Genomic DNA, 57,671 nt, shown 5'->3' on the forward strand with positions numbered 1-57,671 from the left:
CCCGTCGACGGCTACACCCCCGCTCAGCGGTACTTCATCTCGTTCGCGCAAGTCTGGTGCACCAATCAGACGGACCAGTCAGCCAGAGTGATGGTCAAGACCGACCCTCATTCCCCCGGCGAATGGCGCACCAACGGCTCGGTGCAGAACTTTGACGAGTTTGGCAAAGCCTTCGGCTGCAAGAAAGGCGATCCGATGATGCCGCAGAACTCCTGCCGTGTCTGGTAAAACTGCGGCAAACCACGGATGTCCCGGGGCCGATTGAAGGCCCTGGGGCCCACAGCCATCTCTTTATGCGTACTATCAAGGATAGGGTTCTTTGTATTTAATCGTCGGACTCGGCTCACGCCGCCGCGAAGTGCCCGTCAAACTAGCCGAAAGCCGCTCCACCTTTTACAATTCAGCTTAGTGTTCGGCAAGGGAGCGATCCTGAGCCATCCCGAAACAGCCCGCTGCAGAGCAGCCTCCGCGTCAGCTATCGTCTGGCACGGGACGAAGGAAGCGCATGAAGTTCAGGAAAGTCGGTCAGGTTCTTCTGGCCCTAGTTGTGTCTGTTGGTCTCGGTATTGGAGTAACTTCGTGCAGCAACAGTTTCACCGTTGGCTACCTGTACGTCACCGGCTCGCAATATAACCAGATCTCCGGTTTTAACATCAACAACGAGACCGGCAAGCTCACCCCTGTCAAAAAGTCGCCTTTCGGCTCCAACGGGACAAATCCAGTCCGTGCGTTGGTGCTCTCCGGCGGTCGCTTCCTCTACGTCCTCAATCAGGGCACTTTTACCTATAACAGCGACGGCACGACGACGGGCACTGCCAGCAACGTTTCACTCTTTCAAATCGGTGGAGATGGCACCCTTACCTTTCAGGCCAGCTACGCCTCCCAGGGAAACAACTCGCTGTCGATCCTCACCGACACCAGCGGATCTCACCTGTATGTCCTGGACAATTACGGGACTTTCAACACCGGTGGCAGCGGAGGGTTGCTTCCCATCAATTCAACCACGACGCAGACGGCGAATACGCCTTGTCTCAACGCCGCGGATGGAAGATATTACCCCACCGGTGATATCAGCGCATATCAAATTGATCCGACTACCGGACGTCTCTCGCTGATTACCAACCAGCAGGTCGGCAATCCGACCGGACCCGGTCAGCTTACCTATTTTCCGATTGGCTGCTTCCCTACCGAGTTCAAGCTGGTGGGCGGCTTTATCTTTACCATTCAGCAGGGCAGCACCAGCAACAACGATGTGCAGAGCGTCTTCTCCTACTCGCAGAGCACGACCAATGGGCAATTGACCTTGACCCAGAACGCGCCGCTGCAGACCAATGCTGCGCACCTCACTTACATCAACAGCGATCCGACCGGCAAGTATGTCTACCTGCTCGATGCCGGGCCGGTTGCCTGTATGGACACAAACGGAGTTTCGGCCCCCACCCAGATATTGCCTTATACGGTAACTACGGGCGGGACCCTGGCGACGCTGAGCACCGGCAACATCTGCAATGACCCTACGGCCGTCGGTCCCTCCCTTCTCATTACCGACAGCAAAACCAAGTTCCTCTATGTCGCCAATAGCGGGAACACCTCGATGACTCAGCCATTCAGCGAGATCTCGGCGTTCACTATCGACCCGACCTCGGGCAGGCTCCAGTTCATCGCCGGTGAACCATTCAAGAATGTCGGCTCCGGACCCCGGTGCATGTTGGAGGATCCTTCGAACCAATTCATCTATACCGCCGGCTTCAATGACAGTACGGTCGTCGGCAATATCATCGATACCAATGCCGGTGTCCTTAACCCGCTTCGCGTCGCGACCAGCTACCCAACCGTGGGTAATCCAACCTGGTGCGCCGCCAGCGGCCGTACCCAGTAACAGCCAAGAAGGATTTGCCTCACACGGCCCGCATGTAAGCGGGCCGTGCCTTATCTAGACGATTCGACGACACCTGGCTAGCCGAAAGCTCTTTGAGCTTTTACAATTCAACCTGGGAGTAATCCCGAAATAGTTCCGCTGCAACGGCAGCCCCGCTCCAGCACTGGTGGTCCGGGACGAAGGAAGCGCATGAAGTTCAGGAAATTCGGGCGGGCCTCGCTGGCCGCTGTTGTGTCCCTTGGTATGGCGGCAGGGATCTCCGCATGTGGTGTCAGCAACACGATCGATTACGTCTTCGTCACCAATTCCAAAAATAATCCGGGACAGATCAACGTCTACTACGCGGATTCGGAATCCGGCGCCTTGACCCAGATTCCCGACTCTCCCTATATGACGTCCTATAGGAATCCCGTGGCTCTGGTGACGTCACCCAATTTCAAGAACCTGTATGTAATCTTCCACGATGACAACACCATCGTTCAGTACAGTATCGGCACCGACGCGAAGCTCTATCCGCAGCATACCTACAACACGCCCGGTACTTTTCCGAACGCCGTCGCCATCAACACCGCTGGAACATTGCTCTTCGTCACCGACACCTATCAGCCGCAATACACCGCTGCGAACCCAGGCCCTGGGGCGGTGATCGTTTATCCGATCAATACCGACGGCAGCCTTGGCGCTCCTGTCGCCAACGGCAATCTTTCGTACTACCCATTGAGCACTACATTGACCAACGTTTTGAATCCAGTCGCGGTCAATTCGCTCACCCAGAATCCCGTAAATGCAACCTCGCCCGGCGCGTCTTATATCTACGTTGCGAATGCGAACGCTTCGACCGGCCTGGGAAGCATCTCGGCGTTTGGCGTCGGTTCCGGCGGCGCGCTAACTCCGATAGCGGGCCCGCAATCCGATGGTACTTTCGCCGCTGGCACGACGCCCAGTGCCATCGCCAGCACGCCACGCGGACTCTTCCTCTACGTAACCGATAGCGCGAACAATCAGCTCATCAGTTATACAGTGCAGTCCTCTGGTGCAATTATTCCTTCTCAGAATGGTCCCACCCGCACCGATGTCTTTCCGGATGCCATCACCATCGACCCCCGAGGCCAGTTCATCTACGTCGCCAATTACACCGGCAACGACATCAGTGCCTATACGATCAATGTCTCTACCGGGTATCCCACGGGAGTGGCTGCAGCCGGCACCTACGGGGTCGGGACCGGCCCCACCTGCGTCTTTGTCGAGCCGGCGCTGGGCCGCTACGTCTACACCACCAACTTCCTCGATAACACCGTCTCCGGATTGCACCTCGATCCGAATGCCGGAACTCTGACCACGGTACAGAACACTCCGTTCGTCGCCGCCGGGCAGCCGACGTGCATTGCAGCGACACCGCACGGCAATCACGCTATCTCCACACCAACAACTTAATCATTTCGAGCGGCAACAAAAAGCCCTCGCGCTGCGTCAGCGCGAGGGCTTTTCTCTTATGTGTAAATCCAAAGCAGCAATGATCTCCGGGAAAGGTCGCGGGAATGGGTCCCGCCGGCTTTTAAATTGCTGCCGAAGTCAACTTTTCGGTACCGGGACCTCTGGCTGAAATGCGCTGACGTCGCGGCTGTACACTCCGGTCATCGCGTTCCAGCGTATATAGACCAGCTCCTCCAGCATTTTGAGTCCATCCTTCAAATAACTGAGGCGGCTTCGCTCATCATGACCCCAGGTCACCGGGACCTCGCGGATGCTATAGCCGCGCTTGATCGCGATGAACAGCAGTTCCGGGTCAAATCCCCAGCGTTCGATCCGCTGCAGCTGAAAGACCGTGTAAGCGACATCACGACGGAACGCCTTAAATCCACACTGGGTATCTGCGAAGGGCAGCCCCATGACGAAGCGGGTGACGGCATTGAAGCAGCGGCCGAACATCTGGCGGTAGAAAGGTTGATGCTTGGTTTGTCTTCCCCGGTCGAGCCAGCGTGAACCGATAGCAATATCCGCCCCGTCGCGAATGGCCGCAAACAGTCGCTCGGCCTCTTCGATCGGCGCTGAAAGGTCGGCATCGGTAAACATGAGGATGTCGCCTGCAGCATGGAGCATTCCGTTGCGCACGCTATATCCCTTGCCGCAATTGGAGGGGTTTTCGATCATCCGGATGATGGAATTTTTCGACGCGATCGCGCGAACAATGTCGGCCGTCCCGTCCTTTGATCCGTCATTGACGACGATCACCTCTGCTGGCCACTTTTTCTGTTGAATACACGCCAGCACCTGCTCCAGCGCAGGGCCAATTCGCGCCCTCTCGTTGTAAGCCGGGATGATGATACTCAATGTGGGTTCCGAAGTCATAGTTCCTCTGGCGCATGCTCAGCGATTGAATCAAACCCGCTGCTCTTATTTAGACAACCAATTGCAGCACCCGAAAGACAAATGTCTCGACTTTATCGAAATGCCACGCTCGGTTAAACCCTAAGATTGACTCATAGATGCTACACTCCCGGCTATGAATGAACAACAGAAGCGTTCCACCTGGTTCTGGGTCCTGATCGGCGGCTCCCTTTTCGCCCTATTCTTGGCGGTCGTTGTCGGTCTGGCCTATGCCATCGTTCACACTGCCAGCGGCGGCCAGATGCCGTCGCTTGGCGCTGGACTAGGAGCTGGCGGCATCGGCGTCATCGACGTAGATGGAGTAATTCTGAACGCTGAGACGCCGGTCGACCAGCTACGTAAGTTCGCGGACGACAACTCCATCAAGGCCATCATTTTGCACATTGACTCCCCGGGAGGTGGCGCGGCCGCCTCCCAAGAGATCTACGAAGAGGTTCGTCGCATTCGCAGCGAGAAAAAGAAGCCGATTGTTGCCAGCATTGAAAGTGTGGGCGCGAGCGGCGCCTACTATATTGCGGCCGGCACCGGCAAAATCTATGCCAATCGAGCCAGCATCGTTGGCAGCATCGGCGTCATTATGGAATACACCAACTACGGCGATCTACTCAAATGGGCAAAGCTGAAGAACGTCACCATCAAGGCGGGCGAACTAAAGGACGCCGGATCCCCAACTCGCGACCTTACTCCGAAGGAGGCAGCATATATGCAAGGCCTGGTCGACAATATGCACACCCAGTTCATTGAGGACGTTGCTGCCGGGCGTTCCCAGACTGCGGCCCAGATCCAACCGCTGGCGACTGGCCAGGTGTGGACAGGCCAGCAGGCGCTCCCCCTTCACCTCATCGACTCGATCGGCAGCTTCCGGGACACTCTGCTGGCTACCGCCAAACAAGTCGGTATCTCAGGCGAGCCCCAGGTGGTAAAACCCGTGAACAAGCGTAAAACTCTGCTCGATGCTCTTACCAGTCCGGGCGATCTCTTTCCAGGCCCAGAAAAACTGCTGGAAAGGAACGTGGGCTTCTATTTCCTGTGGCGGTGATGCCGTAGAGACCTGAAACCGACGTCGCCCGGTAGCGCATGAAATCGACTTGCGAGATGACAGTCCCCGGCCTTCATTTTCCTCGTCTCCTTTTAATTTGCTGCATCTATTCAGGTTGTGCGGAAAATACCGTATTCTTGACAAAGATTCGGAGAGCATTCAGCTATGACTAAGGCAGACTTGGTGGAGGAAGTGACGCAGCTCGGCAACCTCACCCGCCGCGACGGTGAAGTCATTGTGGACACCATCTTCGATTCCGTGATCGGGGCACTCAGATCGGGAGACAAAATCGAAATCCGCGGCTTCGGCAGCTTTCGCATCCGTCAGCGCAAGCCACGTATCGGTAGAAATCCGAAAACCGGGGCAAGAGTGGATGTCCCGGCGAAGCGCGTTCCCTATTTCAAGCCGAGTAAAGAACTCCGCGATCTGGTCAACCCTAAAGCTAAAGAGTGAGCCTGCAAAGCCCAAATAAGCATGCGCTGGCCCAAACTCGAGACCAATCAGATCATTCGGCCAGCATTCCGATAGCCGCCATCATCCGGCCAGTCGTGCCGTGTTCGGCACGGTAAGAGAAAAACCGGTCAGTCCGGCAGCGCGTGCATTCGGTGAGGTTGTGAATCTCCTCGGCACGGACGCCTGCCGCAAGGAGTTGTTGCCGATTCGCCTCCACCAGGTCAAGCTTGAGCCCATCTGACCAACTGAACAGCGCCTCTGCATAAGAAAACTTGGCCGCGAAGTGTCGTTTGACTTCTGCGCCCACCTGAAAGCAGCATTTTCCGATGCCAGGGCCGATGGCTGCGGTGAGGTCCTCCGGCACGCTGCCGAACTCCGTCCCCATCTCCCGAATGCCCCGCTCGACAATCCCCTTAAGCGTCCCTCGCCACCCGGCATGAAACGCGCCCACCGCGTGCTGCTTTCGATCCACCACCAGCACGGGTAGGCAGTCCGCGGTCTGAATTCCCAACAAGAGTCCCGGCTCGCGGGTGATCAATCCGTCGCCCCACAACACGGCTCTATCCGCGGCGTCCAACGCGGCGACCCGGCGTACCAGGGAGGAATGCATCTGCTTCAGCGTGACCATGCCAAACGGCTTATCGGGAATAGCGGCAGCGCTTCCATGGCCGGAACTCAGCAGCAACGCCCGCGAAAAAAGATTTCGGTTCTCGATGACGGCTGCAGCATTATCACTCGCAGTAAAGCCGAGATTCAGTTCGCCGGTATCCGGTTTTTCGGGCAAGAGCCGGCTAACCCCGCCGCTCCTGGTACTGAAGCCATGCCGCAGCCAGTGAAGGCTTTCCCATCCAACAACGCGAAGTATCTCGGGTGAACGCCCGTTTGAAATAGGGTCAACACGAGCCATTGAAGCCGGCGCGGCTAAAGCGCTCGAAGAGGGGAAGTCTGAACTCAAAACGATCCGCCAATCTGATGGCGCCGGGATCGGGGAAGAGGCTCTCGCCGGTAGGATCTGGTTTTCATGCATCCCGGTAGAGCTATCGGGCCCGCTTTCCAGCGGGCCCGCTCCAGAGGTATTAGGGAGGATAACCTAGACTTGCAGTGAGGGAGTTCGCCTTCGGCGAACCATCGGTGAAGAGATACAACGATGTTACGGTTGGAAAGAACTTTGAAATACCCCTGCTTGTATCTTTACATGATGCACTTGTCCCTCCGAAAGGATGTCATCCTTGTGAGAAAGATTTCATTTAACTGATTTCTCGTTCTTTTTACCGCTTTGTGGCTTTAAGGAGCATAGCTGCGTGCGGCGATAGGACGACATGCAGGTGATCCGCCTTGCCTTCTTCTCTTCGCCGCCAGAGATCTCTCACCTCGTAACTACTCCCTTGAAGCCCCAACTCTGCCCATGAATGGTCGTAAGTGCGTTCAACATTGCTGGAGTTTACAACGGCGATGTAATGACTGCGACCATCTTCGCCAGCCGCGATCCATAGCACTTCTTTCTCATTAGTAATGATCGGCCGATTACCTTGGGAATGCTGGTCCACTTCAATTACTTCGGGATTGGTGAGTAGCCCCAGGGTCGCTGGATCCGTCGCGGTTAAATTTGCCCCAATCATTAACGGCGAGCGGAAGATGCACCAGAACGTCAGCAGGGTTCGGGCTTCATCCTCAGTGAACATCGAATTGCGCACATCACCCTCTCCCGGATGCGGGCCGAGATGGCCAATCGGAAGCATGTCAGCGTCTGCCCAATGTCCATCGCCGGTGTGCGGCGCCCAATCGGCAGCGTTCTTGAATTGCTGCAGCAAGCCCTGGGAGAACTCATGCTTCGGCCAAACTCCCCAGTGGTCCCAGAAGTCGTCAGAGATTCGCCACATCTCGGCATACTTCCTCACTTCGTCGGCGTGACTTACATTTGTCGGCCCAGGAGAAAGACTCAAAACGATGGGTCTGCCCGTCTTGTTTAAAGCCTGCCGGATCATACGGATCTCGTCGCCTTTGTAGGGATGGTCAGCGATGCAGTCGACCTTGATAAAATCGACACCCCAGCCGGCGTACTGCTTGGCCAGAGAGTCGTAGTACGCTTGTCCGGCAGCATTGTCCTTCACCCCGTAAGCGTATGTGTTCCAGGGGCAGGTGTCGGACTGGTCGGCGGCGTCGGTAGCGTGGAAGCTGGTTCCGGCGATCGGGAGGTTCCTGGCGACTGCCTCCTTCGGAATTCCACGCAGGATGTGAATCCCGAATTTCAGACCCTCAGCGTGGAGGTAGTCGCCCATAGGCCTGAAGCCGACTCCGTCGGCCGCCGAGGGAAACCGCACTAGCGAAGGCAGAAACCGGCCCTCGGGATCCATCACAAAGCCTTTGTTCTCTTGAGTGCTCGGGCCGGGATCGGGAAGATACCATCCCTCATCGATGACAACGTAGTTCCATCCAAACTGTTTAAGGTTCTTTGCCAGGAAATCGGCGTTCTCCTTCACCTGGGCCTCGGTGATGTTTTGCGCATATGCGTCCCAACTATTCCACCCCATGGGCGGAGTGGGAGCAAGCAGCGGGTTTGGAGGCTGAGAAAGCGCGGCAACCGCGACAATGAAGCACGTCACTGGAGTCAAAACCCAAGAGTAAACCCGACCTTTGGCACGCATGCCAACCCTCCAGAATGTTCGCCTGCCTGCTGATACGGGCCGCAGTTACCCATGAACGCGTTGCCTACCTACGGCAGACCGGCACCGGTCAGCTCCTGCTACTTTCCAACTGTTTCGAAGAAACGAATCACCGACTCAATGCCTCGATAGAAATTGGCCAGGTGAAATTTCTCATTTGGCGCGTGAAGATTGTCATCCGGCAGGCCGAAGCCCATCATAATACTAGGGATCTTCAAGTGCCGCTCAAAATCCCCAACGATTGGGATCGACCCACCAGAGCGAATGAATACAGTCTCCGCGTGCCACACTTCATGCAGCGCTTCGGTGGCGGCTTGAACATAAGCGTTCGCGGTGCCAATCACCAGCGGCTCTCCTGAATGGATCAGCCGGACATCGAGCGTGATTCCGCTCGGTGCGAGCGATTCGACATAAGCCTTGTAACGCTCGAAGCTCTCAGCCGCAGTCATCTCCGGTACCAGCCGCATCGAAACCTTCGCAACTGCTTTGGCAGGGATGACCGTCTTCGCACCGGCGCCAATAAATCCGCCTGGCATTCCGTGCACATCGAGCGTCGGTCGGGCCCAGGTACGTTCGAGGACTGAATAGCCAGATTCGCCGGTGAGCACTGGAGACCCTACCTCGGTCCTCCGGTACTCTTCTTCATTAAAAGGCAGCTTTTCCCATGCGGCCAGCTCGGCGGCTGAGGGCGTGGCAACCCGATCGTAGAACCCAGGAATCAGGATCCGGCCACTGGCGTCTTTGAGCTGCGCAATGATCTGCGCAAGCGCGATGAATGGATTCGGCGCCGCCCCGCCGTAGATACCCGAATGCAAATCGGTCTTTGCGCCTCGCGCCTCGATCTCGGTATAGATCATGCCCCGCAATCCCACACACAGGGTCGGCAAACCCAGCGCAAACATCTCAGTATCGGATATCAGGGCAAAGTCCGCTTTGAGCCGCTCCGGATGTTCGCGCACAAAACTGGCAATCGATTCGCCCCCGACCTCCTCCTCGCCTTCCAGAATGACTCGCACGTTCAGTGGTAGCTTCCCGTCCGCAGCTAGCAGAGATTCCAGGGCTTTGACGTGGATATACATCTGGCCCTTATCGTCTACTGCGCCGCGAGCATAGATATTGCCGTCCCGCTCAGCCGGTTCGAAGGGCGGTGAGATCCACTCATCCAGAGGATCGGGTGGCTGGACATCATAGTGTCCGTAGGCCAGGCAAGTCGGCTTGCCCTCGGCATGAAGCCAGTCCGCATAGACAAGTGGATGATTTAACCCGCCTTTGGTCGGAACGTCGATTAGTTCGACATGCTCCATGCCGATCCGTTTCAGCTCGGCGGCTAAAACTTCAGCAGCATGGCGAACATCGCCCTCGTGCTCGGGGAGCGTCGAGATCGAGGGAATGCGAAGCAGCGACTTCAACTCCGCAAGAAAGCGCGGTTGGTTCGCTTGTGAATAACTGACCGCCGCAGATACGTCGCTAGTACTCATAGAAGCTTGATCTCCCTAGTGAATCTACACCAGTGGAATGTCGGCTTTTTCCCGATAAGCCTACATAACCAGTGCCGATACCTTACAGTACCTTTGTTTTTGTACTCAACTGGTCTCTGGCCTCCCCACCTCAGCTCGGCCTCGTCACAGGCCCCCGGTGACCCCGGCCCCGGCGTGCGATTCGAGCTTCTCCAAGCGTCGCTTCAACCACCAGCGAACATCATTCGTATGCGATTCGAAGAGCAGATAATTGCCATACGCAAAGAAAATCGCGGCGACCAGGGGGAGCAGCGCAAGGCACAGGTGAACCAGATCGGCCGGCCATAATCGCTCCCGAAAACACAGCCGCTGCATGAGCAGCAGGAACGGCAGATGAGTGAGATAAAGGGTATAAGACATCTCAGAAAGAAGGACCGCGAGGAGGGCATAGGGTCTCCCTGCGGGAGCGGAAGACAGTGCAACCCAGATCAATGCCATGGCGATCAGGGTGATGACATAATCGGCTGCATATCCATTCAATCGATGAGCACCCGATGCCACTACCGCGAGTAGTAGAGCCATAATGGCTGCGCCACCGATCAGGCGCCGGCTGATCGGAGAGTTGAGCAGACGCTTCCTCGCCAACAACCCGATTGCTACACCCGCCAGCCAGCAAAGGAACAGAGCGGTCACCTGGCTACCGAGAAACCAGCCCGTTCCGGCAAGCAATAGGAGACAGAAGAGCCAGCCAGAACGGCGCACCAGCGTCAAAGCGAGAAACGGAAAGACGACGTAATACCAGAACTCGCAACTCAGGCTCCACAGCGGCGAATTGGAACCGAACCATCCGGTATGAATGTTCTGCAGGAAGAAGAGGCTGCCGAAGAAATCCCGAAACGAGTCGAAGTGTGCCGTGGCGAAGCCCGCTTCAGACAGATCGTTGAAATACGCCCAGCGGCTTACCGGATTGATTCGTCCAATCCAGTCGAAGACCGCCGTCAGCAGCAACGCCGGGATAAGGACGACATAGAGCCGGCTCAAGCGATTCAGCAGATATTCTCGCCAGGACCAACGCCCTTGCGCAATTGCATTGAGCACCGACATGCCGACCAGATACCCACTCAGGACGAAAAAGAAGATCACCGCCGCCCGGACCAGATAGTGGTCAATATAAAGGAATTTGACCAGGAGCCCGGAACCCGCCTGATGATACGGCACAAAGAAGGTCTGGCGAATGTGGGTGCAGACAACGCTCACCGCCGCCAGCCCCCGCATGGCGTCCAGATGGACGTTACGTCCTGGCCGAGGCGGAGAGGCCTGCATGGGATTCAAGGAGAGGGGTTCCACCATTGCAGCCATCCCGTGCGTCGGAATTCCGGGCCTGTCAACACTGTCTCGCTCGCAAACGGCACCCCACCGCGCAAAACTTTAGTAGCGAGGCACTTGAGGATCAATCTCACGCGACCAGGCGTCAATGCCTCCACGCAACGATTGCACCTTTTCGAGACCCTGATTGCGGAGCCATACAGCCACGTTCATCGAGCGCACGCCAGCATGGCAGATGGTCACAATGTGGTCTTCGGGATCGAACTCCTGAAGGCGGCCCGGAATCTCCCCCATCGGCACCAGCACACTGCCTTCAATCTTGGCGGTTGCGTATTCCCAGGGCTCACGCACGTCGAGCAACACCAAGTCCGGCGGTTTACCCGCGGAAATCTTGGAGGATAATTCAGTGGTAGAAATTTCAACATCCAGCATATTTCTGAGGATACACACCATCTTCATGAAAGAAGTAGGGTCGTTCGACACCAGCGGCCATTCAAGGGCCGCCCTATGTGCGTGGCTTCAGGCAGAGACTTCCGCGGCGTGGTCGACCGGCCTAACGTTCTCAAGCTCGCAGGACCAGCATCGTCAGGACAAGCACAGGCCAAGTATGCCCGGATGTCAGCCATTTGAGAGCTCGAGTGAGGCTCCCCCTGCCACCGGCAAACCACCGTTCTGTTCCGACCGGATGCTCTTCCGGGAATAGTCGCAAACCAACAACGTCAAGTCATCGTCCTGGGTGACTGACCACTGCTGCACCGTAGAGAGGATAAGCTCGACCGCTTGCGACTGTGGCAAACCGGCGCTCTTCTGCAGCAGCGCCTGTAGACGTTTCTGGCCAAACTCCTCCTTGGCTTCATTGGCTGCTTCGAGGATGCCGTCCGTATAAAGCAGCAGACGGTCGCCCGGCTGCAAACTGCATGCGTGATTGCTGTAGCCTGAAAAGGTAAATGCGGCGAGCATTAACCCGTTTTCCTCTATCTCTACCACTTCCCCATTGCGAAGCAAAAGCATCGGAGGATGGCCGGCCGCTGAATAACGCAATTCTCCCGTCTTCGCATCGAGGTGGACATAGGCGGCGGTAATGAACTGCTGCTGGGTGTTGCCGCAAAGCGAGAGGTTCATACCTCGCAGCAACTCCGCTGGATCGCGAACATTGTCTCGTTGCGAGCTGGCTGCCAGTTTTACCATAGAAGCGATCAGCGCTGCTGGTACCCCATGCCCGGAGACGTCAGCGATCAGGAGGCCGGCTTCCCGGCTGTCGGAGATCAGAAAATCATAAAAGTCTCCGGCAACTGAGGTCATCGGAAGATACCGGGCGGTGACACTGAAATCAGTGGATTCAGGAAAATTGCCGGGAAGAATGGACAACTGGATCCGCTTTGCAATCTCAAGTTCTTTCTGGATTTCACCGAACTGTGCCTCCCGCTCGACAGTCTGGCGGGCGGCGACATAGCCCAGGCAACCAAGAAAGACAGCGAAGCCGTAAGGTTCGACCCTCTGGTAGCGGTGCAATAAGCCGCTGATGTTTCCATAAATCACAAAAGCGGCAAAGACCAGCAAGCCTCTCCGAATGACGATGAAGTCTGGGGTAGCATTTCGCCGCCCGAAAGAGAGGACGACTCCCGCAATCGTCGCCATAATCACGATGGTGTCGTTGATGAGGTCGAGCTCAGACCGCGATACTCCCAGCAAAGCCGCGACAAACAGCGCCAGAAAGATTGCCGCTAGCAGAGGGACTAAAATCCGGGAGAAACGAGTGAGAAATCCGGCTTCGCGGAAGAAGAAAAAGGCGGGGATCGGCACCAGATAGCCGATCGCTACCTCGAGATTTAAAAAAAAGGAAGTGTGAGGCAGCTCGAACCGGATCAGACCAGTGTCTGTCCATAGGCGGGTACCGTAGAGGAAAGCGAACAGCGCCAGCCAAAGGAGCAGCGGATCCAATCGCCTGCGCAGCAGAGAGAACCCCGCAGCCACAATGCCGACGGTTACGAACGCCGATCCCAAAAACAGATACACTTGATCTTGGTGAATGCTCCGTAGAATCTCGCTGGCCGAATATTGTGGGTCGGGTGCGTTCATGCGACCCGATCTTAAACCATTTGTCAGCCTTGAATCGCCACGGCCGCGGATCAGTCCTGCTCACTCCGTGATACAAGTAGACAAACACCACACGCAGGGCCGCTCAGGAAAAACCATTCCATGGGAAATCAAGAAAAAGTCCTCATTGTCGAAGACGAACTCCACGCCTTGGTAGGTTTGGCTGAACTCGTCACCGGATGGGGTTATCGAACGGAGACCGCAAGGGATGGCGTTGAAGCGCTCGAAAAAACCCAGTCGTGGTCTCCCGGAATCGTCGTCACTGATTTAAAGATGCCGAGGATGGATGGCATCGAACTCCTCGGAAAACTCAGTGAACTGAAGCAAAATCAGGCAGTTATCGTCCTGACCGCGCAAGGCAACATTCAGCGCGCGGTCGAAGCGATGAAGTTGGGGGCCTACGATTTCATCCAAAAGCCAGTAGACGCCACCCGTCTCCGCACCATTTTGGCGAATGCCAGCCGCCAGCGCGACACCGAGCGGGAGCTGGAAATTACCCGCCGCAAGCTGCGGGACACTGGCTTTCTCGGTTCCATGGTCGGAGCCTCAAAGAAAATGCAGCAGACCTTCGCCATGATCGAGCGGGTCGCCCCGAGCAACGTCTCCGTGCTGATTACCGGCGAGAGCGGGACCGGCAAAGAACTGGTTGCACGGACCCTGCATGAGCTCAGTCCGCGTAAACCGAAGCCGTTTGTGGCGGTGAATTGCGCCGCCATCCCGGAAACCCTGATCGAGAGTGAAATTTTCGGTCATGAACGCGGCTCGTTTACCGGCGCGGTTGAACGCCGTGCGGGCTGCTTCGAACTCGCCGAGGAGGGCACGCTGCTGCTCGATGAGATCGGCGAAATGCCTATCGGTACCCAGGCCAAGCTGTTACGCGTCCTTGAGGACCGCAAGCTGCGCCGTCTGGGCAGCAAGATTGAGTCGGACATCGACGTCCGGGTCTTGGCAGCAACCAATAAAGACCCGGAACACGCAGTCGCCGCCGGTGAACTGCGCGGCGATCTCTACTACCGCCTCAACGTCTTCAATATTCATATGCCTCCGTTGCGTGAGCACAAGGAAGACATTCCAGCTATTACTGACGCTATCCTCCGTGATATGAACGTGAAGCATGAGCGTCACGTCAATGGAATCGATGACGAAATGCTATCCCGGCTCCTGGCTTATGATTGGCCGGGAAACGTGCGCGAACTTCGCAACACGGTGGAGCGGGCCGTTATCCTCTGCGGGGAAGGATATCTCAGCGCCCGTGACCTGCCGCCAGGCTTCGGGAGCCGTTCGGTGCTGACCACCCCCGATCCGTCGCCCAATGCAGTTCAGGTGGAAGTGGGGACGACGGTTGATGAGGCCGAGCGGCGGCTCATTCTGAAGACGCTCGAGTCAACCATGAACAACAAAACCCGGGCCGCAGAGATCCTGGGAATAAGCTTGAAGACCATGCACAACAAGCTCAAGGAGTATGGCAACGTTGCGAGCGGCAACGGTACGCTTGGCTCTGAAGGCGACGACTAGCAACAGGCAGATCGAAGGAGGGCGTTTGGCTGCCCTTTCCATAGAGAGGGCGGACAGAGCTCGCATGGATGCGCTGCCAAATCTGTAGTAGTTTCGTAAAACCCCTCCTGCAATCGCTATCGTCTGGTATAAACCGATGTTTTGGGGCGTCGCGCACAGATCAGGCATGCCGTAAGGGTCCAGGCGGCCGCGACAGTTCGTTTGGAGGAGTCGCAGGCAAAATCGTTGCCGCATTTTCATACGTGAGGAATCGACGCTGTCGTGAGACTCAAGACCAAACTCGTGCTTGCTATCACCGGACTGGTGTTCGTGATGGTCACCGTCCTGTCGATCCTGTACTTGAGCCAACTGCTGCATCAGCAGGTGGAGCAGTCCTTTTCCTCCAATGACATTCTGGCTCATCAAATCGTCTTCGCCACCCGGCATGCGCTTGAAATCGGCTTCAAAAACCATCCCGTCGACTCGAAGCATCCCGAGGAACTGCGAAAGTCGGTAGCCGTCTCGCTTCGCGAAGACCAGGGTCTTTCGGCGATGCTGAACTCGGTGATCCGGTATTCGCCGACTGTCTTCGACATCTCGATCGCCGACTGGAATGGCCTCATCCTTGTCAGCACGGATGTCGGGCAGAACGATCAACCGGTTCCCCCTCGCCCGGATTTCTCAGAGATGCGCAATGGCACACTGGTTCATCTCATCCAGGCGGTCTTCGGCAAACCACGGGTGTATGACGTGTCTCTGGGCGCCGAGCGGAATGGCGAACGTGAGCAGAACGGAAAGCCCTTCCTCACTGTCCGCATTGGCATTCGCAGTAGCTTCCTGAGCAACTCCTTCCAGCCATGGCTGATTGGCGCCTTCACCTTTTCAGGAGTGGCAATTCTTGGTGCGCTGCTCGTCTCCGCGTTCGTAGCAAATCTCGCCCTGCAGCCCCTCACCCAGATCAGCGAACGCCTCGATGCATTCGCCCAAGCGGAAATGACGGGAGAATTGGAGAGCGGCTACTCGAGCGATGCAGTCGTCCAGGTGTCCTACAAAATTGAGCGTCTGGGCCGGCGCATGCGGAATGTCGAAGAGGTCTTCTCCGCGCTCAAGGAGAATCTCGACCAGATCATGACCAATCTCGAAGACGGCATCCTGCTCTTCACCCGGGATGCGCGTGCCGTGCTGGTCAGCGACTCGGTGGAACGCTTTCTCGGTATGGGAAGGAACCAGATTCTCGGCGTCGAGATACACGAAATCTTCGATCGAACCACGGTGCTCGGCTCGACGGTTCGGGACGCCTTCGACGCCGGCGTTTCGATCGTTCAAGAAGAAATCACCACGGAGACCGGGCGGCGCGTCCAGATCTCCCTCGATTTTATCCACGACGATCATCAGGCCGACCGCCGCCAGACCCTGGGAGCGCTCCTCACTTTGCACGATCTCGAATCCGTCAGGGAAATCGAGAGCGAACTGGAGCTGTCTCGCAGAATGGCGGCGATCGGGAGGCTCACCTCCGGGGTGGGCCACGAGGTCAAAAACCCGATCAACGCGATCGTTGTCCATCTCGAGCTTCTACGCAACAAACTAGACGGCTCCGATGATCGAGCGCTTCGCCATCTCGAGATCATCCAGAGCGAGATCCAGCGGCTGGACCGGGTAGTACAAACTTTGGTCGACTTCTCCCGCCCGGTCGAGTTGCAATTGCAGGAACAGGATCTTCGCGAGGTTGTCTCCAGCGTGCTTCTGCTTGCGTCGGCCGAGTTTGAGACCCGCGACGTTCAGGTAACCAGCCTGTTGCCCGACAGTCCGGTGCTGGCAAAGATCGATTCCGATTTGATGAAGCAGGCCCTTCTCAACGTAGTTCTAAATGGCGCGCAGGCCATGGCCGACGGTGGAAAGCTGGAAGTCAAGCTGAACGCTGACGGCCGGATCGCCACCATCAGCATCCGCGACCACGGCGAAGGTATCCCCGAGGAGATCCGCCAGAAGATCTTCGATCTGTACTTTACGACCAAGCGGGACGGAAGTGGGATTGGCTTAGCCATGACTTATCGGATTCTTCAACTACATAATGGCCAGGTTGACGTACAATCACAGCCTGGGAAAGGTACAACTTTTGTGTTAGCTCTGCCTTTGTCCAATGTCACTGATGTAAGACTGCGCAATTTTCTGCCAACTGGCACGGCGCTCTCTAAGGAGCCGAGAGGATGAACTCCGCGGGCAAACACGCGGTGGTCACGCTGCTCATGATTTCGATCGCGGGTTGCGTGGAGAAGAAGACTACGCCCATTCAGCCGGCCACGGCTCAAGCTCCATCGACAGATGCGGGCAAGCCGGGAGCTTTGTACCCGCCGCCGCTCACATCGACGCAGTCTCAGCCCGAACAGCCACCCCCTCCGCCAGCTCCAGAGGTCGCGGAGACCGAACCAGCGCCTGCACCGGAGCCACCACCCCAGAAGACTAAGAAGCCAACGGGCACCACCCGCAAGCCCAAGCCATCTGCCTCGTCGCCCTCCTCGAAGACCGGTACGAATCCCTCCGACAATGGCGATGCTGCGAGTGCCGCGGCGCAAACGCCTGTCCCCGCTAGTCCGGCACCGCAGAACGAACAATCGCCGACGGTTCTAGCTTCGAGCGGCGAACCCGCACCCGCATCCCCGATTGGTCATCTTTCTACCGGAGATGTCTCCGGACAAACCCAAACGCGCAAGGAGACGGCCGACCTGATCACTGGTACTGAAAACGGTCTCAACGGCATCAAACGGGCGTTGAGTGCACAGGAGCAGGAAACCGCGAATCAAATCAGGGCGTTCCTGACCAAAGCCAAGGCGGCACTCGGAAACGAGGACTTAGACGGCGCTCTTATCCTGGCAACTAAGGCCAAGGTGTTGCTCGACGAGCTTAATAAGACCTAACACGCTCACAATCCACTGCTCCTACCGTTCTCCCCATTTCAACTTGGCCCGCAGAACATCGAAGAAGGCGGGGGGCTTCATTCGCACCAGCTTCACGCAGTATTTCGACCGCCTGCAGTGCAGTTCATCCCCCACCCGTAGCTGCACCGCCTCCTGACCATCCACGGTGAGATAGGTTTGGTCGGGAATGCCTTCTACGCTCACTGACACTTCAGCGTCCCCGCGCACCACGATCGGACGAAGCGTTAGCAGATGTGGACAGATCGGAGTGATCACTAATGCATCAACATCAGGCGCCAGGATCGGTCCGGCAGCAGCCAGCGAATAGGCGGTAGACCCGGTTGGCGTCGCAACGATCACCCCATCCGCACGGAAGGAAGCAGCCAACTGGCCGGCGAGCTTCACGGTGAAGTCGCCCATACGCGCAATCGCGCCCTTCGACACGACGATGTCGTTGAGCGCTTCGTACTCGCTCTCGACCTTACCGTCGCGCTGGATCTCGACATGCAACATCGCGCGCGAATCCATTGTGGAACAGTTCTCGCACCAGGCCTCCAGAGTGGGATACAGATCGGCCAACCGCACTTCAGTCAGGAAGCCTAACGATCCAAGATTCACGCTCAGAATCGGTATGTCCGATTTTGCCAGTGCGCGAGCGGCCGCCAGCAAGGTGCCATCCCCGCCTAGAACGATCGCCAACTCTGGTCCCAGCGCCGCCATTTCGTGGCGCGGTACAACCGGAGCGTCGCGCGTATAGTTGCCACTGACCGGATCGAGAACCGGGTTGAGGCCATGGGCTCGCATCCAGAGAATCAATTCCGGGATCAGAACGCAAAGTTCTTCCTTCTGCGGCTTGGAGAGGATAACGACAGTTCTCATGGAACTCCAGTTTACCCAATGCCCTGCCGCCCTTGATGGGTCCAGCTTCAAAGTGGCTCCGGACTGAACGGAAATGACGCTGCTATGGCCGGCTTACCCGGCGCGACTTAGCGCCTGGGAGGAAATCGGCGGGGAGTGAAATCAGCTGCTACTTGCTCTAGCCTGGCGATGCGGAACCCGTATCTTCTTCGGCTTCACCCGGCCCGTTTAGGAGCGCATGCAACAGAAACTCGCGATTCCCTTCCGCGCCCAGTATCGGCGAATCTATCAAATCGATCTCCCGCCCCGTCAGCCGTTCGAGACAAGCGCGGACCCGGTCGATCGCCAGCTGATGACCTTCGGCATCCCGCACGATGCCACCCTTGCCGACATACTCGCGACCGGCTTCAAATTGCGGCTTGACCAACACGACGATCTCCTGCAACGAACTACCCGCGGCAGCCACGACCGGCGGCAGAACGAGCGTCGCTGAAATGAACGACACGTCCATCGCCACGAAGCTGATACCTGCGGGCAGGTCACCCGGCTTCAAGTGCCGCGCATTGGTCCGCTCCATCAGCGAGACCCGGACGTCGGCTCTAAGTTTTTGTGCAATCTGGCCATAGCCGGTGTCAATTGCAAGCACCGTGGACGCACCATGCTGAAGCATGCAGTCCGTGAATCCGCCAGTCGACGCGCCGACATCCGCACAGAATCTGCCGCTCAAATCCACTTGCCAGTGTTTCAATGCAGCCTCAAGTTTCAGTCCGCCCCGCCCGACATAGAGAGGATCCTCGCCTAACATCCTTAACAAGGCATCTGGAGCGACCGGCGATCCTGGTTTGTCCACTTTCTGCTCATTGACCAGCACTCGTCCTGCGAAGATCATCGCCTGGGCGCGTTCTCGAGTCGCCGCAATTCCGCGCTCGACGAGCAACTTGTCTAGCCGTACCTTCATCTAGTACACCGGATTCACATCAGATTCGCGATCTCTAGAAAGCTATGCTTAAATCTACAGGGACGCGACCGCTCTTTTCTGTGCCGAAGCGGCACAGCTTCTAAATGCCTGAAGACTCTCCAAATCCGCTACCGTCCCCTGCACGTACTAATAGCAGTGACCCGGGGAATTCAAGCTTGGTAGCCGCCAAAGCAGCCGAGGATGCTGCTCTGTTGGCCTTGGTAGGACAGGGAGATCAGCAGGCGATGGCCTCCCTCTTCGATCGTTATTCCGGGATCGTGTATTCGGTCGCATTGCGGGTCTTGAAGGACACCGGGCAGGCCGAGGATGTGATGCAGGAGATCTTCATTCAGGTTTGGAAGAAACCCAGCGCCTTTGTTTCGGGCCGGGGCTCACTCGGCGCCTGGTTGGTGGTTGTGGCCCGTAACCGGGCGATTGATTCGCTGCGTCGCCGCCGGCCGACAGATTCAGTCGACGACGTAGTTCTCGCCGCGTCCACTGATCTTGGGGCAGAGGCGGAACGGAACCACCTGATGGAGAAGGTGCGCGCCTTTCTGCACCAGCTTCCACCAGAGCAGCAAAAGTCTGTCGAACTAGCTTATTTCGAGGGCCTGAGTCACTCGGAGATAGCGGAGAAGACCGGCGATCCACTGGGTACCGTAAAGACGCGAATTCGATTGGCATTGATTTCGTTGAGGAAGGCGATGCACGGAAGTCCCTCCCCAGGCCAGACCGTACAAGGAGAAGCAAGCTAACCGTGAACGTGCAACACATCTCGGAAGAGGACCTGATCCTCTACTCCATGCAGTCGCTCTCGGCGGGCGAAACCGCCACGGCGGAGCTGCATCTGGAGAACTGCACCGAGTGCAGCGCCCGCCTCGCCGAGATTGCCGGAGATCTTGCCCTGCTCGCGCTTAGCGTTCCTCAACAGGCCGCTCCTGCTGGCGCACGCGACCGTTTCCTTAGTCGCATCGCTACCGAGGTCCAAGCCCCTCATCTGAGCAACAGTGCTGCTTCGAGCGCTGAGATGACGCCGGCCCCCTCACCTGTTCTACAGAAGACTGAGCCGCCTACCAATGTTGAAACTCCCGAGGTCGCGAGAGAAGTCAGGCCCAAGCGGAACTGGTTCCCGATCCTCGTGCCATGGGCGGCTGCTTTCGCCATGCTTGCCGTAGCGGGATATCTGGGTTCCAAAAACCAGAAGCTCGAGGAGCTTCTCAATACCGATAAAGGCCAGATCGCCCGGCTTTCTGTCGATTCTGCCCGGGCACAGCAACTCATCGATACGCTTACTTCCCCGGAGGCGAAGCAGGTCACGCTCACCGAAGGAAAAGGAACACCCCCTCCCACTGGTCACACCAGCTATCTCGCCGATCGAGGCGCGCTTGTCTTCGTTGGCAACAATCTCAAGCCAATCCCGGCGAACAAGACGTATGAGCTGTGGATTATCCCCGCCAATGGAAAACCGCCGGTTCCCGCTGGACTCTTCCGCCCTGACGATAAGGGAAGTGCGAGCGTCATTCTCCCCAAACTGCCTGAAGGAGTTCCTGCCAAGGCATTTGGGGTGACCGTCGAGAACGCAGAAGGGGCGACCAGCCCGACTCTGCCGATCGTCCTCGCTGGGGCTGCCGGCCTCTAGATGATTGCGGTCCTAGTCTTGACTCTTGAGACTTGCGAAGTCCGGCCTTTTCTCAACAAAGTCCCTTGAGGCAACCGGGTGCTTGCCCGCGCCGGAAGCGAAATCCTTTGGCGCGTAGTCTGGCCCTGACGGATTATCTCCAGCGCGGACCATCCATCGGCTATAGTCCCGATAACGTACTAACACAGGAAGGAAAAGCTGGAGAGAAGAGAAGGTCCCTTAGCATCCCGTATGGGATGTGCTTGACGACGACTGTACCTCCAAGTGGCTTCCACGAGCAAGGGCTGAGCGTTCGACCATAGCGACACGAGATCTGCCGAAGAGCGCAGTCTCCACTGTACTCAAAATGAAGTCTCAACCAAGTGAAAGGCCGAATCATTATCTACGAGGTCCTTACGGCCTCGACGGCCCAGGTGAAGCGGCTCTTCCACTTGGTGCCGCTGCCTCATAGAAGCAGCGGAAGTCGGTACCGGTCTTGATGATCCCATGAGCCACGCGAGCCATCTTGGCGGCGACGGCGACATACGCCATACGCTTGCGGTCGGCACTGGCAGGATCACGCCGGAGATATCGTTCGAACTTGTCTCGGAAGCTGTTCTCTCGCAGCCTCACAGCCACAGTGGCGGCCATCCAGAAGGCGCAGCGAAGCCGTGCGTTGCCGTATTTCGACAGCTTGGTCGCTCCTCGAAACTGGCCCGACTGCTGAGTCGAGAGATCGAGGCCACAGAACTTGAGGAACTGACGATGGTGATTGAAGCGGCGCAGGTCGCCGGCTTCGGCCAGGATCGTGAGCGCCAGGATAGGGCCGATGCCTGGCATCTGCTGGAGACGCCTGAAGTCGACGTTTTCCTTCAGGTGAAGCGCAGCTCGTTGTTCCAGTTGATCGCGGAGCTGGCAGAGTCGGATCATCTCGCCGAGTACGACGCGGAACATCGCAACGGCCTCTGAGTCCTCAGCAACGGGGATCCCGATGGAGGACTGGGCCGTGCGGTAAATATCCTCTAGCAGCCGCTGTTTACTTACCTTGCGTCCGACGACCGTCCACGCTTGCTGAACGAAGTCTTCCATCGAGAGGCGTGCAATCAGGGCAGGCGTGGGGAAGACCTGAAGGAACGCGAGAAGCCACTCAGAACGCGTGGCATGATAATACCGCTCTATCTCCGGAAAGTAGAGCGGCAGGTAATGGGTCAAGAGCCGATGCTGGGTCCGGGTCTTCTCAAGAGAGATCTGCGCATAGGTGAGCGACAGCTCCTGAAAGTCATGGATCTGGTTCACGAGCGGGTCATGGTAGTGCTGAGTCACGCCGGTCTTGAGCAGATGGAGCAGGACCTGGGCGTCCTTCGGATCGTTCTTGTCCCAGGAGTTATGCATGGCTTCGCGGGTTCGCGCCACAGCGAGGGACGCGATCAGCTCCAGATGGAAACCCTCGGCCTGCAGAAAGTGCGCCAGCGGCCTATGGTAGTTCCCAGTGGCCTCGAAGACGATGCGCACCGGGTGCTTCAAGCCATGAAGAAAGTCGGCAAACAGTCGGAACTCGACTGCGGTGTTGGGCAGGATCAGGCGCTTGCGGCTCTTCCATCCCGGAGCTTCGATCAGGACATCGTGACGGAGCTTGGCAATATCGATCGCTACCAGAACGGTGGACGGTTGAGTAGGCTGGACAAGGGACATGGTTGGTTCTCTCCTAAAAGTGAAAGTAGGCATACGTTCAGCTTAGGAGACCTACGGCCAGCCATGGCCCAGGAAGTCGGATCTCGGTCGCTACGCTCCCCAAACCTGACTTCCTGCCTTCCTCAACCTCTTCCTTCCAAGTGCTTCGTGTGGTGCTATGGGCTAGAGTTTCCCCATCAGCCTGTGTGGAGGACAGACGACTCTGACCCTCGGTTCGCACCGGATCGGCTGCAATGCTCTTCAACGGTCCCATCCTTGTCTAAGGAGTGGGATTTTCTAACTGGCAAGCAGTGGGATTGGTGGAGAGCTGGGTGGGCACAGTCCCTGGAGTACAGGGCACGCCATTTCCAGGCGAGTAGCTGTTGTTATTGATTTGGCTCGAGGCGTTCGCATTCTGGCGGGTAATCCGCACATCGATCAGGTTGCCCTGAAGCTGCAAAGTCGTGCTGACGGTGTCGGTGTCCGTTCGCAGAATGACTAAATTCTCGCTATCGGGCGAGGTGACGTAGATCTTGCCGGTCGGGAAGTTATAGGACGACGCTACCATCCTCGGATGAGGGGTCGTTCCATCCTGGTTCACCGGCAACACAATGGTCTTCTCAACTGTGTAGGTGCTCAAGTTGACGATTGAGATTGTCCCATCCTTGGAGTTCGCCACATAAGCGCGGCTGCCGTCCTGGAGCACGGTGACCGATGACGGTCCGTTGCCAACTGGTACGTTGTGAATCGTCCCAAACTGGGGAGAGTCATTGTCGAACGTGTCCGTGCTCACGTCGATCACGCTGATGGTGTTGGAGTCATAGTTCGCCGTCACCAATTGGCTCGTGGTGTCGTAGAGTTCGCCATAGACCGGCCCAGCAGGTAGCGTGAAGGTCGCGGAGGGGTTGAACTGGGTGTCGAGTGCGTTCTTCTGCGTATCGATAACCGTCACTGTACCGCTGCCGCGGTTCAGAATGAACGTACGAAGGCCATCCGCTGACTGCAAGCCGTACACCGGACAGATCCCCACGGGGATCGTGGCCGAGATCGAGAAGGTTGAGGTCTCGAGGGCAGATGCAACTCCATTTGTCGTCACACTGGCAGGGTTGGCGCACGGGCTGGCCACACCGGGTGTTCCAACTAGCTGGCTGATCGCGTAGAAGCGGCTGGAGGCGCTGCGGCCCGCCATGTTTATCAGTCCAACGGGAAGCTGAAGCGCCTGCTTGAGTCCAGGAGGCGAACCCGTCAAGACATCGATCTGATTGCTCGATGCGTCCACCACATAGAGATTTCCGGTTCCGGAAGTGGTGTTGATCGGCACTGAATTGGCGGTCAAGGTGCTGGTCAAAACATTCTTTGTCTGTAGGCTGGTCGAGATCGGAATATCGCTGAGGCTGCCGTCGCGGTCGATAGTGTAGGCAGTGGCCCCTGCAATATCCAGGGTGAAATCCAAGGGCAAATTGCCGATCGTCGCCTGCGCGAGCACAGTATCCCCGGAGAAGTCTAGAACCGTCGCCACGCCCGCCTCCGTGCCGTCCGGCTGGGTGATGGCAACCGCATAGGCGGTCGGAGCCGGACTCGGACCAGTCGGGCGCACTGGATTCACCACGGGGCGGTATTGCGCCCCACATCCGGCCATGATGAAAACCAGCAAAGCGCTGGCGCTCCGCCAGATGTTCCCAGCACGCAGCCGGGTGTTCAAGGAAGAACCGAATTGATCTTCAACGCCGATTCCGTCGTGTCTTGGAAATTCCATCGTCCCGGCTGCGGTATCTCTGCTCTCACCCGCGGACTGCCCGGGCACTGCCATGCTTTGCACTCGTAAATACCTCACTACGAAATCGATCCTGAACAATGCTTGATTGTAAATCACCCAGGAAAACCCGCTCCTGAAAGCGCGAACGCCTGAATCAGTTCGACGGTCCGGAAGAATCATGGCGAGCTCAAGGCATTCGAGTAGCATGCGGGATAATAGCCATATGGCGGAGACCCCGCTGCCCGACGCTAAGGCTGAGCGCGAAGGCAGACTTCACTGGCAATCGAAAGTGTTGCTGCTGCTGGTGCTAATCGTGGCAGCAGCCGGACTCGTCCGCAGCATCACTGCCTCCTGGAGTGCGGCGACGAGGGAAGGCCTTGCCATCTGCGCCGCCTTTGGTGCACTGGTATGGCTGCTGCGGGCTGCAACGCCGCTGGCGGCCGTCACCGGATTTCTGCTGACGTCGTGCATGTATCTCGGGACCGTCGAGCAACCCAGCGGTGGCTGGGAACACACCGCGCTGCTCCTGGGGCTGGCTTTGTTTGTCCTCGCTTTCGCGGCCACCCGCTTCCGCCGAAGCCAGAAAGAGCAGCGGGGCCTGGCTGAATCGCGCCGCGGTCGAGGCGCGTCCCAAGTCGCTGCGAATATGGGCGCCGCCGCCTTCGCGGCCTTGCCATGCCTCGCTTCCCCCAGCCTGCTCTCGCACAGTCTCACGTTCGCCAGGCCGATCTTGTTTACGGCCTTGATCGCAGCACTTGCCGAAGCGGCCGCCGACACCGTCTCCTCAGAGATCGGGCAGGCCGTAGGCGGTCAACCCAGGCTGCTGACCAGCCTCAAGGCCGTTGCGCCCGGTACCGATGGAGGCATCACCGTTGCCGGCAGCCTGGCCGGATGCGCCGCCGCTGCGTTTGTCGTCCTCATAAGCATGCCGACGCTTCGCCTCAATCCTCGGCAGGCCGCCATCGCCTGGATTGCGGCCATCGTTGGCCTCTTCGCCGACAGCCTTATCGGGGCGACGCTCGAGCGCCAGGGATGGCTCAACAATGATCTGGTCAACTTTCTCTCAACCACCATTGCCGCTTTGATCGTTCTGGCCTTGATGACGATCTTCTAGTTGAGAATTTTCTCGCCAGAGTTGATCCGCGAGAACCACCGACGTTTGGATCTGGCGCTCCGGAATGCGCCAGTATCTCCTAAGCAGCCGGTCTTTTTCCGCTGGACTCACTAGCTCGAAGCCATGCTTTTGATAGAAATGGATCGCCCAGACCGCGCTTGCCCAGGTACCAATCAAGACCGGAATGCTCGTAAGCGCCCGCAAGCGAGACAGCAGCAGCGTGCCAATTCCCCGCTTCTGGCTCGCGCTGCAAACGTACGCATGCCGGATGAGGGTCACATCCTCGACTGCCTGCAGGCCCATGACAGCTAGCAGCGTTCCGCTCTCTTCGTAACCCCAGAAGACTACTCCCTGATCGATCTGAAGCTGAAGTTCCTCCTTCGGCATATATGGTTCCTTCCAGCGATCCGCGGGAATGACGCCTTGATAAGCCCGCGCGCCATCGTTGATCACCGTCCAAATCCTCTCGAAATCACCCTGATCGCATTTTCGGACCATTCTGCTTCCTCTCCACCACGGCTTCTTGAGGTTACCCGGCCGATGCCGCTTTGCACTATGCTGAAAACGCACGCATCAACGTAGCCATCATGGATTTCGAACAGCTCCGTACCTTCCTCGAAGTTGCGCGCCACAAAAGCTTCTCCCGCGCCGGCGAGAAGCTGTCGCTGACCCAGCCTGCCATCTCTGCCCAGATTCGTTCTCTCGAAACTGAAGTCGGTGCTCAGCTCTTCGATCGCTCCGGAGGCAAGGTCACTTTCACCGCAGCCGGACGCGTCTTTGAGCCCTTCGCTGAACATTGCCTCGAATGCCACCAGCACATTCTGCTCGCAGTCGGCGAGATGCAGCGCATGCCTCGCGGCGAGGTCTCGATCAGCGCCAATGAGTCCACTTGCCTCTACGTGCTGCCGCAGGTTTTCACTCAGTTCAAACAGCAGTATTCCCGGGTGGGGCTTAACATCATTCGCGCCGACCGGTCGCGCACCCTCGAAGCGGTGCAGAATCGCGAAGTCGACTTTGGAGTCATCGCGCTCCCGGTCAAAGACCCCAGGCTCACTGCCGAATGGATCCACAAAGACGAACTCGTGCTGGCCGCGGCCCCGGGTCACGCCCTGGCCAAGGCCGACAGGTTGCGCATGGAAGACATCGCCCGATACCCAATACTCTTGCCGAAGCAAGGCCGTCAACGGGAGCAGATTGACTTGCTCTTCAGCATCCGCGAGCTCAAGCCCAATATCGGGATGGAACTGGACTCGAGCGAATTGCTGAAACGCTTTGTCGCGGCCGGTATGGGGATCGGCTTCGTGCCGCGTTCGGGGTTGGTAGCCGACGAGCAGGGTGGCACGCTCAAAGTGCTTCCCATCGAGGGAGTTCGCTTGCAGCGCGAATTAGCGCTCGTCTTCCGCAAGGACAAGTCGCTGAGCCGCGCCGCTCAAGCCTTTCTCGAGATCGCCACCGGCCGCCCACGGCTTACACGCAACTCGACGGCCGCGCCAAAAACCCTCGAGAAGTTTCCCGCAAAGCCTGCTGCGAAAACTAAGTAAAAATGAGCGCCGCCTTGCGGTCACTGACTGCATCGTTAGCGGCGATTCGCGTATCTTTCACTGAGGAGCATTTATGCCATGCCATCTAGTCTGAACTACCGGATCGGTCTGATCCAGATGTCCTGCGGTCCCGATCCCGACGCTAATCTCGACAAGGCCGCCGACCGCGTCCGCGAGGCCGCGCGCGAAGGCGCGAATGTCGTTTGTCTGCCCGAGCTCTTTCGGGCGCAATACTTCTGCCAGCGGGAAGACACCGCTTTATTCGATCTTGCCGAACCAATCCCCGGCCCCAGCACCGAACGCCTCGCCGCAGTCGCACGCGAAGAAAAAGTAGTCGTCATTGCCTCGCTGTTCGAGCGCCGCGCCGCCGGACTCTACCACAACACCGCCGCAGTTCTGCACAAGGACGGCACTCTCGCCGGACTGTATCGCAAGATGCACATTCCCGACGATCCTCTGTATTACGAGAAGTTCTACTTCACTCCCGGCGATCTTGGTTTCAAGGCCTTCGACACCGCGGTCGGCAAAATCGGCACTCTCGTGTGCTGGGACCAGTGGTATCCGGAAGGTGCGCGCATCACCGCCATGCAAGGCGCGAACGTACTCTTCTATCCCACCGCAATCGGCTGGCATCCGGCCGAGAAAGAAGAGTTCGGCACCGCGCAATATGAAGCCTGGCAGACGATTCAGCGTGCCCATGCCATCGCCAACGGCGTCTATGTGGGCGCGGTGAACCGCGTCGGCGAAGAGCATGGCGACGTCCGTGGCAACCGGGTCGAAGGTCCGGGGCTGCAGTTCTGGGGTGGTTCCTTTATTGCTGACCCCTTCGGCCGCATCGTCGCCAAAGCTTCGCATGACCGGGAAGAGATCCTCGTCGCCGAAGTGAATCTGCGGCTGCTTGAAGACACGCGGCGCAACTGGCCCTTCTTGCGCGATCGCCGCATCGACGCCTACCAGCCAATCGTCCATCGCTTCCTCGACGCCAGTACCACCGGGAGCGAGAAGTGAGCCTGCACGAGCAAACTCCGCGCCAGCTCGGCTACAAGATGCCCGCGGAGTGGGAGCGCCACGAAGCGACGTGGATCGCCTGGCCGCATAACGCGACCGACTGGCCGGGAAAGTTCCTGGCCATCCCCTGGGTCTATGCCGACATCGTTCGCAAGCTCTCTCAAGTCGAGACGGTCCATGTTCTTGTCGACGACAAAGCGGCAGAGCAAAGGGCCACCAGCATCCTGCTCCGAGCCGGTGCAAATCTTGGCGCGGTCTGCTTCCATCAGGTAAAAACCGACCGCGTCTGGACTCGGGATTCCGGGCCGATCTTTGTCAAAAACTTCAAGGCAATCCAACAGAATACCGTCGCAGTTACAAATTGGAAGTTTAACGCTTGGGCCAAATACGAGAATTGGCATCATGACGATCAAGTTCCCGATCACGCAGCGGCATTCTTGAAAATGCAGCAGTGGAAACCAAACATCCGCCTCCAGAACGGACAGGAACACCGGCTAGTCCTCGAAGGCGGCAGCATCGATGTCAACGGTTCAGGAGTGCTGATTACCACCGAAGAATGCCTCCTGAGCACCGTGCAGCAAAGAAATCCAGGAGTGAGCCGCGAACAGCTGGAGCAGGTCTTTCACGACTATCTTGGTATCGAGAAGGTGCTTTGGATGAATCGAGGCTGTGCTGGGGACGACACTCACGGCCACGTCGACGACATCACCCGGTTCGTCTCTGAAAACACAATTGTCACCGCGACTGAGGCAAATACCTCCGACGAAAACCATGACCCTCTCGCTGAGAACCTCGATCGTTTGAAATCGGCGAAAAACCTCCACGGAAAGCCATTTCAGATCGTCGAACTCCCCATGCCCTCGCCTGTCGTGTTCGATGGGCAGAGACTACCCGCCAGCTATGCGAACTTTTATATTGCCAACCACGTTGTTTTGGTCCCGTCCTTCAACGACCCAAACGACCGGAAGGCGCTCGCCATCCTGGCAGAGCTGTTTCCCGATCGAACGGTGAGTGGGATTCACTGCGGCGATCTTATCTGGGGTCTGGGAGCGCTGCATTGCATGACTCAGCAGCAGCCTGCGTGAGCAAGTCGCCAGCGGGCGGGGCTCGATGAACGAAGACGAAGGCTATCTCCGTCTCGCCCTTGAACAGGCCCGGCTCGCCGCGGAAGCAGGAGAAGTCCCGGTGGGCTCGATCGTGGTCTATGCGGGAGAAATCGTAGGCGTCGGCCGGAATGCCGTACTCGCAACGCTTGACCCGACTGCCCATGCCGAGATCGTAGCTATGCGAGCGGCTGCACAACGCTTGCAGAACTATCGCCTCACCGGCTGCGAGCTTTACACTACGCTCGAGCCCTGCTCGATGTGCGCCGGAGCCATGATTCACACTCGTATCTCGCGGCTCATCTACGGCGCCGCCGATCCCAAGGCAGGGGCTGCGGGATCGGTAGTCGAGGTCGTGAACCATCCGCAACTCAATCATCAGATGAAGATCACCTCAGGTGTCCTCTCCGAGCAGTGCGGGGAGTTGCTGCGCGCCTTCTTCCGCGAACGCCGCCAGTCCCCATCCCCGGATCTTTAACCGCGGGTCAGCGCCACGATCAGCTCCTCTGAACCCGGATACTTCTGCAATAAGTCTGCCCGCCTGCCTGTCTCATAATCCGCATAATCGAAGCCTGGACTGACCGTGCAACCCAGCAGCGCAACCTGCCCTCCGGGAACTAACCGTGAACCTTGCCACACGCCCTGCGGCACCATTAGCTGCGGCAACTCCCCCGCCGCTAAATCATCCCCCAGAACCACCACTCGCGAGCTTCCATCGGGCCACAGTTGCAGCATCTCCACGGGATCGCCGAGATAGAAGTGAAAGACCTCGTCCGAGATGAGCTTGTGCATTTCGGAAAATGTCGACGGCTCGAGCAGATAGTAGATCGCCGTCCCCGCCGCTCGCGCGCCACTATATCGAGAGGGCAGCGCCGCCACTGGAATCTCCTCCTCGGCTTTCCATGTTTGCACGAAAAAGCCGCCTTCTCGCGGATGTGCCTCCAGACCTAAGTGCGCTTTGATCTCGTCCGCCGTCATCGCTTACCCTCCTACCAGCAAATCATATCGGGAACTCTCCACGACCATGCGGGGTCTAAGCGAGCAGGTGACTCGCCACCTTTTAGATCGTTCTTGCTAGATCGTTCTTAGGAGGCGCTATGTTTGAAGACAGCCTGGTCGAGTCGCAGAACCGTATCCGCACCCGCAGCAGATGGTTCGCCATCGGATCATTTTTCGCGCAGGCAGCTTTGCTGTTGCTGCTGATTCTCTTTCCGCTCTTCCATCCTCAGGCATTGCCGAGACAGTCGCTGGAAAGGCTGTTGGTTGCGCCGCCTCCGCCTCACGCGCCTGCTCGGCTTGAAACCCGCCGGACAGAGTCAGCGCCCGTTCATTCGCCACTGCCAAGCCTGGAGTCGCAATTGCGGATCCCAAGCAGGATTCCGGCGGCGCCGGCCATGATCGACGATGGCGGCGCGCCGTCTATGCCGAGTGCCCTCGGCAACGGCAATGGTCCGGGAATCCCGGCCGGCATCGACTTAGGTGCGCCGGCTCCATCAATCGTGGTAGCAAAGCCGCCCGTCCCCCAACAGCCGGTTCGTCTCTCAGGCGGTGTCGCGGCCGGACAACTCCTCACCCCGATTCATCCAACCTATCCTGCAATTGCCAAACAGGCGCGGATTCAAGGCACAGTAATCATCGACGCCACCATCTCCCGCCAAGGCATGATCGAGAACCTACGCGTCCTCGAAGGGCCTCCTATGCTCCGGCAATCGGCGATCGATGCAGTCGCCGCCGCACGCTATCGGCCGTTCCTTCTGAATAACGAGCCAGTCGAGGTTGAGACCACCGTACGTGTCATCTTTTCGCTCGATAACTGAAAGCCAATGCGCGCCGGAACTGGGATGCATATCATGTGCGTATCCTGTTCCGGAGCGTGGCCCATGCAGAATTTGCTGAACGACTTCCGCTATGCCCTGCGCCAGTTGCAGAAGAGCCCGGTTTTCACCTTTACTGCGGTCCTCACGTTGGCGCTGGGGATCGGAGCGAATACGGCGATCTTCACCGTGGTGCAGTCGCTGCTGCTGGCGCCGCTCGACTATCCGGAGGCGGACCGGATCATGGCGCTCAACACGCGCTATGAGCAACAGGGCAGGGAGACGCCGCGAGTCACCGGAGCAGATCTGGTCGACATTCGCAACCAGTCGAAGAGTGTCAGCGCGATCGGCTACTACCAGGGAGGCGGAGGCGAAGCAGGTGTCCAGATTCGCGACCATTCGAGCTTTACCGCCGTGAGCGCGGTCGATGCGGGTTTTGCCCGCGTCTTGCAGGTGGCGCCAGAGGCTGGCCGTTGGTTCGTGGACTCTGAGGCGAAGCATGCAGCGGTGGTGAATGCCAACTTCGCCCGCGATCATTTTGGAGGTGTGCAGGCCGCGATCGGCCAGACCATCGCCGTCGAGGGGCAGCCGGTGCAGATCGTCGGTGTGCTGCCGGCGGCCTTCGACTTTCCCGATCACACCCAGGTGTGGATGGCCGAAGCCGAGCAGCCGCAAACGCCTTCGCGTACCGCGTTCAACTACCGTGCCGTCGTCAGGCTGCGGCACGGTGTCTCGATGGCTGCCGCGCAATCAGAACTAACGGCGATCGCCAGTCGCCTCCAGTCCGCTTATCCTGGCGACAACAAAGACAAGACTTTCCGCCTCGTTCCGCTCCAGGAGCAACTTGTCGGTTCCGTACGCCCGATGCTGCTGCTTTTGATGGCCTCAGTCGCACTGATTCTGCTTATCGCCTGCGTCAATGTGATGCATCTCTACATGGCCCGGGCAGTGGACCGGCAGCGCGAGCTTGCGGTGCGCACTGCGCTTGGCTCAACTCGCTCTCAACTTGGCAGACTGGTCGTGGTGGAAAGTCTGCTGGTCTCGTTTGCAGGTGCAATCGTGGGGATCTTCCTCGCTATCCCCCTGGTGAAGATGCTCGTCAGGATTGCCCCTGCAAATCTGCCTCGTTCCGCTGACATTCATCTGAACTTCGGGGTCCTGGCATTTACCGCCGGGATTGCTCTGCTGGCAACGGTCGCCGCTTCGTTGCTTCCGGCACGGCAGGCGACGCGGGTCGACCCGATAGTCGCGCTGAAGCAGGATAGTTCGCGCGGCATGTCGAGCCGTCACTCGTCGAGGCTGCGAAGCGGACTGGTGGTCGCCGAAGTTGCCGCGACCTTCGTGCTTGCATTCGGAGCGGCGCTGCTGGGTCGCACCATGCTGGTCTTGCAGAACACCGATCCTGGATATCGAAAATCCGATCTGTTAATCGTCGACGCGGACGCTCCAGCATCGACACTGGAAAGCTCGATCCAAGCTACCCAGAAATTCGAGACGATCTTTGCTGAACTTCGCGCGCTGCCGGGTGTTGAGAGCGTCGGCGGCGTCATGGGCCTGCCGACCGGAAGCTATGGCTCGAACGGCTATTACGGAGTCATCGGCGCTCCATACGACGTACAACACGGGCCGCAAGCGGTCTTCACTCTGGCCAGTCCGGACTACTTTCGTACCATGGCAGTCCCGTTGTTGAGCGGAAGAGACTTCACTCGCCGGGATGACTACGATGCTCCCCCGGTAGCAATTGTGAGCGAATCGCTCGCGCGGCAGAGCTTTCCCGGCCAAGACCCGATCGGACGCCAGATCGAATGCGGTCTCGATGCGCCCGGCAAATGGATGACCATCGTTGGCGTGGTTCGCGACCTGCGCCAGGACTCGCCCGCCGATGCGCCAGGACCGGCGCTTTACATGCCGCTGCTACAGCATCCTTCCATGGCGGCGCAGATCAATATCGCCATCCACACCCGCCTGTCTCCGGTCGCCTTGATCGATACCGTGCGAGGAAAAATCGAGAGAGTCGATCCAGCAATTGCGGCCCGGTTCACGACCATGAACACGATGGTTGGAGACTCGGTCGAGATGCAGCATTTCCGCAGCATTCTAATCGGCAGCTTCGCCGCGGTTGGGCTGCTGCTTGCCGTTCTTGGAGTCTATGGAACGGTGGCGTACTCGGTCGCGCAACGCACCTTCGAAGTCGGCATCCGTATGACGTTTGGCGCGGAACGCGCGAGCATCCTGAAGCTGGTGTTGTTGCAGGTGCTGATGCTCGCGGGTATCGGCGTCGGTGCCGGGCTGATGGCCAGCCTGATCGCTGGGCACTGGATCGGCAGCATGCTGGTAGGCGTCAGTCCAGCCGACCCGGTCAGCCTGGCCATCGCTATCGGAGTCCTGCTGAGCGCCGCTTTGCTGGCCGCCTTCCTGCCCGCGCGCAGGGCCGCACTGGTAGATCCGGTGAAAGCGCTTCGGGGTCTTTGAAGCTGTTGCTAGAACGGACCTAAGCGTCGAGTAGACGCAAAAAAGCCCGACTCGATGTCGGGCGTTTTTGCTTGCCTATTCAGTCGTTGCCTGTTGAATGCAGAAGCCTACTTCCTGGTTGCCTTTTTTGCAGCTGTCTTCTTGGCTGCGGTTTTGGTTGCCTTTTTAGCGGTTGCCTTTTTAGCGGTTGCTTTTTTTGCGGGAGCCTTCTTCGCTACCGCCTTCTTTGCCGGCGCCTTCTTGGCTACTGCCTTCTTCGCCGGGGCTTTCTTGGCTGGCGCCTTCGTGGCCGCCTTCTTTGTTGCCTTTTTAACTGCCAAAGTACTACCTCGCTTGATTGGTTTTGGAATGCCGGCACTCTTCTTTTTCGAGGCTGCGGACTTCTTTACAGCCTTGCCGCCGCTGAGAGTGCCTGTACTGCTCTTCTTAGCGGCCGACTTCGATGCGGCCTTTTTGGCCGGAACTTGATTCACTGCCGATTTCTTCGCCACTACCTTTTTAGCTGGCGCTTTCTTCGTCGCAGCAACTGCAGGGGCTTGCTTCTTGGCCGCGCTCTTCTTCGCGGTCGCTTTCCTGGCCGGCGCAGCCGTAGGCTCAGGCTCCTCCACTGAAGCAGGCTCGGCATCGACAACTACTAACAGCGGCGGTTCGCCCAGATCGTCGTCTTCGTCATCCTCCTCATCCTCTTCTTCGTCGAGAAGTGAAAGATTGACGCGGACTTCCTCCTCCTCTTCATCCTCGCTGAAGTCGTCATCGAGCTCGCCAGCTAGTTCGCTTCCCTCCGATTCTGGCTCGCCATCGCTAAAAGCGTAGTGTTTGTAATTGTCCTGCATGTTTGCTGCCCTCCGGGCTCAAAGATAATTTGTCTCAAACTTGAATAGCATTCAACGCGAATGCAACGCAATTACGATACTTGCCTGCCGCGCGGATTATAGCAACAGCATGATACGTGTCGCCAATCAACGCAAGCGAGAAGTGCGCTATGGCCGCGAAGATGGCTGTTTCGTTCCTTTGGGAACACTCGCCGCATGTGTCGATGAAACTCTTGTTGTTGTCGGGGTTCCCGCCGAGTGACTCACCTTCGTATGCGAAGAACTCCGGGCTGCAGTCTTCACCGTCGATGGCTTGGCTGTGGCGTGGGCCCGCGCGGGAGCACGCATCTTCGAGTGCCGGCTGCCGTGTGGGGCAACAATATGCGCCGGTTCCGAGACATATAAGCTGTGCCCCGGAGTCAATGCGGCGCCACGCAGATGGTTCCACCCGCGTAGCTCGTCCACAGAGACGTTGAACCGATCGGCAATCGTCACCAGTGTGTCGCCCCTCTTCGCAACATAACGGGTCGATCGCGAGGGTGATGCATTCGCAACCGCGGACACTGGAATGATCAGAGACCCAGTTCCAGTCAGGTCGGTGGCCTCGCCCAGCTGATTGACAAACGCAATCTCTTTAGGACTCACGTGATAGCTGCGTGCAATCTCTTCGAGCGTCTCATCCGGCGCTACCTTATGGAAGCGCCAGCTCTTGCGCCGGTCCACCGGCACTTCCTCGATGCGCTTGAGATAGACCGCTTTGGTTCCGGGCGGAAGATGGAGTTCAAAGGACTCGTCCGGGGGCGTCGCCATGCGCAGCAAGCTGGGATTGAGCGCGACGATTTCCTGCACCGGCGCCTCGACGATGTCGGAGACCAGGCGAAGGTCTACGCTATAGTTGGTGGTCACCGTGTCGGTGATCAACGGCGGATCGAAGACGATCGAATCGAGTCCATATTGCTTCGGGTTCTTGGCCATGATCGTCGCCGCCAGAATAATGGGAACATAGTTCTTCGTCTCTTCCGGTAAGGCGTTGCGGCGATAGAGTTCCCAGAAGTCCGCGTACCCGGTGCGCTGTACGGCGCGTTGCACGTTTCCCGCTCCCCAGTCATAGGCCGCCATGGCCAGATACCAATCGCCCATCTGGTTGTAGAGGAACTTGATGTAGCGGCCATAGGCGCGGGTCGACGCTTCCGGATCGAAGCGCTGGTCGTACCATGCGCTGCGCGGCGGCGCATGGGCGTCCCCGGGCATGAATTGCCACATGCCGCCTGCTCCGCTGCCGCGGCCGTTCATCACCCGCACTTGAAAGCCCGACTCGGCGACCGCCTGGTAGATCAGATCCTGTGGAACACCCTCGTCGGCGAGCACTCGCTGAATCATCTGTTTGTAGCGCGAGGCGCGAGTCAGTGAGTTCACCAGCGTATTGTGGCCAATCTTGGTATTGGTGAAGTAGTTAATGTAGCTGGCGACATAGTCATTCAGCACCAGAGGAAGGTCGGACTGGGTGGTCTTTAAGTCCGCCTGGGCCTGCGCCTTGAGCGTCGGGTCGACCGCGAAGGTGACATCGTTGGCAACATCGACAGGGGTCGGCTCGGTGTGCGGCTGGAAGCCATTGCCTTGTTTGAGCGCCTCCATCTCGAGGGTATTGACGGCATCGACGATATGCTCGAACTCAGCCGAAAGCTGAGGATCGTTCTTGATATCCAGCCCGCTCATCAGCAACTGGTCGACGGCATAGTCGAAATTGGCCTTGGCGGCCTCGACGTGGCCGGCGCGATAGTTATTCACGCCCGCCTGATAGGCTTGCTCAACGGCATCAATCAGCTGCTGATCTCTCTGCTGCTGGTTCTTTTGCTGCTGAGTCAATGGTGGACTGACACTCTGTGCTTGAACAGTCGATTGCGATCCGGCTTGCGGCGGTGGCGCAGCTTTTTGGACGGAACCGGATCCTGCGGGAGCCGCAGCAGCCTCTGCCAGGGTCGCTAAGACAAATGGCCTGCGAGTGAGAGGCCCGAGGGTCTGCGACTGCTTGCCTAGGGGGGACGAAAGGGCTTGCTGAGAATCGCTCCCAGTCAAGAATAGTGTGGCCGCGATGCAGACAGCGGCAAGAGTTTTTGATACACCCATGCGTAAGGATCGTTACTGCTTTCATTGTATGGCCTGAGCCGCAACCTCCCGATGCTAAGATTAAGGATCAGGAAAGTTTCCACGCACCCGCCGCGGCAATGACTAGAGCAGACGTACAGTGACTGTAATGCGAAGAACCGAACTCGGCAGGCCTTTTCCCGTAGGCGGGCCTACAGAATTGATTTTCGGAACATGACACCACCTGTACTTCTGCTCTGAAGGCAAAGCTCTACAACAGCGAAACCGACGGGCAGCGGCGGCCATCCGGCAACTCTTCCAGTACTCTCATCGACGACATTTTAGAACCACTCATGGACATTCAGCACATCCGCAATTTCGCCATAATCGCCCATATCGATCATGGCAAGAGCACCCTGTCCGACCGGCTGCTCGAACTCACCGGCTCGGTCACCTCCCGTGAGATGCAGGCCCAGGTGCTCGACGCCATGGACCTCGAGCGCGAACGCGGCATCACCATCAAGGCCCATGCCGTCCGCATGGCCTACCAGGCGAAGAACGGCGAAACCTATCAGCTCAACTTGATTGACACTCCCGGCCATGTCGATTTCTCGTATGAGGTCTCGCGGTCTTTGGCCTCCTGCGAGGGAGCCTTACTGGTCGTCGACGCCTCGCAGGGTGTCGAGGCCCAGACGCTCGCCAACGCCTATCTCGCCATCAGCAACGGCCTGGACATGATCCCGGTGATTAACAAGATCGACCTGCCCAGCGCCGATGTCGTGCGTACGCAAGAGATGATTGAGTCTGCAGTGGGCCTGGATGCGACCGACGCGCTTCCGGTGAGCGCCAAGACCGGCCTCGGCGTTCCCGAGGTCCTGGAGGCGATTGTGCATCGATTGCCGCCTCCGACCGGTGACCGCGAAGCCCCCTTGCAAGCCTTGATCTTCGATTCCTGGTTCGATCCCTATCGCGGCGTGGTGGTGCTGGTGCGCGTCATCAACGGACGCTTGGCTACCGGCATGAAGATTCGCCTTATGTCGAACGGCCGCGTCTTCGATGTCGACTCGATGGGCGTCCTTACTCCCAAGCCGGTCGCCATCGGCGAGCTCACTGCCGGTGAAGTCGGCTTCTTTGTCGCCACCATCAAGAACGTCGCTGACACCAAGATCGGCGACACCGTGACCGAAGACGCGCGCCCTTGCGCCGAAGCCCTAGCCGGCTTCGAAGAACTGAAGCCGATGGTCTTCGCCGGCATCTACACCATCGACTCCCATGAACACACCTTGCTCCGTGATGCCCTTGAGAAGCTGCGCTTGAATGACTCGTCCTTCTTCTTCGAGCCGGAAAGCTCCGCCGCCCTCGGCTTCGGCTTCCGCTGCGGATTCCTCGGCCTGTTGCACATGGAGATCATCCAGGAGCGGCTCGAGCGCGAATATGACCTCGACCTGATCACCACCGCACCCGGTGTGCGTTACATCATTACCTTGACCGATGGCTCCGTCCTTGAGGTCGATAATCCCTCCCGCTGGCCAGACACCACGGAGATCGAAAAGATTGAAGAGCCAGTCATTACCGCTACCATCCTGACCAATGAAGAATATGTAGGCGGCATCCTCAAGCTGGTGGAGGACAAACGTGGACGGCAAAAGAACTTTGAATACGTTACGCCCACTCGAGTCATGCTGACCTACGAGCTCCCGCTGAATGAAATCGTTCTCGATTTCTACGACCGGCTGAAAAGCGTCTCCCGCGGTTACGCTTCGCTCGACTATCAACTTGCCGGCATGTGGGAGTCGCCCATGGTGAAGATGGACATCCTCGTCGGCGGCGAACCGGTCGACGCTCTCTCAATCATCGTCCACAAGGATTTCGCCTACGACCGCGGCCGCGCTCTGGTTTCCAAGATGCGCGAATTGATCCCCAGGCAAATGTTCGAGGTCGCCATCCAGGCGGCGATCGGAGCCAAGATCGTCGCCCGGGAAACGGTCACCGCTATTCGCAAGAATGTCTTGGCAAAGTGCTATGGCGGCGACATCTCGCGAAAACGGAAGCTGCTGGAGAAGCAAAAAGAGGGCAAGAAGCGTATGAAACGAATCGGGAAAGTCGACATTCCGCAAGAGGCCTTTCTTGCGGTGTTGAAGATCGGCGAAGACAGCTCCCGTTAGAACGATACGTGCGAAGAAGTCATGGCGCATTAATGCGAATTGTGGAAAGCTCATTGGTTGCAAGCTTTTTCGCGCTATGCTCCATCGCTGGTAACGCGTATCATTACTGGCGATACTCTTCCCGAATCAATAAGTTACGCCTTCCAACGAGAGGCTTAGGCGGGAAAATTGGGTAAGTGCTTGTTACTCCCTGACGTAAATCGCAGTCTTCCACATTTTTTTCCACAAGCCTAGCTCCCCCGATGTGCAAATAAAAGACCCCGCCGAAGCGAGGTCTTTTCGAGGCTGTTTGGAATGCCGGTTACTGAGGTGAAGTCGCTGGCTTGGTGGTGCTTGGCGTACGGGCTGGGGCAGTGCTTCGCGGAGTGGTGGAAGTAGGCGTCGAGTTGGCCTGTGCTGGAACCCCGGATTTCTGGTTATAAGCCTCGACAACGGCCTGGGAGATATCCGTTCCCTGGTTGGCCCACAGCACCGGGCTCTGTTGCGCCGAAGCGTCGAGCACCAGCGTATATCCGCTCTGCGCAGCGTAGGTCTGGACAATCTGATAGACCTTTTCCGCCAGCTTCTGGTAAGTCTCGCCTGTTTCCTGCTGGAAGTCGTTCTGCGCATCCTCTCCCTGGCGCTGCAAGGACTTGGTCTTCTCGTCAATCTGCCTGGTCAGGGTTGCCTTCGTGGCCTCGGTCGCGGTGGGGCTCTGCAGCTGCTTCTTTAGTCCGTCGATCTCGTCGCTGAGCGCCTTCAGCTGGGTCTGCTTAGGTTCGAATTTCTTGCGAAGCTCAGCGAAGTCTCTCTGCCCTTCGTTAGTAGCGGCCACGGCCTGCTGAAACTGAATGATCGCGATCTTGGCCGGTCCTGCGGCAGGTACTGCGGAGGAAGCGGGCACCGGCGCGCTGGGCATCGGGGAGGCGGCGCTGGCCTGCGCCAGAGCGCTGACGCTAAACCCCGACGCGAGAATGCAAACGAATGTCAACGAACGCTTCATGTGTTTTCTACAACTCCTTCAATCTTCTTGGTTGAGATCGCCCGCATGTAGCGGAAGCGGACTGCGCTTCCTGGTCAAATCTTCTGCGCGCTTCCCTGAGCACTTCTGGAGAGGCCTTTCGACTGGCAGGCCGAAAACGCGGAGAAGAGACACGGACAGAGGACATTCACAGGAACACCCAAATTATAGGGGTCTGACTAGCAGAGGTCAACGTTGAGAGAGCTTAAAGAACGGTGAAGCTAAAGAGCGGTTAGCTAGAAGGAGCAAGCGAAAGAGCGGTCAGCGGAAGAAAAAGCTAAAGAGCGGCTAGCCAGAAGGAGCCAGCTAAGCACCGGTCAGCGGAAGAGAAGCTCAAGAATGGCCAGCGAAAAGCCGTCTTCTTTGCTGATCGTCCTCGCTTGCTTCCGCTAGCCGGTTTTTAGCTAACCGCTTCTCAGCTCCTCTCGGCTAACCGCTTTTTAGCTAAAACGTAGTGCTCACCGTCAGGCGGAAGGTCTTGCTGGGCTCCCGCAATTGGTAGAGCGAGCCATATAGCTGCTGGGATTCGGCGTAGCTGAAGTCGCCTGCTCCTCCAGCCGGGAACATGCTTCGTGTGATCAGATTCTCTCCCTCAAACTGCTTAAACAGACGGAGAGGGTTGTAAGCGTAATAGATACGGAAGGGCGCATTCACCACCGGCAAAATCACCTGCAGCTCGCCGCCTGTCGACATACGAGGAACCAGGTTCGTGCCATAGATGGGCCGGATCGAAGTAGCGAACTGGATCTGCTGACCACCCTGGCAGGATCCATTGAAATAATTCGGGCAGCCGTAAAGCGGTGCATTCAGCTGCGCAATGCCTTGCGGGCTCTGCCGTAATTGCGACTTGCGCAAGACTACGTCGATGCCGAAATCGTTGAAGAACGCAAAGGTGACGGGACCGGCGATTGGAATGCGATATTCCATGTTGCTGGTTAACTGGGTATCGCCGCCCATAGAGACAATGCCGTACACCGGGATCGGAATCTGGATGTTGCCCAGAGTGGGGTTGGTCGGATCGCGTGGAACGCCGGTACCATCCGGATTGGTGAGCGTGAAGAGCACGCGCGTGGGGATGAACCCATAGGGAGTTGCGGATCGCACATCGAATCCGCGCAAATCCTGTTCACCGCCGCTATAGAAGCGATTAAACGGTGGCGCCACGTCGCCGCTGATGCCCTGGATGTATTCAGCCTGCAGCTTGTAGCCGAAGACATTTCTGCCTTCCGGGCTGAAGTGCAGCCCGCGCATCGAGTGAAATTGCTTGAATTCCACGACCGGGCTGATGTAGCGAACGTTGCCCCAAAGGCCCGCCAATTGGAAAGCGGCCGAGAGCTCCTGCCCGTTGCGCGGTTTATAGGGGTTGTCGATGCGGTTTTCCGAAAAGCTGAACGACGCCATGCTGTTGACAATGCCGTCCAGCGCGTTCTGCCCTTGAATGCCGCTGCGGAATGCCAGCGTCTGAAAGAGATTGCTGGAGGCGGCGCTGAACGCGGTCACATTCGACCGGTTCAGGGTGTAAGTGAAACCAACCCGTTTAAAAGAATGACGGATCGGATAGCTCGCTGAAAAGCTCAGACCTGTCGTCGACTGGTTGTAGTTCTGGAGCAGCGACGAGGTCGCCGGTCCTGCATTCAAGGACTGTCCGGTACTCAGCTTGTAGTTCTTCGAGGCGTTGTAGTCGGTCTTGTTGGTGTAGATCTGGAAGCCAAGACTCAAGGGACGATTGCGGAAGTACGGCTCGGTAAACCCGAAGAGCAGGTTCCGCGCGACGTTGCCCAAGCTGGCTTGCACGCTCAGCGTCTCACCCAATCCAAGAAAGTTATTGGTCTGGTAGTTCAAGCCAAGGAATGCGCCAGACAATCCGCTCACTCCGCCGTTCAGGCCGATGCTGTTCTTGCCCTTCTCTTTGACCTTCAGCAACAGTTGGACGGTCGAGTTGTCGTCGTCGCGAATCGGCGTGGAGTCCTCTTCGACTTTGAGCGGCTCGAAATACTGGAGCTGGTTCAGACGCAGCAGACTGAGCTCCCAGAGATGGCTGTTGTAGGCTTGCCCTTCTTCCAGAAGCAACTCGCGGCGAATCACCGAGTCGCGGGTCAAGGTGTTGCCGGTGAATTCAATGCGTGACACGTAGTATTGCTTGCCTTCATCGATATCGATGTTCAGGTTCACAACCTTCTTCGCCTCATCCACCTCCGGCTTGGGAATGCCGACGAAGTTGATGTAGCCGAGCTGACCATAGGCTTTGTGCAGGGCTTCCAGGCCTTTGCCAATGGCGGTAGCGCTGAACCAGTCGCCGTCTTTAATCGCGAACTGCGATCGCAGTGCCTTGGTGTTGCTGACTGCCTTGTTTCCAGTAAAGGTAATCGAGCCCAGCCGGTAGCGCTCTCCCTCTTCCACCGGAAGCGTGATGTCGATCCGCTTCCCCTTGCGGGGACGGAAGGTGATCAACGACAACCCCGATTCATCGCGCAGACGGGTCTCGGGATCGCCGACGTTGGCGCTGTAATATCCCTTGTCGTGATACGCCTGGCGCACCCGTTCCGCATCTTCCTCAAGCTTGCTGGCGTCATAGGTCTTCGCGAACAGGTTCTCAAAGAAAATCGATCTGGGGATGCCGATCGGCTTCAGGTTCTTCATCGAGCGGCGAAGATCCCGCGTGGGATAGTGCGCATTTCCCGTGAACTCGATCTTGCCGACCTTGACCGTCGGACCCTCTTTGATATTGAAGTTGATCGCTACCGAGGCCGGCGGGATGGTCTTCACGTCCACCTTGACCACCGCGAACTGGTGGCCATGCTCCGACAGCAACTGGCGAAGCACCACTACCGCGCGCTCGACTTTGGTTGGATCGTATTGACTCTCAACCGTCAGCCCGACCTTCTCCTTCTTGAAACGGTCGAGAACATCCGACCACGTCACCGAATTCAAACCCTTGGGATTGATCTCCCGGATGGTCGGCTTTTCCTGAACGTAGATGTTGAGGATGACTCCTTTGGGAGTGTCTTCGCGCTCGATCCGGACGTTCTCAAAGTAGGCGGTATTCCAAAGCGAGTTGAAGTCCCGCTCCACGGTGATGGGGTCGTAAGCGTCGCCAGGATGACTGAACAAGCGCGCCAGGACCGTTTCTTTCGGAATACGCCGGTTGCCAATGACCCGAATTTCAGCGATGGTCTGTGGTGTGTTCTGCGGTGTGTTCTGTGGCGCGCTCTGCGCGGCCGTATCCTGCTGCGCAAAGATTGGGGCTTGGACGACACCGCTAATTGTCAGGAAGAGCAACAACGCTGCGAAAGTTTGGTACATCGAGCCTGAAAAACGGCGCGGAAGCTGTTGCTTGTGGATCTGGGAATTGCTGCTCCCTGAGCTAACGGGCAAAATGGGCACACCCCTACTGCACAAAGTCGTATCGGCGCTGCGGAAAACCTGATTATATGTGACGGAAGGGCCACTTCCCAACTTTCGCCCCTCGCGCCGAAGTGTCTCGAGTGTGTTGAAGATCATCCGCCAAGGCCTACCTGGAGGCACGTAGAGAGACCCAGGTCAGCTCTCCAACTCCGCCATGATGGTGTACTCCAAAGCAGAAGCGTCCCAGAGCACCGCCAGCACGTTCGGTTTGCAGCAGATCTGGCAATCCTCCACATAGTTCTGGCGGCTGCCCGCTGATTCGTCCACCACGGTCTCATTCCACTCTCCACAACCAGCGCATTGGAACCCCGCCGCAAGCGACATCGTTACCTCTCCGCATGGCTCAAGCAGCCTCTAGTCTATCGGACGATCCTACTTTGCGGAGGGTGAAGGACAAAGCATCCTCCCCTGTTATGCTTTCCGGCTATACGCTGCTTAGACGAAAGCCGCGCAGCGAAGATAGGAGTCCCATGTGGAGAAATAAACTGGCCATTCTTTGCCTGCTCATCCCCTTGCAAGTTCGGCTTATGCCGATCGCACTGGCGCAGGATTCATCTGCCTCCATCCAGCAGGTGATGCAACGACAAGTTCAGGCGTGGAACCACGGAGATATAGAGGCTTTCATGCATGGATACAACAACGCAGCCGACACCACCTTCATTGGCAAAACCCTTGAACAAGGCTACGCTCCAATCCTGGCGCGGTACAAAAAGGCATATCCCGGCCATGAGGCGATGGGCACACTCGACTTCTCAGAGATCTCGGTGCGCATGTTGGGTTCTGACTATGCGGTAGCGACGGGAAAGTTCCACCTTGCCAGAACGGCCGCGGGCGGAGGCGACGCCTCCGGCATCTTCTCTCTCGTCTGGGAAGAGACGCAGGAGGGATGGAAGATCATCCTCGATCACACCACCAGCGAGTGAGCCGCGTTTCGCTGCGTGCAGGCGTCAGATCTGCATGATTTCTTTTTCTTTGGCTTTCGACATCTCGTCCATGCGCTTGATTTCGTCGTCGGTGAGCTTCTGAATCTCCTCCAGGGCGCGCTTCTCCTCATCTCCGGAGATGGTTTTATCCTTGGCCGCCTTCTTGATCGCCTCGTTGCCATCGCGGCGAATGTTGCGGATGACCGTCTTGCGCTCCTCAAGCTCCTTGTTGAGGTGCTTGACCACATCCTTGCGGCGCTCTTCGGTCATCGGAGGAATGGGGACCCGTACGATCTTGCCATCGTTCTGAGGATTGAAACCGAGGTCGGAAGCCCGCAGCGCCTTTTCCACCTCAGCCAGCAGGCTCGGATCCCAGGGCTGGATCAGGATCAGGTTTGCATCGGGCGCAGTCACTTGCGCAACCTGATTGAGCGGCGTCTCGGCCCCATAGGCAAGCACGCGGATACCGTCCAGCATGTGGACCGAAGCGCGACCCGTCCGGGTGGAAGCCAGTTCTGCTTGAAACGCCTGCACGCCTTTATCCATGCGTGCCTTCAGTTGAAGATAGGTGTCCTTCAGTGCGGGGATTGCTGCGATTGCGGAAACTGCCATGAGAGTCATCTTCCTTTGGTACGTCTTCAGCGATATTGTACAAACTTCCTCATCAGCGTTCCGTTCAGATCTTGAGGAAGATGCGTCGCCGGTAAAGCACCAGCATCGCCAGCCAACAAATCAGGACAATCGTCAAAGAGTAGAGCAGCGAAGCAAAGGCAGCGTCCGGGATGATGTGAAGAAGTCCTCCGTAGTACCACTGGCTCAAATTCACACCGGGATGGACGTGAATATTTGAAACCACGCCCGGCAGCAGCTCAGAGAAGACGTAGGCCCCAATGGCGTTCATCCCGAATACCAGCAAAGGCATGAAGCGTTTTGCGCGGGTCTCTGGATCAGCCTTGCCATCAGACCGCTTGCCCCGTACGTCGATAAGCCAGATCGACAATGCCAACAGCAGCAGGCTCAATCCACCTGCGAAAAGGACAAAAGAGCTGGTCCAGAGCTTTTTGTTGAGCGGAAACCAGAAGTTCCAGACGCCTCCCAGCAGGACCCCCGTAGCGCCGGCAAGTGCAATCCCTTTCGCCTTCTCTTCAATACTGCGGCTCGTGCGCAGCCACAGCCCGGTCAGCATACCGATCAGCGCTGTACCTAGAGCCGGTATGGTGCTCAACAATCCTTCGGGATCACGCGTGTGTTCATACAAATGCGAGGGCGAGAAGATCTGCCGGTCGAGCCATGCTGTCAAGTTGCCGTCGCGATCGAGCAGCGGCACGTCGCGCCCCGGAAGACCATAGCCGGGGACCGGCACAAAGCGCATCAGCAGCCAGTAGCCGGCCAGGGCCGCCACGAGAAGCGCCAATTTGCTGCGCCAAGCAGGGCTGATGAGATAGAGCGACGCGACCACGAAGTAGCAAATCGCGATTCGCGGCAACACTCCATAAAACCGCATGGTGTGCAGGTTGAAGAACGGGAAGCTGTTCACCAGCAGCCCAAACAAATAAAGAATGACCGTACGCCGGATCACGTGCAGGAATAAGGAGCTCTTGGTGGCGCCCCTCGCCAAGCGCGATTCCGTGGAAAACACGGTCGATATCCCCACCAGGAAAAGAAATGTGGGGAAAACCAGGTCGGTTGGGGTAAACCCGTTCCACGCAGCATGTTTAAGCGCCCAATAAGCACGTTCGCCATCGCCGTTGTTGTTGACCAGGATCATAAAGGCGAGCGTGAGGCCGCGCAGCACATCGACCGACAACATTCGGGCCGGCTTGGTGGCGACTGGGGCTGAGGGGATAGTCGTTGTGGCCATCGTTGCAACTCCGTAAGAGAAATCTAATTTGAGAGCCCGCTACCTTCCCCCAATTCCGGGGTTTCGGTAAGTATAGCGGGGATTGGTACTTGCCACCGGACAACGGCAGCTGGTACCAGGCATCTAACGGTTGGAGAACAAGGCCGGTTGCCCATTGATTGGGAGACCGATGGAATCAAAGTTTTAAACAGGGTCCAAGGAGAAAGCATGAAAGCCAAACAACTATCCGTCGGAATTCTCGCGGGCGTCGTCGCACTTGCCTGCAGTCCAGCCGTACTCGTGGCGCAGGGACCACCGCCGCCACCGCCCGGCTATCAGGGACCGCCGCCAGGATATGCGCCACAGCCATGGGAAGCGCCTCCTTCCGAATATCAGGAGGTCCAGCAGCGCGGCTTTCACGACGGCGTTGAGGGCGCGAAGAAAGACTACCAAAACCACCGCCAGCCGGATGTGAACAACCGTGACGAGTACAGGCATCCAAACGGCGTTCCGAGGCGCGACCGCGAGGCATATCGCGAAGCATTTCAACGCGGATATCAGGTTGGAGTTCAACATATCTGGAGCGGCGGCGGGCGCTAGCCTCCGGGTTCCGTCGATCGCGTAACTTCCATTGCAGCGCTGGCAGCCATCTTTCCGCTACCAGCGCGGATCGTGTTTCTGGCCTTTTCCGCTCGAGAATCCGTGTCAGATCCGAAGCTTAAGCTCTCCGCGTAAGCTTTGTGCAGTTCGGCGCCCGAACCATCCCTCGCGCCCCACGCAACTTCATAATATGTCGCCGTCACCGGCGCATTCTATTCTCTAAGCTGTTGGCTAAAGGCAGGTCAGCTAAGCAAAGGTTGCTCGAACAAGGCAAGCGAAACGAAGGCAGTGACTGTCATATCAGCTGTTTAGCTATCGGCTCATTCGCTAGCCGCTGCTTAGCTGACCGGCTTTTAGCTCCCGAGACGATAAGCGCGCCTGCTCCCCGACGTGATCCCGAGCGGTTCCCAGAAGAGGAAGACTGGGCCAACAAGGGAATCCGGATCTTTGGGCACCTTCGTTACCCGAATAAGGGTTGCGGTTGTAACACTCGGCAGCTACCTTAGTCCAAGGAAGTAGTTCGACCGCTTCGAGCAATCTGTTTGACCTGGAATGCCTCCCTCCCGCCAACAATCCGCGATCCACCGCGCCACCAGTCTGTTGGCTCCATCGCTGCTGGCGATGGCGGGCTGCGCAGGCGTGGTTTCGAACTACGCGGCAAAGCCGATCAACGAATTATTCTCCCTGAGCGCTTCCACCCAGACGGTGGACACCAATGGACAGGTTCAGCTAAAGGCACTCTACGCCTCGGGTACGGCAGCCGCCGTCCATTGGACTTTGACCCGAGGAGAGAACGATGGTGCGATCGGGCAGGGGACGATCGATGCCCGGGGCGTCTATACTCCTCCGGCCTCACTGACTCGGGATGGGATTGATGTCGAGATCCAGGCCCAATTAAGGTCAGATCCAACCAAAACCGCGACGGAAGTAATTCACGTAAACCCGGGATTTCTGCAACCCTTGACCCCTGAAAATTCTGCTCTCCCGCCGGGAGGCTCTCTGCCGGTCAGCGCGCAACTGGCCGAGGTTGGCGGCGGTGACCTGGACTGGAGGCTCTCCACGGCAGCCAGCGGAGGCCGTCGGCTGGATGCGTCCTTTGGAAGCTTCAGCCAGGAGAGTTGTCAGCACAGCGCCCAGAACTATACCGTTTGCAGCGCAATTTACACTGCGCCACCTTCCCTGCCGGCAGGCAAGGAAGTGTACGTCGTCGCCACCGTCCACAACACCGACGGCACCGCTGGCTCGCGACAATCCGTCCACGTGCTGCTGAGTAACTCGGGCATTTCAAGCAGCCCCCTCACCAACCAGTCTGCCCAGACTTCTCTGGTGCAATTGGGATCATCAGGCGGCAACAATAATGATGCAGACGCCAGCCAGGACCGCTCCGGAGGCTCATTCATCAACGATTGCTGCGGCGGTACCCTAGGCGCTCTGGTTCGAGACCAGACGGGCAGTCAATATATTCTCAGCAACAACCACGTGCTCGCGGAGTCGGACCAGGCCAACCAGGGAGATAGCATCGTGCAACCTGGCCTCATCGATGCAAATTGCGATCAGAATGCCGGCCGGCCGGTGGCTTCTCTTCGGTACGTTGTCCCGCTGGCCTCGTCCCAAACCAATGTGGACGCTGCCCTGGCCGAGGTGAACGCTGGGTCGGTCGATCCCGGCGGAGCAATCCTGCAGTTCGGCACTCCCGGCAAAGGAACCAACAATAGTATCGATGCCGCGCCTCCTGCTGGCGGTGCCGGGGAGGCGATCACGCCCGCACTCCTGGACCCCGGATCCGCTCCGCTCCGGGTGGCCAAAAGCGGCCGTACGACTGGCTTAACCTGCTCCACCATCGAAGCCGTCAATCTCAGCCTGGAAGTCGACTATTACAAGGACTGCGCCGAAACCCAGCCGTACTACCGGAAGACGTTCGTCCACCAGATTGGCATCGGCGGCAATGGCTTCTCTGACAGCGGCGACTCCGGCGCACTGGTCGTCGATGCCGGCAACGCGGAGCCTCTCGGCCTCTATTTCGCTGGCGGAACCGATGACCACGGTGGCGGCTTCAGCGTCGTCAACCCCATCCAGGATGTCCTCTCCGAATTAGGCGCGCACGCCGACCGCCAGTTCAGCATCGTCGGCGGAGCAGAACACCCCATCTCCTGCTTGAACTACGACGGCCACCCCGTCGAGGAGCAGCCGGTTCCCGAACTCTCGCAAAAGAAAGCCCAGTTCGCAGCCCGCAAGAACGCTTCGACGCTCGTGAATCCGGCCACCGGAATACTCGACTTGGCTTCCGGCGCAAGCGCCGACTCCCCTGGAAGCGCTGCGCTGATCGTTTACGTGGATAAAGCCAGAGAGGGAGTCCAGGTCCCGGCGGTTCTCAATGGATTTCGGACGGTCGTAGTGCCGGCCGATCCAGCAAGCGTCGCAGACGGTACAGCGCCTAAGATCCCGAGCTTGTCTCCCGGTATTCAGCTCTCGGCCGCAGCACTTCAAGAAGCCTCCACCGTTCAGCAGGCTTACGCGAAACACCTCATGGTCGATCCCGCGATCTTCGGGGTCGGCGTTACCCAAAGCCGCGATAATCCCGCGGAAGCCGCCTTGCTGGTGCTCGTCGACATCTCCCGCACACCCAGGGCCATGCCGGCCATCATTGGCGGCCTACGCACTCGCTATGTCTTCCTTCACCGCTTCCATGTCACCCGCTCCAAATATGCAGGGGCTCCTCATCTTTCCAGTTGCAGCTTGAAGTCATCCTCTTCTAAAACGGTAGAGTTCCGTCCTGAACAATTACCAGCCCTCGATCTGCACTGAGCAGCCATTGCTCCACCATTGCTCGCCTGCGCGATTCCGGCTTCAGCAGACCGGGTGGGACTTCCTGACCTTCGAGATGGACTTAGAAAGCCTCGATAAGACCGCGTCTGAATGGGCAAAGCCGAAAAGCCGCGCGATGAGCGCGAATAAAGGCGCCTTTGGCAGCAGAGGAAAGTCTGCCCGACGCAAAGACTTCCGGTCGTTCGCCTTTCAGTCTCTACAGCCCAGAGCCGTGGCCTTTTTAGGAAAAGCCAGGAACTCCGCGACTTGTATGCACTAGAAACGAACGATGCCGGCATCAACTGACCGAAACCGTCGCCTCTTCTTCCCCGCTCGTGGGTGCGGTTTGATCCTGCAACGGCAGGAATACCACGAACACCGTCCCGGACTTGACACTATCCTGACTAGTCCGGCTGCGAACGCGAACCCATCCCCCATGCTTCTGGACGATCTCCGCGCTCACCCACAGGCCCAATCCCGTCCCCGTCGCCTCTTTGGTGGTAAAAAACGGTTCAAAGATGCGGCGCTGTACCGCACTGGTCATGCCGTAACCAGTATCTGCGACTACTACCCGCACACCGCGAACGGAAGGGTCCTTCGGCGAGCGGGAATACCGGACCCTCAATAGCAAGTGTCCTCGCTGCCGGGGCATTGCGTCGAGCGCGTTCCCGATCAGATTCGCAAATAACTGCCGCATCTCTCCCGCAAAGCACAGGAGCTCCACGCCCTTCTGGTACTTTCGCTCGATCACCACCTGCTGACCCATCACCTTCCCGCGGTAGAGCGAAAGAACCGACTCGAGAATTTCACCAATATTGGTCACCGTCTGTTTGGTCGACTGGCGATGGAAGCGCAAGGTCTGCTGCACGATCTCCGACATCCGCGCGACTTCGTGTTGCGCCAGTTCGAGATAAGAAGCCAGCCGTGCGTCGAGTCCCTCGATCCCGCTCAGCAGATAGAGCAGGTTGGTAATAGCTTCCAAAGGGTTATTGATTTCATGAGCGATCGAAGCGGAAAGCCGCCCCACGGCGGCGAGCTTTTCGGTTCGCCGCAGGGCGTCTTCGGAGCGCTTGATGGCGGTGGTGTCGACGATCACAGCTCCCACCCAGCGCACCCCGTGGGTTGCCGTTCTCACCGGATAGAGGTTCACCAGCCAGGTGGAAAATCGACCATCCTCCGCCTTGATGCCGGCGGTAATTTCAAGGTCCCGGGCCGGCTCGGCGGTACTCAGGACCTGTTGAATGCCACTTTCCAGAATCTGTCCGGGTGGTCCGGGGAATATCTCGCGCACATTGCGTCCGATGTGCTTTCCCACCGAGAGCTCATTCATATCCGCAAAGAACTGATTCATGCGGATAAACCGGCTGTGGCTGTCGAAAAACGCGATACCGATCGGCGCATGCGCAAGCATGGAATCGAGCAGCCCGAGCGTGTCGTTGAGACCGGCGCGCTGCTCCTCGATGGCGGCGACCATGAGATTGAACGCGAGCGTCAGGTCGGCCACTTCGCTCGATGCGGAAACATCGGGCTCAATGGTCGAGGTATCCACCGGATCGCGGATGATCCGCCGCGTCGCAGTGAGCAGCCGCGACAGTGGCCGAGTGACGGATCGGGCCAGATACTCGGCAAGCAAAATGCACCCGAGTGCGCCCACTGCAGCGAAGGCCAATGTGAACTCGAGCTGGGAGTTCATTTCCGTTCGCCGGGAATCCTCATTGGGATAAATCCAGCTTAGGGCCTGAGGTTTGCCATCGATGACAACGGGTGAGACCGCCTCCAAGTGGCCTCCTACGTCGAGGATCGAAACAACGTTCGAAACCCCCAAGTATCGCTTCTCGCTCTCGGTCAGCCGGGATTTGCCATTGAGCGTGGGATCGCTGCTGAGGATGGTTTTCCCGTCCAGGTCCGTGACCTGCACGGCGCTGATGCTCGGCGCCCGCATCATTGCGGAGATGGTCTTTTGCAGCAGATCGACGCGATTCTCGTTGATCGCATCCTGCGCCAGCAGGGCCAGCATCGTGGATTGATATTCCAGCCGGCGACGTTCCCGGGTGCTTAGCTCTCTTTGGTGTTCGCGGACGATGAAGAAGGCGAAAACCGCCACTAGCAGCACTTCAAAGATCAGAAGTCCGACAATCAACTGCCCTCGGATTGTTCTCGGTCTCAGCACTGAGCGAAAGGAAGATTAAAGTCTGCTAATAGAATTGGCCCCGCCGGTCACTTGAACCGTGCTGTTCGTCAATTCTCACACACTCATGCCGTGACTAGTTTCCCGCGTTTGGCTTTCAGGTCTTCAGCAATCTGATGGCCATGGAAACGGCCATTCTCGATGAAAATCTCGTAAGTTCGATCTCCGGCAACGATAACGCCCGCCAAATAAATGCCAGGCACGTTGCTCTCCAGGCTATGGGGATTGAAAACCGGCTGACGGTCCTTGGCTTCAATCTGCACCCCGAGCGAGCCCAGGAAGTCGAAATCGGGATGATATCCCGTCATTGCGAAAACGTACTGATTGGGGATCGTCAGTTCTCCATCGGGGGTAGCTAGCGTCACCGCATCGAGATCGATGCGCGCCACCGTGGTATGGAAATATGCGGTTACTTCCCCGTTCTTGATTCGGTTCTCAATATCCGGCAGGATCCAGTACTTGACGTGAGGTTGGATCGCCGGCCCGCGATGAACCAGAGTGACCCGCGCGCCGTGCCGCCATAGGTCCAGCGCGGCAATCGCGGCTGAGTTTTTGCCCCCGATCACCAGCACGTCAAGATCGTAGTAGGGGTGCGGATCATGATAGTAATGAAAGACCTTTGGCAGCTCCTCACCCGGGGCGCCGAGAGGATTGGCAAGGTCATAGTAGCCAGTTGAGACGATCAGTTTTCGCGAGCGTAAAGCGCTGCGGCGTCCGAAGCGGTCGACGAGATGAACCTGAAAGTCTCCATCCTTGCCGGAGACGCTCTCCACCCGGTGATACTGGCGAATCTCAAGCTGGTAGTGTTCTGCGACTTTACGGTAGTACTCTAGCGCCTCATTGCGGTTCGGTTTTTGATTGGTGGTCGAGAAGGGGATGTTGCCAATCTCCAGCAACTCTGGCGTCGTGAAGAATGTCATGTTCGATGGATAGTGAAAGAGCGAATTGCAAAGGCAGCCCTTGTCCACCGATATGGTCCGGAAACCCGCGCGCTGTGCTTCGATGGCGCAGGCCAAGCCGGTCGGTCCGGCGCCAACGACCAGCACATCGTAAAGTCCTTCTTCCGCTCGAAGACCATGGGCTTGCAAACCGTCCAGATCCGCCGCATTACTCATTCCCTTAGAGCTCATCCTTTTAGATTAGAGCACTCCGGCTACGAGAGCCGCATGACGCTTCGACCGAATCCACATTCTTTCTATCATTGGCGGAACTCACTCCATGCATCTCAGAGAACGAGGATCCTTCATGGCGCCAGCCGGCTCCACCCCTCGCTATACTTGAAAGATCATGACGGCAATACGACAGGAAGACTTCATCCAGAGCGTGGCCGACGCCCTCCAATACATTTCTTATTACCACCCGGTGGATTACATAACGAATCTCGCGAAGGCCTATGATCGCGAAGAATCTCGCGCGGCCAAGGACGCCATCGGGCAGATCCTGATCAATTCGCGGATGTGCGCGGAGGGCCACCGACCCATCTGCCAGGACACCGGCATAGTCACCGTCTTCCTGAAGATCGGCATGGATGTGCGCTGGGACGATGCGACCATGACCGTCGAGGACATGGTGAACGCGGGGGTCCGAATGGCATATCTTCATCCGGACAACAAATTGCGCGCTTCGATCCTCGCCGATCCCGCAGGCAAGCGCAAAAACACCGGGGACAATACTCCCGCCGTAGTTTCCATCTCGCTGGTCACTGGCACCAAAGTCGACGTAACCGTCGCCGCTAAAGGGGGCGGCTCGGAGGCGAAATCGAAGTTCGCCATGCTCAACCCCTCCGATTCGATTATCGATTGGGTGCTGAAGACCGTGCCAACCATGGGTGCGGGTTGGTGTCCGCCGGGCATGTTGGGCATCGGCATTGGCGGCACCGCGGAAAAAGCGATGTTGATGGCGAAGGAAGCCCTCATGGATCCGATCGACATCACCGAAGTGATCGCCCGCGGACCGTCGACTTTCCTCGAAGAAATGCGAGTTGAGCTTTATCGCAAGGTGAATGAACTCGGGATTGGCGCCCAGGGCTTGGGCGGATTGACAACCGTTCTCGACGTCAAGATACGAGATTATCCTACCCACGCCGCGAACCTGCCTGTGGCGATGATCCCCAACTGCGCGGCCACCCGGCATGCTCATTTTGTACTCGACGGCTCCGGGCCGGTAGCGCTCGATCCGCCCTCCCTAGAGGATTGGCCAACCCTCGTCCAGGACGTCTCCACTGCCCGGCGGGTTGATCTCGATACCATCTCGCGAGCAGACGTCGGCGACTGGAAGCCCGGCGAGGTCCTGCTTCTCAACGGCAAACTACTCACCGGCCGGGACGCCGCTCATAAGCGCATGACCGACATGCTTCGCCGGGGCGAAAAGCTTCCCGTCGACTTTACGAACCGCTTCATTTATTACGTCGGCCCTGTAGATCCGGTGCGCGAGGAGGTCGTCGGGCCTGCCGGGCCAACCACCGCCACCCGTATGGATCAATTCACTCGCCAGATGCTCGAAGAGACCGCCCTGCTGGGCATGATCGGCAAGGCTGAGCGTGGGCCAGCGGCCATCGAAGCTATCCGCGACCACAAGGCTGTCTACTTGATGGCTGTCGGGGGAGCGGCCTATTTGGTCTCGAAAGCCATCAAGGCTTCCCGGGTACTCGCCTTCGAAGACCTGGGCATGGAGGCCATCTACGAATTCGAGGTGAAAGACATGCCGGTGACCGTCGCCGTCGACTCGAAAGGGACCTCCGTTCACCAGACCGGCCCCAGGGAATGGCAAGCCAGGATAGCCGGCATTCCTATCCTCAATTAGCGATTCCAATCCCGTGCAAACAAGGCACTCGGTCGGTGCGTAGCCCTTTCCCAAGAAGGCCACAGCTCGGAATTCCTGGGGCTATAGAGACTCGAAGCTAAGATGCTCCGTTCTCATTTAAGCCGGCCTAACCTATTGGAACGGGGATGGAGTTACCACAGGGATGTCATTCTCTTTGACTGTCGCATTCCATTTCTATGGATGCTTCCTCCTGTTTTTTACGGTCGACACGAACAGAAATGCGGTAAACTCATCCGCGTCGGCAAGATCCTGCCTACTCGTCCCCGGGAAAATTGTGAATCGCCGTTAGAGGATCTCTTCCATGGCGTTGGAGATCGGTCAACACGTTGGGGAATATGAAATCCTTGCTTTTTTGGGGGCGGGTGGAATGGGTGAGGTCTACTCGGCCCGCAACGTCATCTCCGGTCGTGTAGAAGCGCTCAAAATACTGCTCTCCGATCTCTTGAAAGAAGCGGATGTGGCCACCCGCTTCACGGTTGAAATCCGTACCCTCGCGACGCTCGACCATCCCAATATCGCCCAATTGCGCACTGCTTTTGAGTTCCAGAACCAGTTAGTGATGATCATGGAGTTTGTCGAGGGAACTACCCTGGAGCGCCTGCCGGGTCCGCGGCCGATGCTAGCCAGCGACGCATTGAACTACTCCACCCAGATCCTTGCTGCTTTGGCCTATGCGCACAGCAAAGGCGTGACCCACCGTGACGTCAAGCCAGCCAACATCATGATCACGACCCACGGTGTGGCCAAATTGATGGACTTCGGAATAGCGAAGTCTACTAACGACATGCAATTGACGCACTCCGGTTCGACGGTAGGTTCGATCCATTACATGTCGCCGGAGCAGGTGCGCGGCGGCATTGTCGATTCGCGCTCGGATATTTATTCCCTCGGAGTCACGCTTTACCAGATGCTAACCGGGCGCCGGCCATTTCAGGGGGACAATGCCTATACCATACTGACAGCGCAATGCAACGAAACCCCTACCGCTCCTACGCAGTTGAATCCCTCTCTCCCGCCGGCGCTTAGCGAAGCCGTGCTCCGCGCCATGGCGAAAGAGCCAGCAGCGCGGTTTCAGTATGCGGAGGAGTTTCGCCAGGCCCTTCTTAAGGTGCAGCAGGGTGCGCAATCCACGGTCTCGATGGCGATTCCGCTGGTCCCGCCGCCGGTGGCTGCTCCAGCTCCACTGCCGATCGCGACCTTTCCTCCCGCGCCCCAGGCGGTCAGGAGCCAGCGAGGGCTTTGGCTCGGGCTCGGCGCGGCCGCCGCCATTGTGGCGATGGTCGCGGCTACCACCCTTCTTCCTCGATTCCTCTCGACCCATGCCAGCCCGAGCCCGACGCCGGCTGTCAGCAACACTCCAGCGACGGTGCAAACGAATATCCCGAGCAATCCTGTTGCATCGAAGGCGGCGCCGGTCAATGCTGGGCCTGCAACTCCGGTTCCACAAAGTCGGCCCGCGGCCGGTCCGAGCGCGATTGCGCAAAGCCACATCCCCGTCCGTCCGATTTACCACGCTGCCGCCCAGTCCGTAGCGTCCGGCGATCCGGCCGTCGCTCCGCTTCCCAGCCGGGAAGTCAACGAAGCCCGCGAAAGGCTGAGCGATCTTCAATCCCGGGCTGATGCCGCCAACTCATCGATCCAGACCATGCGACGCCAGCAGCAGGCGCAAGGATATGACATGCGCGGCGACGTGGTCGCGGCCATGGGCCGCATGAACGCTCACCTCAACGAGGCGAATCGAGCCCTGAATACAAATGATTTGCAAGCCGCGAGCGACGACATGGCCCGTGCAGAAAAAGAGCTGTCCACTCTGGAGACGTTTCTAGGGCGCTAGGAGAAGTCCGCAATGCGCAAAGTTGGTTCTGTTGTTCTTTCACTTTACCTCCTGATTACGCTGACCCTGCTGCCTGCAGCCGCGCAGAAACGCAAGGTAACGGTGATGGATTTTGGCTATGGGACGGTCAAGAAGGATGTCGCTGCCATCTTCGGGACTGATCAGGACATCGGCAAGGGTATTGCCGATCAATTAATCACTCAACTTCTGAATCAAGGCGATTACCGGCTTATCGAACGCAGCCACCTAGATAAGATCATCGCCGAGCAGAACCTCTCCAACAGCGATCGTGCAGACCCGGCGACGGCAGCCAAGATTGGCGGAGTGCTGGGTGTCGATGCGATCATCATTGGCGATGTCACGACCTTTGGCAATGACGACAAGCACACCAACGTAAGCGGCAACGGCAACACGGGCTGGTTGGGCAAAGCCGCGGCCGGTGGTCTTGGCGTCAATAAGAGCAAGGCAGTGGTCGAAATCACAGCGCGCATCATCGACGTGAATACCAGTGAAATTCTAGCCTCGGTTACCGGTCGCGGCGAAGCACAGAAAAAAGGGCTGTCGCTTGGCGGCGGCGGCTCGAACGGTTGGTGGAACGGCGGCGGTGGTGGTGGTGGCCAAGTCGATTTTGGCAGCTCCAATTTCCAGGAAACAATTATCGGCCAGGCAGTAAAAGCGGCCGTCACCGAGGTTGCGACGAACCTCGATACAAAGGCCGCCAGCCTGCCTCCGCCGACAGAGAAGCCGATGCCGCAAGCGCCTCCCCTCGACGGCCAGGTGGCCGACGCTTCGAGTTCGGACATCATCGTCAATGTTGGATCGAAGAATGGCGTCAAAGTGGGAGATACCCTGGCCATCAAGCGCGTCGACCGCGTGATCAACGATCCAGTCACGGGCAAGCCATTGCGGGCGATCGAGACCTTGGTTGGCACCCTTACCATTTCCAGCGTCGATCCCGATTCGGCTGTAGGCAAGTTTTCGGGAACAGGAGCGCCTAAAGTGGGCGACCATGTGAAGCGGCAAGCCAGCAACTAACTACGCCGCGATTTCGCAATAGAGACAGCAGTTTCAAATGCGCCACATGCGACCCCGTCGGTCTGTCCGTGGCTTTTCGCCAGAGACAGCCACTCCGCACAACTCTCGTAAACTCTAATCTCATCCAGCGATTGAAGGGGCCGGCTTCGGCCGGGCCAGATCCCCACAAGAAAGAAGGGCGACTTTGCCGCGGAGGGAAGCCTGACCGATTTCATCAGAGGTTCCCTAACTCCACGCGTCTAATTCGCCCGATTGAGATGACCTACTGTTTACCCCAGCGGTAGACGACACCGGCGTTGAAGCCAAGATTGTTCTGCACGCTGCTGCCATAGTTGGTGAAGAGATAAAGCGGAGTCAGCCGAAGCGCGAGCGAAGGACTCAGATTGTAATCAAGCGGTGCACCAACGCTGAAGCTGAAGACTGTCCCGTCGTTGTAAAGACCGATTAAGGAAGCCGGTAGTCCGCCTGTGCCCGTGTCGAAGTTCCCATGTCCAAAGCCTGCAAGCGCTTGAATAGTCGCTGCCCATTTGGG

The 57,671-nt window shown here is 58.0% G+C and carries 47 protein-coding genes (2 of these 47 running past the window's edge); 24 read left to right on the forward strand and 23 right to left on the reverse strand.

From position 1 onward, the window contains the following. The 3 genes from ACPOL_RS08015 to ACPOL_RS08025 form a co-directional block, all read left to right on the forward strand. Window positions 1-228, forward strand: partial view of a M13 family metallopeptidase gene (locus ACPOL_RS08015; RefSeq protein ID WP_114206588.1) — the 3' end only. It extends 1,878 nt beyond the left edge of the window; the window shows 228 of its 2,106 coding nt (coding positions 1,879-2,106); its start codon lies off the left edge, out of view; it ends in the stop codon at window positions 226-228. A 277-nt stretch (window positions 229-505) separates the two neighbouring features. Then, the gene (locus tag ACPOL_RS08020; RefSeq protein WP_114206589.1) at window positions 506-1,879 is read left to right on the forward strand and encodes a lactonase family protein; all 1,374 of its coding nucleotides are present in this window, start codon (window positions 506-508) and stop codon (window positions 1,877-1,879) included. Between the two features lie 189 nt (window positions 1,880-2,068). Continuing rightward, complete coding sequence (locus ACPOL_RS08025) at window positions 2,069-3,313, forward strand: lactonase family protein (RefSeq protein ID WP_114206590.1); 1,245 nt, start codon at window positions 2,069-2,071, stop codon at window positions 3,311-3,313. A gap of 138 nt (window positions 3,314-3,451) precedes the next feature. On the opposite strand, the gene ACPOL_RS08030 is transcribed toward ACPOL_RS08025, so the two are convergent. Continuing rightward, window positions 3,452-4,228 carry a dolichyl-phosphate beta-glucosyltransferase gene (locus ACPOL_RS08030; protein ID WP_114206591.1) on the reverse strand — a complete coding sequence of 259 codons (777 nt, stop codon included), beginning with the start codon at window positions 4,226-4,228 and terminating at the stop codon, window positions 3,452-3,454. Window positions 4,229-4,382: 154 nt separating this feature from the next. On the opposite strand from ACPOL_RS08030, the gene sppA reads away from it, so the two are divergent. Both sppA and ACPOL_RS08040 read left to right on the forward strand, forming a co-directional pair. Beyond that, window positions 4,383-5,306, forward strand: coding sequence for a signal peptide peptidase SppA (gene sppA, locus ACPOL_RS08035; RefSeq protein WP_114206592.1), 924 nt, complete (start codon window positions 4,383-4,385; stop codon window positions 5,304-5,306). A gap of 165 nt (window positions 5,307-5,471) precedes the next feature. Further along, window positions 5,472-5,759 (forward strand): HU family DNA-binding protein, encoded by a 288-nt coding sequence (locus tag ACPOL_RS08040; RefSeq protein ID WP_114206593.1) that lies wholly within the window; start codon window positions 5,472-5,474, stop codon window positions 5,757-5,759. A 52-nt stretch (window positions 5,760-5,811) separates the two neighbouring features. Here the strand turns inward: ACPOL_RS08040 and pgeF are convergent, their stop codons facing one another. The 6 genes from pgeF to ACPOL_RS08070 all read right to left on the reverse strand — a co-directional run bounded on the left by pgeF (window position 5,812) and on the right by ACPOL_RS08070 (window position 13,284). Then, a complete protein-coding gene (pgeF, locus tag ACPOL_RS08045) occupies window positions 5,812-6,666 on the reverse strand; it encodes a peptidoglycan editing factor PgeF (protein WP_114210702.1) in 855 nt (284 codons plus the stop codon). A gap of 361 nt (window positions 6,667-7,027) precedes the next feature. After that, window positions 7,028-8,404, reverse strand: coding sequence for a glycoside hydrolase family 27 protein (locus ACPOL_RS08050; RefSeq protein WP_201759117.1), 1,377 nt, complete (start codon window positions 8,402-8,404; stop codon window positions 7,028-7,030). 98 nt (window positions 8,405-8,502) lie between these two features. Further along, the gene (locus tag ACPOL_RS08055; RefSeq protein ID WP_114206594.1) at window positions 8,503-9,900 is read right to left on the reverse strand and encodes a dipeptidase; all 1,398 of its coding nucleotides are present in this window, start codon (window positions 9,898-9,900) and stop codon (window positions 8,503-8,505) included. A gap of 144 nt (window positions 9,901-10,044) precedes the next feature. Beyond that, window positions 10,045-11,229 carry an acyltransferase family protein gene (locus ACPOL_RS08060; protein ID WP_161557253.1) on the reverse strand — a complete coding sequence of 395 codons (1,185 nt, stop codon included), beginning with the start codon at window positions 11,227-11,229 and terminating at the stop codon, window positions 10,045-10,047. 78 nt (window positions 11,230-11,307) lie between these two features. Then, window positions 11,308-11,637, reverse strand: a complete 330-nt coding sequence (locus tag ACPOL_RS08065) for a rhodanese-like domain-containing protein (protein ID WP_114206596.1) — start codon at window positions 11,635-11,637, stop codon at window positions 11,308-11,310. Window positions 11,638-11,823: 186 nt separating this feature from the next. Further along, the gene (locus tag ACPOL_RS08070; RefSeq protein ID WP_114206597.1) at window positions 11,824-13,284 is read right to left on the reverse strand and encodes a PP2C family protein-serine/threonine phosphatase; all 1,461 of its coding nucleotides are present in this window, start codon (window positions 13,282-13,284) and stop codon (window positions 11,824-11,826) included. A gap of 120 nt (window positions 13,285-13,404) precedes the next feature. Here ACPOL_RS08070 and ACPOL_RS08075 point away from each other — a divergent pair, with 120 nt between their 5' ends. The 3 genes from ACPOL_RS08075 to ACPOL_RS08085 all read left to right on the forward strand — a co-directional run bounded on the left by ACPOL_RS08075 (window position 13,405) and on the right by ACPOL_RS08085 (window position 17,711). Next, window positions 13,405-14,817: a sigma-54-dependent transcriptional regulator gene (locus tag ACPOL_RS08075; protein WP_114206598.1), complete on the forward strand. Its 1,413-nt coding sequence runs from the start codon at window positions 13,405-13,407 to the stop codon at window positions 14,815-14,817. A gap of 261 nt (window positions 14,818-15,078) precedes the next feature. After that, entirely contained in the window at window positions 15,079-17,007 is a 1,929-nt protein-coding gene (locus ACPOL_RS08080; protein ID WP_114206599.1) for a sensor histidine kinase, read from the forward strand. Beyond that, on the forward strand, window positions 17,004-17,711 hold the full coding sequence (locus ACPOL_RS08085) for a hypothetical protein (RefSeq protein ID WP_114206600.1): 708 nt from the start codon (window positions 17,004-17,006) through the stop codon (window positions 17,709-17,711). The genes ACPOL_RS08080 and ACPOL_RS08085 overlap by 4 nt, the downstream gene beginning before the upstream one ends. A 21-nt stretch (window positions 17,712-17,732) precedes the next feature. Here ACPOL_RS08085 and ACPOL_RS08090 read toward each other — a convergent pair whose 3' ends face one another. Beyond that, window positions 17,733-18,590, reverse strand: a complete 858-nt coding sequence (locus ACPOL_RS08090) for an NAD(+)/NADH kinase (protein WP_114206601.1) — start codon at window positions 18,588-18,590, stop codon at window positions 17,733-17,735. Window positions 18,591-18,747: 157 nt separating this feature from the next. Beyond that, entirely contained in the window at window positions 18,748-19,527 is a 780-nt protein-coding gene (locus ACPOL_RS08095) for a TlyA family RNA methyltransferase (protein WP_114206602.1), read from the reverse strand. Between the two features lie 176 nt (window positions 19,528-19,703). Here ACPOL_RS08095 and ACPOL_RS08100 point away from each other — a divergent pair, with 176 nt between their 5' ends. Continuing rightward, complete coding sequence (locus tag ACPOL_RS08100; protein WP_236657320.1) at window positions 19,704-20,282, forward strand: RNA polymerase sigma factor; 579 nt, start codon at window positions 19,704-19,706, stop codon at window positions 20,280-20,282. 2 nt (window positions 20,283-20,284) lie between these two features. Then, window positions 20,285-21,166, forward strand: a complete 882-nt coding sequence (locus tag ACPOL_RS08105) for an anti-sigma factor (RefSeq protein ID WP_114206604.1) — start codon at window positions 20,285-20,287, stop codon at window positions 21,164-21,166. Between the two features lie 393 nt (window positions 21,167-21,559). Here ACPOL_RS08105 and ACPOL_RS08110 read toward each other — a convergent pair whose 3' ends face one another. Together ACPOL_RS08110 and ACPOL_RS08115 are read right to left on the reverse strand one after the other, a co-directional pair. After that, on the reverse strand, window positions 21,560-22,837 hold the full coding sequence (locus ACPOL_RS08110; RefSeq protein WP_114205959.1) for an IS110 family RNA-guided transposase: 1,278 nt from the start codon (window positions 22,835-22,837) through the stop codon (window positions 21,560-21,562). A gap of 259 nt (window positions 22,838-23,096) precedes the next feature. After that, window positions 23,097-24,626 (reverse strand): YncE family protein, encoded by a 1,530-nt coding sequence (locus tag ACPOL_RS08115; protein WP_150132938.1) that lies wholly within the window; start codon window positions 24,624-24,626, stop codon window positions 23,097-23,099. Window positions 24,627-24,795: 169 nt separating this feature from the next. Between ACPOL_RS08115 and ACPOL_RS08120 the strand changes: the two genes are divergently transcribed. After that, the gene (locus ACPOL_RS08120; RefSeq protein ID WP_161557254.1) at window positions 24,796-25,686 is read left to right on the forward strand and encodes a DUF92 domain-containing protein; all 891 of its coding nucleotides are present in this window, start codon (window positions 24,796-24,798) and stop codon (window positions 25,684-25,686) included. On the opposite strand, the gene ACPOL_RS08125 is transcribed toward ACPOL_RS08120, so the two are convergent. Beyond that, complete coding sequence (locus ACPOL_RS08125) at window positions 25,636-26,184, reverse strand: GNAT family N-acetyltransferase (protein ID WP_114206607.1); 549 nt, start codon at window positions 26,182-26,184, stop codon at window positions 25,636-25,638. The genes ACPOL_RS08120 and ACPOL_RS08125 overlap by 51 nt on opposite strands. A gap of 89 nt (window positions 26,185-26,273) precedes the next feature. On the opposite strand from ACPOL_RS08125, the gene ACPOL_RS08130 reads away from it, so the two are divergent. The 4 genes from ACPOL_RS08130 (at window position 26,274) to tadA (ending at window position 29,816) form a co-directional block, all read left to right on the forward strand. Further along, a complete protein-coding gene (locus tag ACPOL_RS08130; protein WP_114210704.1) occupies window positions 26,274-27,227 on the forward strand; it encodes a LysR family transcriptional regulator in 954 nt (317 codons plus the stop codon). Window positions 27,228-27,305: 78 nt separating this feature from the next. Then, window positions 27,306-28,235: a carbon-nitrogen hydrolase gene (locus ACPOL_RS08135; RefSeq protein WP_114206608.1), complete on the forward strand. Its 930-nt coding sequence runs from the start codon at window positions 27,306-27,308 to the stop codon at window positions 28,233-28,235. A 38-nt stretch (window positions 28,236-28,273) separates the two neighbouring features. Then, entirely contained in the window at window positions 28,274-29,320 is a 1,047-nt protein-coding gene (locus ACPOL_RS08140; protein WP_114210705.1) for an agmatine deiminase family protein, read from the forward strand. Window positions 29,321-29,345: 25 nt separating this feature from the next. Then, window positions 29,346-29,816 (forward strand): tRNA adenosine(34) deaminase TadA, encoded by a 471-nt coding sequence (gene tadA, locus ACPOL_RS08145; protein WP_114206609.1) that lies wholly within the window; start codon window positions 29,346-29,348, stop codon window positions 29,814-29,816. On the opposite strand, the gene ACPOL_RS08150 is transcribed toward tadA, so the two are convergent. Then, a complete protein-coding gene (locus tag ACPOL_RS08150; RefSeq protein ID WP_114206610.1) occupies window positions 29,813-30,316 on the reverse strand; it encodes a cupin domain-containing protein in 504 nt (167 codons plus the stop codon). The two genes, tadA and ACPOL_RS08150, sit on opposite strands and share 4 nt — an antisense overlap. A gap of 119 nt (window positions 30,317-30,435) precedes the next feature. Here ACPOL_RS08150 and ACPOL_RS08155 point away from each other — a divergent pair, with 119 nt between their 5' ends. Both ACPOL_RS08155 and ACPOL_RS08160 read left to right on the forward strand, forming a co-directional pair. Then, complete coding sequence (locus tag ACPOL_RS08155) at window positions 30,436-31,155, forward strand: energy transducer TonB (RefSeq protein WP_114206611.1); 720 nt, start codon at window positions 30,436-30,438, stop codon at window positions 31,153-31,155. 63 nt (window positions 31,156-31,218) lie between these two features. After that, window positions 31,219-33,624 carry an ABC transporter permease gene (locus ACPOL_RS08160; protein ID WP_161557255.1) on the forward strand — a complete coding sequence of 802 codons (2,406 nt, stop codon included), beginning with the start codon at window positions 31,219-31,221 and terminating at the stop codon, window positions 33,622-33,624. A gap of 107 nt (window positions 33,625-33,731) precedes the next feature. Here the strand turns inward: ACPOL_RS08160 and ACPOL_RS08165 are convergent, their stop codons facing one another. Continuing rightward, the gene (locus ACPOL_RS08165) at window positions 33,732-34,457 is read right to left on the reverse strand and encodes a hypothetical protein (RefSeq protein WP_201759119.1); all 726 of its coding nucleotides are present in this window, start codon (window positions 34,455-34,457) and stop codon (window positions 33,732-33,734) included. A gap of 147 nt (window positions 34,458-34,604) precedes the next feature. After that, entirely contained in the window at window positions 34,605-36,563 is a 1,959-nt protein-coding gene (locus ACPOL_RS08170; protein ID WP_236657321.1) for a transglycosylase SLT domain-containing protein, read from the reverse strand. 311 nt (window positions 36,564-36,874) lie between these two features. On the opposite strand from ACPOL_RS08170, the gene lepA reads away from it, so the two are divergent. Further along, the gene (lepA, locus tag ACPOL_RS08175) at window positions 36,875-38,686 is read left to right on the forward strand and encodes a translation elongation factor 4 (RefSeq protein WP_114206613.1); all 1,812 of its coding nucleotides are present in this window, start codon (window positions 36,875-36,877) and stop codon (window positions 38,684-38,686) included. 301 nt (window positions 38,687-38,987) lie between these two features. On the opposite strand, the gene ACPOL_RS08180 is transcribed toward lepA, so the two are convergent. From ACPOL_RS08180 to ACPOL_RS08190, 3 genes are all read right to left on the reverse strand, one after another. After that, complete coding sequence (locus ACPOL_RS08180; protein ID WP_114206614.1) at window positions 38,988-39,668, reverse strand: OmpH/Skp family outer membrane protein; 681 nt, start codon at window positions 39,666-39,668, stop codon at window positions 38,988-38,990. 462 nt (window positions 39,669-40,130) lie between these two features. Further along, window positions 40,131-42,989 (reverse strand): outer membrane protein assembly factor BamA, encoded by a 2,859-nt coding sequence (bamA, locus tag ACPOL_RS08185; RefSeq protein WP_114206615.1) that lies wholly within the window; start codon window positions 42,987-42,989, stop codon window positions 40,131-40,133. Window positions 42,990-43,226: 237 nt separating this feature from the next. Further along, window positions 43,227-43,415 (reverse strand): CPXCG motif-containing cysteine-rich protein, encoded by a 189-nt coding sequence (locus tag ACPOL_RS08190; protein WP_114206616.1) that lies wholly within the window; start codon window positions 43,413-43,415, stop codon window positions 43,227-43,229. A gap of 146 nt (window positions 43,416-43,561) precedes the next feature. Here ACPOL_RS08190 and ACPOL_RS08195 point away from each other — a divergent pair, with 146 nt between their 5' ends. Beyond that, window positions 43,562-44,014, forward strand: coding sequence for a YybH family protein (locus ACPOL_RS08195; RefSeq protein ID WP_201759121.1), 453 nt, complete (start codon window positions 43,562-43,564; stop codon window positions 44,012-44,014). A gap of 24 nt (window positions 44,015-44,038) precedes the next feature. Here the strand turns inward: ACPOL_RS08195 and frr are convergent, their stop codons facing one another. Both frr and ACPOL_RS08205 read right to left on the reverse strand, forming a co-directional pair. Continuing rightward, a complete protein-coding gene (gene frr, locus ACPOL_RS08200; protein WP_338026768.1) occupies window positions 44,039-44,560 on the reverse strand; it encodes a ribosome recycling factor in 522 nt (173 codons plus the stop codon). Between the two features lie 130 nt (window positions 44,561-44,690). Beyond that, window positions 44,691-45,875, reverse strand: coding sequence for an acyltransferase family protein (locus ACPOL_RS08205; protein WP_114206618.1), 1,185 nt, complete (start codon window positions 45,873-45,875; stop codon window positions 44,691-44,693). A gap of 207 nt (window positions 45,876-46,082) precedes the next feature. Here ACPOL_RS08205 and ACPOL_RS08210 point away from each other — a divergent pair, with 207 nt between their 5' ends. Then, entirely contained in the window at window positions 46,083-46,454 is a 372-nt protein-coding gene (locus tag ACPOL_RS08210; protein ID WP_114210709.1) for a hypothetical protein, read from the forward strand. A 552-nt stretch (window positions 46,455-47,006) separates the two neighbouring features. Beyond that, entirely contained in the window at window positions 47,007-49,259 is a 2,253-nt protein-coding gene (locus tag ACPOL_RS08220) for a chymotrypsin family serine protease (protein WP_114206620.1), read from the forward strand. Between the two features lie 298 nt (window positions 49,260-49,557). Here the strand turns inward: ACPOL_RS08220 and ACPOL_RS08230 are convergent, their stop codons facing one another. Continuing rightward, complete coding sequence (locus ACPOL_RS08230) at window positions 49,558-51,399, reverse strand: sensor histidine kinase (protein ID WP_114206622.1); 1,842 nt, start codon at window positions 51,397-51,399, stop codon at window positions 49,558-49,560. A gap of 113 nt (window positions 51,400-51,512) precedes the next feature. Beyond that, a complete protein-coding gene (locus tag ACPOL_RS08235) occupies window positions 51,513-52,562 on the reverse strand; it encodes a YpdA family putative bacillithiol disulfide reductase (RefSeq protein WP_114206623.1) in 1,050 nt (349 codons plus the stop codon). Between the two features lie 172 nt (window positions 52,563-52,734). On the opposite strand from ACPOL_RS08235, the gene ACPOL_RS08240 reads away from it, so the two are divergent. The 3 genes from ACPOL_RS08240 to ACPOL_RS08250 all read left to right on the forward strand — a co-directional run bounded on the left by ACPOL_RS08240 (window position 52,735) and on the right by ACPOL_RS08250 (window position 57,139). Next, the gene (locus tag ACPOL_RS08240) at window positions 52,735-54,249 is read left to right on the forward strand and encodes a fumarate hydratase (protein WP_114206624.1); all 1,515 of its coding nucleotides are present in this window, start codon (window positions 52,735-52,737) and stop codon (window positions 54,247-54,249) included. Window positions 54,250-54,571: 322 nt separating this feature from the next. Beyond that, complete coding sequence (locus ACPOL_RS08245; RefSeq protein ID WP_114206625.1) at window positions 54,572-56,104, forward strand: serine/threonine-protein kinase; 1,533 nt, start codon at window positions 54,572-54,574, stop codon at window positions 56,102-56,104. Between the two features lie 12 nt (window positions 56,105-56,116). Further along, the gene (locus tag ACPOL_RS08250) at window positions 56,117-57,139 is read left to right on the forward strand and encodes a CsgG/HfaB family protein (protein ID WP_114206626.1); all 1,023 of its coding nucleotides are present in this window, start codon (window positions 56,117-56,119) and stop codon (window positions 57,137-57,139) included. A 262-nt stretch (window positions 57,140-57,401) separates the two neighbouring features. Here the strand turns inward: ACPOL_RS08250 and ACPOL_RS08255 are convergent, their stop codons facing one another. After that, on the reverse strand, window positions 57,402-57,671 hold the 3' portion of the coding sequence (locus ACPOL_RS08255; protein ID WP_114206627.1) for an outer membrane protein. Its footprint extends 573 nt past the window's final position; the window shows 270 of its 843 coding nt (coding positions 574-843); its start codon lies off the right edge, out of view; the stop codon is at window positions 57,402-57,404.

Origin of the sequence: Acidisarcina polymorpha, from assembly GCF_003330725.1 — a bacterium.
Lineage (GTDB): Bacteria > Acidobacteriota > Terriglobia > Terriglobales > Acidobacteriaceae > Acidisarcina > Acidisarcina polymorpha.

Excerpts from the sequence above, each read along its gene's own strand:
- ACPOL_RS08020 (WP_114206589.1), top strand. The coding sequence starts at position 506 with ATGAAGTTCAGGAAAGTCGGTCAGGTTCTTCTGGCCCTAGTTGTGTCT.
- ACPOL_RS08025 (WP_114206590.1), top strand. The coding sequence starts at position 2,069 with ATGAAGTTCAGGAAATTCGGGCGGGCCTCGCTGGCCGCTGTTGTGTCC.
- ACPOL_RS08030 (WP_114206591.1), bottom strand. The coding sequence starts at position 4,228 with ATGACTTCGGAACCCACATTGAGTATCATCATCCCGGCTTACAACGAG.
- sppA (WP_114206592.1), top strand. The coding sequence starts at position 4,383 with ATGAATGAACAACAGAAGCGTTCCACCTGGTTCTGGGTCCTGATCGGC.
- ACPOL_RS08040 (WP_114206593.1), top strand. The coding sequence starts at position 5,472 with ATGACTAAGGCAGACTTGGTGGAGGAAGTGACGCAGCTCGGCAACCTC.
- pgeF (WP_114210702.1), bottom strand. The coding sequence starts at position 6,666 with ATGGCTCGTGTTGACCCTATTTCAAACGGGCGTTCACCCGAGATACTT.
- ACPOL_RS08050 (WP_201759117.1), bottom strand. The coding sequence starts at position 8,404 with ATGCGTGCCAAAGGTCGGGTTTACTCTTGGGTTTTGACTCCAGTGACG.
- ACPOL_RS08055 (WP_114206594.1), bottom strand. The coding sequence starts at position 9,900 with ATGAGTACTAGCGACGTATCTGCGGCGGTCAGTTATTCACAAGCGAAC.
- ACPOL_RS08060 (WP_161557253.1), bottom strand. The coding sequence starts at position 11,229 with ATGGTGGAACCCCTCTCCTTGAATCCCATGCAGGCCTCTCCGCCTCGG.
- ACPOL_RS08065 (WP_114206596.1), bottom strand. The coding sequence starts at position 11,637 with ATGCTGGATGTTGAAATTTCTACCACTGAATTATCCTCCAAGATTTCC.
- ACPOL_RS08070 (WP_114206597.1), bottom strand. The coding sequence starts at position 13,284 with ATGAACGCACCCGACCCACAATATTCGGCCAGCGAGATTCTACGGAGC.
- ACPOL_RS08075 (WP_114206598.1), top strand. The coding sequence starts at position 13,405 with ATGGGAAATCAAGAAAAAGTCCTCATTGTCGAAGACGAACTCCACGCC.
- ACPOL_RS08085 (WP_114206600.1), top strand. The coding sequence starts at position 17,004 with ATGAACTCCGCGGGCAAACACGCGGTGGTCACGCTGCTCATGATTTCG.
- ACPOL_RS08090 (WP_114206601.1), bottom strand. The coding sequence starts at position 18,590 with ATGAGAACTGTCGTTATCCTCTCCAAGCCGCAGAAGGAAGAACTTTGC.
- ACPOL_RS08095 (WP_114206602.1), bottom strand. The coding sequence starts at position 19,527 with ATGAAGGTACGGCTAGACAAGTTGCTCGTCGAGCGCGGAATTGCGGCG.
- ACPOL_RS08110 (WP_114205959.1), bottom strand. The coding sequence starts at position 22,837 with ATGTCCCTTGTCCAGCCTACTCAACCGTCCACCGTTCTGGTAGCGATC.
- ACPOL_RS08115 (WP_150132938.1), bottom strand. The coding sequence starts at position 24,626 with ATGGCAGTGCCCGGGCAGTCCGCGGGTGAGAGCAGAGATACCGCAGCC.
- ACPOL_RS08120 (WP_161557254.1), top strand. The coding sequence starts at position 24,796 with ATGGCGGAGACCCCGCTGCCCGACGCTAAGGCTGAGCGCGAAGGCAGA.
- ACPOL_RS08125 (WP_114206607.1), bottom strand. The coding sequence starts at position 26,184 with ATGGTCCGAAAATGCGATCAGGGTGATTTCGAGAGGATTTGGACGGTG.
- ACPOL_RS08130 (WP_114210704.1), top strand. The coding sequence starts at position 26,274 with ATGGATTTCGAACAGCTCCGTACCTTCCTCGAAGTTGCGCGCCACAAA.
- ACPOL_RS08135 (WP_114206608.1), top strand. The coding sequence starts at position 27,306 with ATGCCATCTAGTCTGAACTACCGGATCGGTCTGATCCAGATGTCCTGC.
- ACPOL_RS08140 (WP_114210705.1), top strand. The coding sequence starts at position 28,274 with ATGCCCGCGGAGTGGGAGCGCCACGAAGCGACGTGGATCGCCTGGCCG.
- tadA (WP_114206609.1), top strand. The coding sequence starts at position 29,346 with ATGAACGAAGACGAAGGCTATCTCCGTCTCGCCCTTGAACAGGCCCGG.
- ACPOL_RS08150 (WP_114206610.1), bottom strand. The coding sequence starts at position 30,316 with ATGACGGCGGACGAGATCAAAGCGCACTTAGGTCTGGAGGCACATCCG.
- ACPOL_RS08155 (WP_114206611.1), top strand. The coding sequence starts at position 30,436 with ATGTTTGAAGACAGCCTGGTCGAGTCGCAGAACCGTATCCGCACCCGC.
- ACPOL_RS08160 (WP_161557255.1), top strand. The coding sequence starts at position 31,219 with ATGCAGAATTTGCTGAACGACTTCCGCTATGCCCTGCGCCAGTTGCAG.
- ACPOL_RS08165 (WP_201759119.1), bottom strand. The coding sequence starts at position 34,457 with ATGCAGGACAATTACAAACACTACGCTTTTAGCGATGGCGAGCCAGAA.
- ACPOL_RS08170 (WP_236657321.1), bottom strand. The coding sequence starts at position 36,563 with ATGGGTGTATCAAAAACTCTTGCCGCTGTCTGCATCGCGGCCACACTA.
- lepA (WP_114206613.1), top strand. The coding sequence starts at position 36,875 with ATGGACATTCAGCACATCCGCAATTTCGCCATAATCGCCCATATCGAT.
- ACPOL_RS08180 (WP_114206614.1), bottom strand. The coding sequence starts at position 39,668 with ATGAAGCGTTCGTTGACATTCGTTTGCATTCTCGCGTCGGGGTTTAGC.
- bamA (WP_114206615.1), bottom strand. The coding sequence starts at position 42,989 with ATGTACCAAACTTTCGCAGCGTTGTTGCTCTTCCTGACAATTAGCGGT.
- ACPOL_RS08190 (WP_114206616.1), bottom strand. The coding sequence starts at position 43,415 with ATGTCGCTTGCGGCGGGGTTCCAATGCGCTGGTTGTGGAGAGTGGAAT.
- ACPOL_RS08195 (WP_201759121.1), top strand. The coding sequence starts at position 43,562 with ATGTGGAGAAATAAACTGGCCATTCTTTGCCTGCTCATCCCCTTGCAA.
- frr (WP_338026768.1), bottom strand. The coding sequence starts at position 44,560 with ATGGATAAAGGCGTGCAGGCGTTTCAAGCAGAACTGGCTTCCACCCGG.
- ACPOL_RS08205 (WP_114206618.1), bottom strand. The coding sequence starts at position 45,875 with ATGGCCACAACGACTATCCCCTCAGCCCCAGTCGCCACCAAGCCGGCC.
- ACPOL_RS08210 (WP_114210709.1), top strand. The coding sequence starts at position 46,083 with ATGAAAGCCAAACAACTATCCGTCGGAATTCTCGCGGGCGTCGTCGCA.
- ACPOL_RS08220 (WP_114206620.1), top strand. The coding sequence starts at position 47,007 with ATGCCTCCCTCCCGCCAACAATCCGCGATCCACCGCGCCACCAGTCTG.
- ACPOL_RS08235 (WP_114206623.1), bottom strand. The coding sequence starts at position 52,562 with ATGAGTAATGCGGCGGATCTGGACGGTTTGCAAGCCCATGGTCTTCGA.
- ACPOL_RS08240 (WP_114206624.1), top strand. The coding sequence starts at position 52,735 with ATGACGGCAATACGACAGGAAGACTTCATCCAGAGCGTGGCCGACGCC.
- ACPOL_RS08245 (WP_114206625.1), top strand. The coding sequence starts at position 54,572 with ATGGCGTTGGAGATCGGTCAACACGTTGGGGAATATGAAATCCTTGCT.
- ACPOL_RS08250 (WP_114206626.1), top strand. The coding sequence starts at position 56,117 with ATGCGCAAAGTTGGTTCTGTTGTTCTTTCACTTTACCTCCTGATTACG.